53 protein-coding genes, 1 other RNA gene and 3 other annotated features (1 of these 57 running past the window's edge) are annotated in these 57671 nt (G+C 58.2%); of the genes, 50 read left to right on the top strand and 4 right to left on the bottom strand.

Annotation, left to right across the window (positions count from 1 at the left end):
* The 7 genes from hemC to CCE92_RS09310 form a co-directional block, all read left to right on the top strand.
* Window positions 1-351 carry the 3' portion of a hydroxymethylbilane synthase gene (gene hemC, locus CCE92_RS09340; RefSeq protein WP_088007260.1) on the top strand. Its footprint begins 585 nt before the window's first position, so only the last 351 of its 936 coding nucleotides appear in the window; the start codon falls outside the window, past its left edge; the stop codon is at window positions 349-351.
* Complete coding sequence (locus tag CCE92_RS09335; RefSeq protein WP_088007259.1) at window positions 335-1042, top strand: uroporphyrinogen-III synthase; 708 nt, start codon at window positions 335-337, stop codon at window positions 1040-1042. Before hemC ends, CCE92_RS09335 begins: the two co-directional genes overlap by 17 nt.
* A complete protein-coding gene (gene hemB / locus CCE92_RS09330; protein ID WP_088007258.1) occupies window positions 1035-2024 on the top strand; it encodes a porphobilinogen synthase in 990 nt (329 codons plus the stop codon). Before CCE92_RS09335 ends, hemB begins: the two co-directional genes overlap by 8 nt.
* Window positions 2021-3313: a glutamate-1-semialdehyde 2,1-aminomutase gene (gene hemL / locus CCE92_RS09325; protein ID WP_088007257.1), complete on the top strand. Its 1293-nt coding sequence runs from the start codon at window positions 2021-2023 to the stop codon at window positions 3311-3313. Before hemB ends, hemL begins: the two co-directional genes overlap by 4 nt.
* A 472-nt stretch (window positions 3314-3785) precedes the next feature.
* The gene (locus tag CCE92_RS09320) at window positions 3786-5216 is read left to right on the top strand and encodes an MATE family efflux transporter (protein ID WP_088007256.1); all 1431 of its coding nucleotides are present in this window, start codon (window positions 3786-3788) and stop codon (window positions 5214-5216) included.
* A gap of 270 nt (window positions 5217-5486) precedes the next feature.
* Window positions 5487-6539 carry an AbrB family protein gene (locus tag CCE92_RS09315; RefSeq protein WP_088007255.1) on the top strand — a complete coding sequence of 351 codons (1053 nt, stop codon included), beginning with the start codon at window positions 5487-5489 and terminating at the stop codon, window positions 6537-6539.
* 21 nt (window positions 6540-6560) lie between these two features.
* Window positions 6561-6790, top strand: a binding site (T-box leader).
* Between the two features lie 328 nt (window positions 6791-7118).
* Window positions 7119-9767: a valine--tRNA ligase gene (locus tag CCE92_RS09310; RefSeq protein WP_088007254.1), complete on the top strand. Its 2649-nt coding sequence runs from the start codon at window positions 7119-7121 to the stop codon at window positions 9765-9767.
* A 356-nt stretch (window positions 9768-10123) separates the two neighbouring features.
* Here CCE92_RS09310 and CCE92_RS09305 read toward each other — a convergent pair whose 3' ends face one another.
* Window positions 10124-10909: an ATP-grasp domain-containing protein gene (locus tag CCE92_RS09305; RefSeq protein ID WP_088007253.1), complete on the bottom strand. Its 786-nt coding sequence runs from the start codon at window positions 10907-10909 to the stop codon at window positions 10124-10126.
* Entirely contained in the window at window positions 10906-11769 is an 864-nt protein-coding gene (locus CCE92_RS09300) for an ATP-grasp domain-containing protein (protein WP_088007252.1), read from the bottom strand. Before CCE92_RS09300 ends, CCE92_RS09305 begins: the two co-directional genes overlap by 4 nt.
* 66 nt (window positions 11770-11835) lie before the next feature.
* Here CCE92_RS09300 and CCE92_RS09295 point away from each other — a divergent pair, with 66 nt between their 5' ends.
* The 26 genes from CCE92_RS09295 to pheA all read left to right on the top strand — a co-directional run bounded on the left by CCE92_RS09295 (window position 11836) and on the right by pheA (window position 35903).
* A complete protein-coding gene (locus CCE92_RS09295) occupies window positions 11836-13014 on the top strand; it encodes a bifunctional folylpolyglutamate synthase/dihydrofolate synthase (RefSeq protein ID WP_088007251.1) in 1179 nt (392 codons plus the stop codon).
* Between the two features lie 28 nt (window positions 13015-13042).
* A complete protein-coding gene (locus tag CCE92_RS09290; protein WP_088007250.1) occupies window positions 13043-14755 on the top strand; it encodes a sensor domain-containing diguanylate cyclase in 1713 nt (570 codons plus the stop codon).
* Between the two features lie 387 nt (window positions 14756-15142).
* On the top strand, window positions 15143-15775 hold the full coding sequence (locus CCE92_RS09285) for a PulJ/GspJ family protein (protein ID WP_162287853.1): 633 nt from the start codon (window positions 15143-15145) through the stop codon (window positions 15773-15775).
* Between the two features lie 2 nt (window positions 15776-15777).
* The gene (locus CCE92_RS09280) at window positions 15778-16260 is read left to right on the top strand and encodes a prepilin-type N-terminal cleavage/methylation domain-containing protein (RefSeq protein WP_162287852.1); all 483 of its coding nucleotides are present in this window, start codon (window positions 15778-15780) and stop codon (window positions 16258-16260) included.
* A gap of 14 nt (window positions 16261-16274) precedes the next feature.
* Entirely contained in the window at window positions 16275-17855 is a 1581-nt protein-coding gene (locus tag CCE92_RS09275) for a hypothetical protein (RefSeq protein ID WP_088007247.1), read from the top strand.
* Between the two features lie 47 nt (window positions 17856-17902).
* Window positions 17903-18301, top strand: a complete 399-nt coding sequence (locus tag CCE92_RS09270; protein ID WP_088007246.1) for a hypothetical protein — start codon at window positions 17903-17905, stop codon at window positions 18299-18301.
* A complete protein-coding gene (locus tag CCE92_RS09265) occupies window positions 18294-19649 on the top strand; it encodes a VanW family protein (protein ID WP_088007245.1) in 1356 nt (451 codons plus the stop codon). Before CCE92_RS09270 ends, CCE92_RS09265 begins: the two co-directional genes overlap by 8 nt.
* 16 nt (window positions 19650-19665) lie before the next feature.
* Window positions 19666-21324, top strand: a complete 1659-nt coding sequence (locus tag CCE92_RS09260) for a GspE/PulE family protein (protein ID WP_175578088.1) — start codon at window positions 19666-19668, stop codon at window positions 21322-21324.
* Complete coding sequence (locus CCE92_RS09255; RefSeq protein WP_420913233.1) at window positions 21308-22372, top strand: type IV pilus twitching motility protein PilT; 1065 nt, start codon at window positions 21308-21310, stop codon at window positions 22370-22372. The genes CCE92_RS09260 and CCE92_RS09255 overlap by 17 nt, the downstream gene beginning before the upstream one ends.
* Window position 22373: 1 nt before the next feature.
* Window positions 22374-23585 carry a type II secretion system F family protein gene (locus CCE92_RS09250; RefSeq protein WP_088007244.1) on the top strand — a complete coding sequence of 404 codons (1212 nt, stop codon included), beginning with the start codon at window positions 22374-22376 and terminating at the stop codon, window positions 23583-23585.
* 134 nt (window positions 23586-23719) lie between these two features.
* Window positions 23720-24166 (top strand): prepilin-type N-terminal cleavage/methylation domain-containing protein, encoded by a 447-nt coding sequence (locus CCE92_RS09245; protein ID WP_088007243.1) that lies wholly within the window; start codon window positions 23720-23722, stop codon window positions 24164-24166.
* Between the two features lie 31 nt (window positions 24167-24197).
* A complete protein-coding gene (pilM, locus tag CCE92_RS09240) occupies window positions 24198-25136 on the top strand; it encodes a type IV pilus biogenesis protein PilM (protein ID WP_088007242.1) in 939 nt (312 codons plus the stop codon).
* A 3-nt stretch (window positions 25137-25139) separates the two neighbouring features.
* Complete coding sequence (locus CCE92_RS09235) at window positions 25140-25868, top strand: PilN domain-containing protein (protein ID WP_088007241.1); 729 nt, start codon at window positions 25140-25142, stop codon at window positions 25866-25868.
* Window positions 25861-26541 (top strand): pilus assembly protein PilO, encoded by a 681-nt coding sequence (locus tag CCE92_RS09230; protein ID WP_088007240.1) that lies wholly within the window; start codon window positions 25861-25863, stop codon window positions 26539-26541. The genes CCE92_RS09235 and CCE92_RS09230 overlap by 8 nt, the downstream gene beginning before the upstream one ends.
* Before the next feature lie 41 nt (window positions 26542-26582).
* A complete protein-coding gene (locus CCE92_RS09225) occupies window positions 26583-27335 on the top strand; it encodes a prepilin peptidase (protein ID WP_088007239.1) in 753 nt (250 codons plus the stop codon).
* 357 nt (window positions 27336-27692) lie between these two features.
* Complete coding sequence (locus CCE92_RS09220) at window positions 27693-28301, top strand: Maf family protein (protein ID WP_088007238.1); 609 nt, start codon at window positions 27693-27695, stop codon at window positions 28299-28301.
* Window positions 28298-28984, top strand: coding sequence for a RadC family protein (gene radC, locus CCE92_RS09215; RefSeq protein WP_088007237.1), 687 nt, complete (start codon window positions 28298-28300; stop codon window positions 28982-28984). The genes CCE92_RS09220 and radC overlap by 4 nt, the downstream gene beginning before the upstream one ends.
* Before the next feature lie 76 nt (window positions 28985-29060).
* Window positions 29061-30080 (top strand): rod shape-determining protein, encoded by a 1020-nt coding sequence (locus CCE92_RS09210; protein WP_088007271.1) that lies wholly within the window; start codon window positions 29061-29063, stop codon window positions 30078-30080.
* Between the two features lie 12 nt (window positions 30081-30092).
* Window positions 30093-30980 carry a rod shape-determining protein MreC gene (gene mreC / locus CCE92_RS09205; protein WP_088007236.1) on the top strand — a complete coding sequence of 296 codons (888 nt, stop codon included), beginning with the start codon at window positions 30093-30095 and terminating at the stop codon, window positions 30978-30980.
* Window positions 30977-31504 carry a rod shape-determining protein MreD gene (gene mreD / locus CCE92_RS09200; RefSeq protein WP_088007235.1) on the top strand — a complete coding sequence of 176 codons (528 nt, stop codon included), beginning with the start codon at window positions 30977-30979 and terminating at the stop codon, window positions 31502-31504. The genes mreC and mreD overlap by 4 nt, the downstream gene beginning before the upstream one ends.
* Window positions 31505-31990: 486 nt before the next feature.
* Window positions 31991-32069, top strand: a sequence feature (ribosomal protein L21 leader region).
* 12 nt (window positions 32070-32081) lie between these two features.
* The gene (gene rplU / locus CCE92_RS09195) at window positions 32082-32390 is read left to right on the top strand and encodes a 50S ribosomal protein L21 (protein WP_088007234.1); all 309 of its coding nucleotides are present in this window, start codon (window positions 32082-32084) and stop codon (window positions 32388-32390) included.
* 1 nt (window position 32391) lies between these two features.
* Window positions 32392-32721 (top strand): ribosomal-processing cysteine protease Prp, encoded by a 330-nt coding sequence (locus CCE92_RS09190; protein WP_088007233.1) that lies wholly within the window; start codon window positions 32392-32394, stop codon window positions 32719-32721.
* Window positions 32722-32733: 12 nt separating this feature from the next.
* Window positions 32734-33024: a 50S ribosomal protein L27 gene (rpmA, locus tag CCE92_RS09185; RefSeq protein ID WP_088007232.1), complete on the top strand. Its 291-nt coding sequence runs from the start codon at window positions 32734-32736 to the stop codon at window positions 33022-33024.
* Between the two features lie 98 nt (window positions 33025-33122).
* A complete protein-coding gene (locus CCE92_RS09180; protein WP_088007231.1) occupies window positions 33123-33638 on the top strand; it encodes a Spo0B domain-containing protein in 516 nt (171 codons plus the stop codon).
* Window positions 33639-33642: 4 nt separating this feature from the next.
* On the top strand, window positions 33643-34932 hold the full coding sequence (gene obgE / locus CCE92_RS09175) for a GTPase ObgE (protein WP_088007230.1): 1290 nt from the start codon (window positions 33643-33645) through the stop codon (window positions 34930-34932).
* Between the two features lie 104 nt (window positions 34933-35036).
* Window positions 35037-35903: a prephenate dehydratase gene (gene pheA, locus CCE92_RS09170; RefSeq protein WP_088007229.1), complete on the top strand. Its 867-nt coding sequence runs from the start codon at window positions 35037-35039 to the stop codon at window positions 35901-35903.
* Between the two features lie 185 nt (window positions 35904-36088).
* Here the strand turns inward: pheA and CCE92_RS09165 are convergent, their stop codons facing one another.
* Window positions 36089-36634 carry a transcription repressor NadR gene (locus CCE92_RS09165; protein WP_175578086.1) on the bottom strand — a complete coding sequence of 182 codons (546 nt, stop codon included), beginning with the start codon at window positions 36632-36634 and terminating at the stop codon, window positions 36089-36091.
* Window positions 36635-36753: 119 nt separating this feature from the next.
* Here CCE92_RS09165 and ruvA point away from each other — a divergent pair, with 119 nt between their 5' ends.
* The 14 genes from ruvA to CCE92_RS15965 all read left to right on the top strand — a co-directional run bounded on the left by ruvA (window position 36754) and on the right by CCE92_RS15965 (window position 52365).
* A complete protein-coding gene (ruvA, locus tag CCE92_RS09160; RefSeq protein ID WP_088007227.1) occupies window positions 36754-37356 on the top strand; it encodes a Holliday junction branch migration protein RuvA in 603 nt (200 codons plus the stop codon).
* Window positions 37357-37384: 28 nt separating this feature from the next.
* Window positions 37385-38383 carry a Holliday junction branch migration DNA helicase RuvB gene (gene ruvB / locus CCE92_RS09155; protein ID WP_088007226.1) on the top strand — a complete coding sequence of 333 codons (999 nt, stop codon included), beginning with the start codon at window positions 37385-37387 and terminating at the stop codon, window positions 38381-38383.
* A gap of 429 nt (window positions 38384-38812) precedes the next feature.
* Window positions 38813-39862 (top strand): tRNA preQ1(34) S-adenosylmethionine ribosyltransferase-isomerase QueA, encoded by a 1050-nt coding sequence (gene queA / locus CCE92_RS09150; RefSeq protein WP_088007225.1) that lies wholly within the window; start codon window positions 38813-38815, stop codon window positions 39860-39862.
* Window positions 39859-40998, top strand: a complete 1140-nt coding sequence (gene tgt / locus CCE92_RS09145; protein WP_088007224.1) for a tRNA guanosine(34) transglycosylase Tgt — start codon at window positions 39859-39861, stop codon at window positions 40996-40998. The genes queA and tgt overlap by 4 nt, the downstream gene beginning before the upstream one ends.
* A gap of 59 nt (window positions 40999-41057) precedes the next feature.
* A complete protein-coding gene (gene yajC / locus CCE92_RS09140; RefSeq protein ID WP_088007223.1) occupies window positions 41058-41315 on the top strand; it encodes a preprotein translocase subunit YajC in 258 nt (85 codons plus the stop codon).
* A 98-nt stretch (window positions 41316-41413) separates the two neighbouring features.
* Window positions 41414-41740, top strand: coding sequence for a post-transcriptional regulator (locus tag CCE92_RS09135; RefSeq protein ID WP_162287851.1), 327 nt, complete (start codon window positions 41414-41416; stop codon window positions 41738-41740).
* Between the two features lie 55 nt (window positions 41741-41795).
* Window positions 41796-44072, top strand: coding sequence for a protein translocase subunit SecDF (secDF, locus tag CCE92_RS09130; protein ID WP_088007221.1), 2277 nt, complete (start codon window positions 41796-41798; stop codon window positions 44070-44072).
* A gap of 461 nt (window positions 44073-44533) precedes the next feature.
* Window positions 44534-44875 (top strand): LapA family protein, encoded by a 342-nt coding sequence (locus CCE92_RS09125; protein WP_088007270.1) that lies wholly within the window; start codon window positions 44534-44536, stop codon window positions 44873-44875.
* 81 nt (window positions 44876-44956) lie between these two features.
* Complete coding sequence (gene recJ, locus CCE92_RS09120; RefSeq protein ID WP_088007220.1) at window positions 44957-47299, top strand: single-stranded-DNA-specific exonuclease RecJ; 2343 nt, start codon at window positions 44957-44959, stop codon at window positions 47297-47299.
* Window positions 47290-47802, top strand: coding sequence for an adenine phosphoribosyltransferase (locus tag CCE92_RS09115; RefSeq protein WP_088007219.1), 513 nt, complete (start codon window positions 47290-47292; stop codon window positions 47800-47802). The genes recJ and CCE92_RS09115 overlap by 10 nt, the downstream gene beginning before the upstream one ends.
* A 79-nt stretch (window positions 47803-47881) precedes the next feature.
* Window positions 47882-49342: a glycosyl hydrolase family 28-related protein gene (locus CCE92_RS09110; protein ID WP_088007218.1), complete on the top strand. Its 1461-nt coding sequence runs from the start codon at window positions 47882-47884 to the stop codon at window positions 49340-49342.
* Window positions 49343-49425: 83 nt separating this feature from the next.
* Complete coding sequence (locus CCE92_RS09105; protein ID WP_088007217.1) at window positions 49426-51618, top strand: RelA/SpoT family protein; 2193 nt, start codon at window positions 49426-49428, stop codon at window positions 51616-51618.
* Window positions 51619-51641: 23 nt separating this feature from the next.
* Window positions 51642-52082 (top strand): D-aminoacyl-tRNA deacylase, encoded by a 441-nt coding sequence (gene dtd, locus CCE92_RS09100; protein WP_088007216.1) that lies wholly within the window; start codon window positions 51642-51644, stop codon window positions 52080-52082.
* A gap of 46 nt (window positions 52083-52128) precedes the next feature.
* A complete protein-coding gene (locus tag CCE92_RS15965; protein WP_162287850.1) occupies window positions 52129-52365 on the top strand; it encodes a hypothetical protein in 237 nt (78 codons plus the stop codon).
* On the opposite strand, the gene CCE92_RS09090 is transcribed toward CCE92_RS15965, so the two are convergent.
* Window positions 52362-53642 (bottom strand): N-acetylmuramoyl-L-alanine amidase family protein, encoded by a 1281-nt coding sequence (locus tag CCE92_RS09090; RefSeq protein ID WP_088007214.1) that lies wholly within the window; start codon window positions 53640-53642, stop codon window positions 52362-52364. The genes CCE92_RS15965 and CCE92_RS09090 overlap by 4 nt on opposite strands.
* Window positions 53643-53782: 140 nt before the next feature.
* Window positions 53783-54011 (top strand) — a binding site (T-box leader).
* A gap of 53 nt (window positions 54012-54064) precedes the next feature.
* On the opposite strand from CCE92_RS09090, the gene hisS reads away from it, so the two are divergent.
* The 3 genes from hisS (at window position 54065) to ssrS (ending at window position 57360) form a co-directional block, all read left to right on the top strand.
* Window positions 54065-55348 carry a histidine--tRNA ligase gene (hisS, locus tag CCE92_RS09080; protein WP_088007212.1) on the top strand — a complete coding sequence of 428 codons (1284 nt, stop codon included), beginning with the start codon at window positions 54065-54067 and terminating at the stop codon, window positions 55346-55348.
* Entirely contained in the window at window positions 55345-57132 is a 1788-nt protein-coding gene (aspS, locus tag CCE92_RS09075; protein WP_164474945.1) for an aspartate--tRNA ligase, read from the top strand. The genes hisS and aspS overlap by 4 nt, the downstream gene beginning before the upstream one ends.
* A gap of 44 nt (window positions 57133-57176) precedes the next feature.
* A non-coding RNA gene (gene ssrS / locus CCE92_RS09070) (6S RNA) lies at window positions 57177-57360 on the top strand.
* The last annotated feature ends 311 nt before the right edge of the window (window positions 57361-57671 follow it).

The following is a 57671-nucleotide window of genomic DNA, read 5'->3' as shown; positions in this document are numbered from 1 at the left end:
GGCCAGGGCGCGCTCGGCATTGAGTGCCGCATCGATGACAGCGAGCTCATCTCGGAACTCGCCAAACTGAACGATCCGGCGACGATGACGGCGGTATCGGCGGAGCGGAAATTCCTGTCCGATATGGACGGCGGCTGCCAAGTGCCGATTGCGGGGTATGCGGTGCTCAGCGAGGACGGCGTGACGTTCACGGGCCTCGTCGGCGCACCGGACGGCTCGGTCATGTACCGGGAGACGATCGAGTCGAAGGATCCGGTCGAAGCGGGCCGGATCGCGGCGGAACGCATCAGTTCGCAGGGCGGCTACGACCTCATCCAGAAAGTGAAAGCGGAAAATGACCTCCACTACTGACCGGCCGCTTGCGGGCGAAACGGTTGTCTTCACGGGTTCCTCATATCCGGAAGAAGCCGCGGCCCTCGCGGAGCGCTGCGGCGCAGAAACGCTGTACATCCCGCTCATCCGGACGGTCCCGACCGGCGCCGAAGCCCCGGACTTGTCGCGCTACGACTGGCTGATCTTCACGAGTTCATCCGCCGTCCGGACGTTCCTGACTTATGGAATAAAACCGGAAGCGCGGTTCGCGGCGGTCGGCAGCAAAACGGCGGAAGCGCTTGAAGCGGGCGGATTCCAAGTGGATTTCGTGCCTTCTGTGTATTCGGCGGATTATTTTGCGGAAGAATTCCCGAAAGCGGCAGGGGATCGCCGTTGTTTATTCATCCGGGGTGTCCGTGCGAAGGACACGATCGCGGACATGCCGATGCCGGTCGATGAATGGACTGTCTATGACACTGTCCCGGATCACGGGAACGCCGTCCGGCTCGCCAAAATGGAAGGAGTCACGGTCATTTTCGCCAGTCCGTCCGCTGTGGAGACATTCGCGGCAGCCGGCGGACGGTGGGAAGCGATCAAAGCGGCGGCGATCGGCTACGTGACGGAACAGGCGGTGCGGGAAGCGGGCGGGCGGGTGATCGCCGCCCCTGAACGCCACACGTACGAAGAAGTGATTGAAATTTTAGTGAAAGGCAGGACTCAACATGACTGAACTGAACTTCCGGCGCCACCGCCGGCTCCGTTCCTCCGCGAACATGCGGGCGATGGTGCGAGAAACGGAACTGGATAAAAAGGATTTTATTTACCCGATATTCGTCGTCGACGGCGAGAACGTGCGCAATGAAGTGAAATCGATGCCGGGCGTGTATCAGCTGTCGCTGGATTTATTGGGCGAGGAAGTCGATGAAGTGGCATCGCTCGGCATCCCGTCGGTCATCCTGTTCGGCGTGCCTGACGCCTCGGATAAAGACGCGGAAGGGACCGGCGCGTATCATGATCATGGCATCGTCCAGAAAGCGACGCGCTTCGTGAAAGAGCGCCAGCCGGACCTGCTCGTCATCGCCGATACGTGCCTGTGCGAGTACACGGACCACGGCCACTGCGGCGTCATCGAAGACGGCATCGTGCTGAATGACAAGACGCTCGAGCTGCTCGCGCGCACCGCGGTGAGCCAGGCGGAAGCGGGCGCGGACATCATCGCGCCGTCGAACATGATGGACGGCTTCGTTGCGGCAATCCGCGCCGGGCTCGATGAAGCGGGCTTCGAGAACATCCCGATCATGAGCTACGCGGTGAAGTACTCTTCGGCGTACTACGGCCCGTTCCGGGATGCGGCGAATTCTGCTCCGCAGTTCGGCGACCGCAAAACGTATCAGATGGATTACGCGAACCGCACGGAAGCGCTGCGCGAAGCGGCGTCCGACGTCGAAGAAGGCGCGGACTTCCTCATGGTGAAACCGGCGCTGTCGTACCTCGACATCGTCCGCGACGTGAAAAACAGCTTCAATCTGCCGGTCGTGGCGTATAACGTATCAGGTGAATACGCCATGGTGAAAGCGGCGGCGCAGAACGGCTGGATCGACGAAAGACAGATCGTGCTCGAAACGCTGACAAGCATGAAGCGCGCAGGCGCCGATCTCATTCTGACGTACCACGCGAAAGACGCGGTGCGCTGGCTGGAGGGGAAAGCATGAACTTCGAAAAATCAGTGAAAGCATTTGAAGAAGCGAAAGACTTGATGCCGGGCGGCGTGAACTCGCCGGTCCGGGCGTTCAAGTCGGTCAACCTGGAGCCGATCTTCATGGAGAGCGGCGCAGGTGCTGAAATCACCGACATCGACGGCAATACATACATCGACTATGTGCTGTCGTGGGGGCCGCTCATTCTGGGCCACGCGCACCCGGCGGTTGTGGATGCGGTGAAGCGGACGGCGGAAAGCGGCACGTCATTCGGCGCGCCGACCGTCATCGAAAACGAACTGGCGAAACTCGTCATCGACCGCGTGCCATCGATCGAAATGGTGCGCATGGTGTCATCCGGCACGGAAGCGACGATGAGCGCGCTGCGCCTTGCGCGCGGCTACACCGGACGGGATAAAATCCTGAAATTCGAAGGGAACTACCACGGCCACGGCGATAGTTTGTTAATAAAAGCGGGATCGGGCGTCGCGACACTCGGCCTGCCGGATTCACCCGGCGTTCCGGAATCGGTGGCGAAAAACACGATCACCGTGCCGTTCAACGACCTCGAAAGCGTCCGTTACGTGTTCAAGGAATACGGCGACGACCTCGCTGCCGTCATCGTCGAACCGGTCGCCGGCAACATGGGCGTCGTTCCGCCGGCGGATGGCTTTTTGGAAGGGTTGCGCGAACTGACCGAGCAGAATAAAACCGTCCTGATTTTTGACGAAGTCATGACCGGTTTCCGCGTCGGCTACAACTGCGCACAAGGCCACTTCGGTGTCACGCCGGACCTCACCTGTCTCGGCAAAGTCATCGGCGGCGGCCTGCCCGTCGGCGCTTACGGCGGCAAGCGGGAAATCATGGAACAGGTTGCACCGGCCGGCCCGATCTACCAGGCAGGCACCTTGTCCGGCAACCCGCTCGCCATGTCCGCGGGCCTTGCGACACTGTCGAACTTGAATGAAGAAAGCTACGATACGTTCAAGGAGCGTGCTGACCAGCTGGAGGCCGGCTTCCGCGAAGCGGCGGAGAAATACGGCATTCCGCATACCGTCAACCGTGCCGGCTCGATGATCGGCTTCTTCTTCACGAATGAAAACGTCGTCAACTTCGAAACCGCGAAAACGTCCGATACGGACCTGTTCGCGGAAGTGTACAAAGGGATGGCGGAAGAAGGTATCTACTTGCCGCCGTCGCAGTTCGAAGGACTGTTTTTGTCGACCGCCCATACGGAAGCGCACATTGCGAAGACGGTGGAAGCATTCCACACCGTGTTTGAAAAAGTGTCGAAACAAGCATAGCTGCCATGCAAAGCCGGCCAGGAAACTGGCCGGTTTTTCTGTACGCTGAATCAGGGATTATTGGGGCGCAGAGTCGAAATAAGGCGGTGCAGAGTCGAAATGTGACCGTGCAGAGTCGAAATAGGGCTGTGCAGAGTCGAAATAAGGCGGTGCAGAGTCGAAATATCCCTCGTAACGCGGGTGAAACGAGAATAAATGCAATCCAAACGAGAATAAACGCGGGTGAAACGAGAATAAATGCAATCCAAACGAGAATAATCATATGTGAAACGAGAATAAACACGAGTAAAAAGAGAATAAAACCATTAGCAAAGAGAATTTCGAAGACCTCCAGAAGTCCTGGTTCCGCTTACAAACCTTAGTATTCTGACAGTATTAAAATCTCTTGACCCGCTTCATCCAGAGGCGTATAGTACTCCTCATTGTTGAAAAAAACCGCCTCTCAGCAGGCCGGTAAGAGGAGTAAGAAATAATGAAAATTAAGTATAAACAGCCCGAATTGGCAGCCGCGGGTAATGCAAAAGGACTGCAGGCGGATGTCCGGGCAGACCAGCGCGAGCAGGCGGGCAATAAGGAAAAAATTACGATGGCAGCGCTCGCTGTCCCGATTTTCGTGGAATTGCTGCTTGCTATGCTGATGGGCAACGTCGATACGCTGATGCTCAGCCAGTATTCGGATCAGGCGGTCGCCGCAGTCGGCATCGCCAACCAGGTCATTTTTTTGCTGATTGTGATGTTCGGTTTTATTGTCACGGGCACGACGGTTTTGATGTCGCAGGCGCTTGGCGCGGGAAACCGGCAGCGGGCGCATGAGATCGCCGCTGTTTCGCTGGCAGCGAATTTGGTGATCGGCGCCGCTTTGAGCGGTCTTGTGTTTTTGTTCCGAGAAGAGATTTTGGCGCTGATGAATGTGACCGGCGAGGTGGCGGCCGATGCGGGCAGCTATTTGGTGTTCGTCGGGAGTTTCATGTTCATCCAGGCGGTGATGGTGACGATCAGCGCCATCCTGCGGAGCCACGGGTTTACGAAGGACGCGATGTACGTCAACATTGCGATGAACATGATCGGCATCGCGCTGAATTATCTGGTTTTATTCGCACCGTTCGGTCTGCCGGTGTATGGCGTGGCAGGGGTCGCGGTTGCAACGACGGTCTCGAGGGTGCTCGGTCTGGCGGCGCTGGTGGTGCTGCTGAAAAAGCGGATCCGCGAGCCGATCGGGTTCACGAAGGTGCTGGGCATGCCGAAGAGCCACTTGAAGGAGCTGCTGCGGATCGGTATGCCGGCGGCGGGTGAGCAGATTTCCTACAACATGAGTCAGTTCGTCGTCATTTTCTTCATCACGACGTATATGGGGACGCTGTTCGTGACGACGCGGATTTATGCGTTCAATTTGATGAGTTTCATCATGCTCGGCAGCATGGCGCTCGCGCAGGCGACGCAGATCCTCATTGCGCGCCATGTCGGTGCGAAGGAGTACGACGATGCGTACAAGCGGTGCATGGATAGCCTGAAGCTGGCCATTGTGACGGCGCTTGTGACGGCGGTCGGCTTTTCGTTCGTCGCGGATCCGCTCCTGTCGGTTTTCACCGATGATGAGACAATCATCCGCAATGCGAAAATCCTCATTTATCTGGCGATTATCCTGGAGCCGGGCCGCGCGTTCAACATCATGATCATCACTTCTTTGCGGGCGGTGGGGGATTTGAAATTCCCGCTCATCATGGGGATCATCTCGATGTGGGGCATCGGTGTGACGGTTTCGTATCTTCTCGGCGTGCATTTCGCCTGGGGACTCGTCGGCATCTGGATTGCCTATATTCTGGACGAATGGTTCCGTGGCATCGCCATGCTGATCAGGTGGCGCGGCCGTGCGTGGATGTACGCGCTGCAGGACCGGCCATAAACGAGGAAGCATCTGTTTTCGGACAGGTGTTTTTTTGTCCTTTTTTTGCGCCTCTGTGGCGGACACCATTGAATGCGGAATCCGCGGTCAAGTGACCGGGAAGGAGATCGGACCAGCAGAATAGCCATAAAATGAAAAAATTCATGAACGTTTCTGACACAGGGACCGGAAAAACAAATGTTTCTGACGGAGGGACCGAAAAAAGATCCCCAAAAGCGCAATCCGCCAAAATCCGCTATACTATTTAGGCAGACGAAAGAAGGGTTTTCCATGAACGATTTTCTTAAAACGCTGGCGATCTCGGTTGCGGCGGGCTGGCTGCTGGATGCGGCGGGCATGTTCCTGCCGTGGCTGCTCGGCCCGATGCTCGCGCTTCTTTTATTGCGCCAGTTCACGGCCATGACGTTCCACTGGCCGCGGATCCTCCGCACGATCGGCCTCATCCTGATCGGCGTGCAGATCGGCTCGTCGTTCAACCGGGAAGCGGTGTTCCTCATGTGGCTCGACTTGCCGATGATGCTCGTCATGACGGTGGCGGTCGTCGGCTTTGCGCTGCTGCTGGCGCTGCTGTTCCGGAAAATGACGGGGGAATCGCTCCAGACGAGCCTGCTCGGTTCGCTGCCGGGCGGCTTGTCGCAAATGGTGCTGCTGGCGGAGGATGTCCGGTCGGCGAGCACGACGGTCGTGACGATCATGCAGACGTTCCGGATTCTGCTGGTCGTCCTCGTCGTGCCGTTTTTCGCAATCTTCCTCGGCGGCAGGGAGAGCGGGACGGCCGTCCTCCAGGCGGATCCCGAGTTCAGCGCGCCCGCGTTCGCGATTGCGCTGGCGGGCGGGACATTGCTGTTCTTCGGAATGAAGCGCATCCGTTTTCCGCTGCCTGAGATGATGGCACCGATCGTTGCGCTGGCGGCGGTCCAGTCCGTCACCGGGACGCTGCTGTTCGAGATGCCGCCGCTCCTGATCGTGTGCGCCCAATTGTTCATCGGCGCGCGGCTCGGGCTGCAGATGGAGCAGATCGGCGAGAAAATGACGCTGCGCATCGGTGCGGCGATCTTGCTGAACAACGTGCTGCTCGTCATGTTCGCGGCCGGCGTGGCGTACGGACTGTCCTTATGGATTTCGAGCGGGCTGTTCATCGACTACTTCCTGAGCGCGGCGCCCGGCGGCATGGCGGAAATGGTGCTGACGGCGATCGAGGCCGGGGGCGATGTGGCGCTCATCACTGGGTTCCACCTGTTCCGCATTTTCTTCATCCTCCTCATCGCCGCGCCGCTCACCGCGTATTTTATTAAAAAACTTGACGGAAAAACAGAAGTGTAGGTACAATGTGTGTAACTTGATAACCATGCAGTGATGAGGAAAGTACGGCGTGCGGCCGTTTCAGAGAGAAGGCAGAGTGGTGCGATGCCTTCACGGACAAAACCGCCGGAAAGTCACCTCGGAGCAGTTCCCGTGAAACGTCGAGTAGCGGGGGCCGGATGCGACATCCGTTATCTCTGTAAGTGCCAGGCACTCATTTTTCCCGTGCCTGCGAATAAAGGTGGTACCGCGAAAGCTCCTTCGTCCTTTAAGACGAAGGGGCTTTTTTTATTTTACAGGCCATGCTGATTCTCATTATTGTATGGACAGCAAAATCACTCGCTTTCAGGCCCACAGGAGGCGGGTCATGCAGCTGGTGCGACAGGACGTCGCGCTACCAGCTGCCCGGGCAGGCAGCAAGCCTCCTCGCTCGCAAACTCGCTGCGGGGTCTTGCCTTGCCTGCTTTCCCGCAGGAGTCTCGTGATTTTGCTGTAACAGTTCCTAAATCAGCAGCCATCACCTGCAAAATAATGGTGCGGGCGAGAAGTTGTCAGTAAGAAAAAAGTTTAACAAAAGCAAATAACAAGGAGGCGTTCCCAATGACTGAGAAACTGCAAACCGAAATGTCAACGAAATACGATCCGAACGCGATCGAGCAGGGCCGCTATGAATGGTGGCTGAAGGGCAAGTTTTTTGAAGCGCAGCCGGAATCCGGCAAAGAGCCGTACACGATTGTGATCCCGCCGCCGAACGTCACGGGGAAACTGCACCTCGGCCACGCGTGGGATACGACGCTGCAGGATATCATGACGCGCATGAAGCGCATGCAGGGCTACGACACGCTGTGGCTGCCGGGCATGGACCACGCCGGCATCGCGACGCAGGCGAAAGTCGAAGGGAAGCTGCGCGAGGAAGGGAAGTCACGCTATGACCTCGGGCGCGAGAAGTTCCTCGAGGAAGCGTGGAAGTGGAAAGGCGAATACGCGGAGACGATCCGCCAGCAATGGTCGAAGCTCGGCCTCGGCCTCGACTATTCCCGCGAGCGCTTCACACTTGATGACGGGCTGTCGGATGCGGTCAAGGAAGTGTTCATCCGGCTGTACGAGAAAGGCCTGATCTACCGCGGCGAGTACATCATCAACTGGGACCCGGCGGCGAAAACTGCGCTGTCCGACATCGAAGTCATCCACCAGGACGTCCAGGGCGCGTTCTACCATATGCGCTATCCGCTGACGGATGGTTCCGGCGGCATCGAAATCGCGACGACTCGGCCGGAGACGATGCTCGGCGATACGGCGGTCGCCGTCCACCCGAAAGATGAGCGCTACCAGCACCTGATCGGCAAGACGGTCACGCTGCCGATCATCGGGCGCGAGATTCCGATCGTGGCGGACGATTACGTCGACATGGAATTCGGGAGCGGCGCGGTGAAGATCACGCCGGCGCATGACCCGAACGACTTCGAGATCGGCAACCGGCATGACTTGCCGCGCGTCCTCGTCATGAACGAAGACGGTTCGATGAATGAAAACGCCGGCAAATACAAAGGCATGGACCGGTTTGATTGCCGGAAAGCGATCGTCAAGGATCTGCAGGAGCAAGGTGTGTTATTCAATATTGAAGACCACCAGCACTCGGTGGGCCATTCCGAACGGAGTGGCGCGGTCGTCGAGCCGTATTTGTCGACACAATGGTTCGTCGACATGGAGCCGCTCGCGGCGGAAGCGGTCAAGCTGCAGAAAGGCGAGGACGAGGTGAACTTCGTACCGGAGCGCTTCGAGAAGACGTACTTGAACTGGATGGAGAACATCCGCGACTGGTGCATTTCCCGCCAGCTGTGGTGGGGCCACCGCATCCCGGCGTGGTACCACAACGAGACCGGTGAGCTGTATGTCGGCCGGACGGCACCGGAAGACGAAGAAAACTGGACGCAGGACGAAGACGTGCTCGATACGTGGTTCTCATCCGCCTTGTGGCCGTTCTCGACGCTCGGCTGGCCGGATACCGACAACGAAGAGTTCAAGCGCTACTATCCGACGGATGCGCTCGTAACGGGCTACGACATCATCTTCTTCTGGGTGTCGCGCATGATTTTCCAGGCGATCGAATTCACGGACCAGAAGCCGTTCGATGACGTATTGATCCACGGCTTGGTCCGCGCGGCGGACGGCCGCAAAATGTCGAAGTCGCTCGGCAACGGCGTCGATCCGATGGATGTCATCGACGAGTACGGCGCCGATTCGCTGCGCTACTTCCTCGCCACCGGCTCGGCGCCGGGGCAGGACTTGCGCTTCTCGATGGAGAAAGTGGAGAGCGTCTGGAATTTTGCGAATAAAATCTGGAATGCGTCGCGGTTCGCCCTCATGAACATGGAAGGCATGACGTACGACGACATCGACTTGTCGGGTGAGAAATCCGTCGCCGATGCGTGGATTCTGACGCGCCTGAACGAGACGATCGATTCCGTCACGAAACTCGCCGATAAATACGAGTTCGGAGAAGTCGGACGCGCGCTGTACAACTTCATCTGGGACGACTTCTGCGACTGGTACATCGAAATGGCGAAACTGCCATTGTACGGCGAAGACGAAGCGGCGAAGCGCATGACGCGCTCGGTTCTCGCGTATGTCCTCGATAACACGATGCGCCTGCTGCACCCGCTCATGCCGTTCATCACGGAAGAGATTTGGCAGAACTTGCCGCACGAAGGCGAATCCATTACGACAGCCGCCTGGCCAGTCGCCGACGCGTCGCTCACCGACATCGAGCAGGCCGACAGCATGAAACTGCTCGTCGACATCATCCGCGCCGTCCGCAACATCCGTGCGGAAGTATCGACGCCGCTGTCGAAGAAAGTGCCGCTCACCATCATCGCGCGCGATGAAAAGACGGCGTCGGTGCTGCAGTCGAACTCCGCCTACATCGAGCGCTTCTGCAACCCGGACGGCCTGACGATCACGCACGACGCCGCCGCACCGGAAAAATCGATGTCCGCCGTCGTGTCGGGTGCCGAACTGTTCATGCCGCTCGAAGGGCTGATCGATATCGCCGCCGAACTCACGCGGCTCGGCAAAGAACTCGACAAATGGAACGGCGAAGTGAAACGCGTCCAGGGCAAACTGTCCAACGAACGGTTCACGTCGAAGGCGCCGGAAGCCGTCGTCGAAGAAGAACGCGCCAAAGAGAAAGATTACTTGGAAAAACGCGCAGCCGTGGAGAAACGGATAGAGGAATTGAAGAATTTGTAATGATTGGTGAAACCCCCGCGCTCCTGGGAGGGAGGCGGGGGTTTTTATCGTTTCTACACGCCAATTTGGATTTTCTACGCGATAGCCCGAAAATGCTTGCGGTATTTTCAAATTACATCCGATAGAATCCACTTTCCCACGAAGGGGGCAGCCAGTTTTGAATCCGCTGCGGATATATCCGCGTTAATTTCATTTTATCCGCGTTATTTTCGATATATCCGCTATATTTTCGTTTTATCCGCGTTATTTTCGATATATCCGCTATATTTTCAATATATCCGCGCTATTTCAAACTTCCGTGCGATAAGCCGGAATTCTGCGCAGCTCTGCAGAATATTACTAAGTCAAACTCTCCCTCACAACCGATCATCCGTCCATCGCCACCCGCGCGCTTCCTTGTCCCGCAAATACCGCCCCAGCAACTCCGCAATATTCACCTCATGCGTCTTATAAAACGCCCGCGCGCCGACCGGATCCTCGATTTCATTGAATACGTGCCGGCCGTCCGGCAGCAGCAGGAAATCCACACCGATGTAATCGCTTTTCAGCGCCCGCGCCACCCGCAGCACATCCCGCTCCTGCGCCGCCGACAGCACGAACTTCTCCGCCTGCCCGCCGAGCGCAATATTCGCTTTAAAAGACTCCACCCCCGACCGCTTCACGGCGCCCGCGGCTTCATCACCGATCACATACGCCCGCACGTCCGCTGTATGCTCAACAAATGGCTGGAACACAAGCCCGGCCGTCTCGCCCTGCGGCGACTCCCAAATCTCCACGCCTTCACCGCCGTGCCCGCCGCGCGGCTTCGCGACACACGGAAACCCGGGCGGCTCGCGGAACGTCGGCACTGCCGGCAACCCGATCAGCTGCATCAGCTCGAACGACGTCCATTTGTCATTCGCCACCCGGTTCACTTCCGCCCGGTTCACCAGCCGCACACCCGCATCCTCAAGAATCCGCGCCGCAAACGGATGCCGAACCCGGAACAGCACCGTCTCCCCGTGCAGCTGCTCCGCCAGCTTCCCGACACCCGACTCCGACCAGTCGTCCCACGTCACCAGCTCCGCACCGCAATGCTTCCTTAATTCCTCAATAAACCCGGCATTGCGTTCCGCTTCAGAAGCCGTATACAGTGCGATCATGCCAACTCCTCCAATATATAGGAAATCATCGCATCCGCCACATTCACACCCGTCACATTCAGGATATTGCGGATGTGCGCCGCCGCGTTCACTTCGCACACGAGCGGTGCCCCGTCCGGCCCGAACAGCAGGTCCACACCGGCGAACACCGCGCCGACCGCTTCGGCCGCCTGCAGTGCGAGCGCCGCCTGCGCATCCGTCAGCTCCACCGGCGACGCTTTCCCGCCGTTCGTGATGTTCGCGCGGAAATCCGTCTCCGACTCCCGGTGCATCGCCGCGACGATTTCACCGCCGACGACGTTCACCCGGATATCCCGCCCGCGGCTCGTCGCCACGAACTCCTGGAACACAAAATCCACTCCGCGCAGCGACTCCACCTTGTCGTAGAACGCCTCGGCGGACTCGATCAAATACACCTTCATCCCGAACGACCCGTGCCCTTCCTTAATGATCATCGGCAGCCCGAGCGCCTCCAGCACCCCCTCGAAATAACCGGAATCCCGGATCGAAAACGCCGGATACACTTTCGGCGCCACAATCGTCCGCGGCATCGGCACCCCGGCCTGAGCCAGCGCGATGTACTGCTTCGCCTTGTTATCGCACAAATCGATCACCGCCGGATCGTTATACACCGGCACCCCGCGGCTCACAAGAAAATAACCGAGCAGGACATCCTTATCCAACAGAATCGCGAAGTCCGGGGGAATAAACCCGGCGTCGAGCTGCATCATCACCTCATAATTCTTCACGGTCCGCACCCTGACGCCGGCGCGCTCCGCAGCTTCCGCCGTCAGCTCCGCCTGATCGCGGAATTTATTGGAAGTCAAACTCCCGTTGTAGATCACCCAGCAAGTCTTCATGTCTGACCTCCGTCTTTTGGTATAATCGTAACAAAAGTCTATCACGAAAATGAAAGAAGGGTGCAAATGATTCCGGGACTCGACCGATATAAGAAAAAATGGAAGATCACGACGGATCCGGCGATCAAGCCGGGGCTCGGATCGATCACCGCAGCGCTTGCGGAATTGGGCCATCCCGAGCGCGAAGGGACGTATATCCATCTCGCCGGCTCGAACGGCAAAGGCTCGACCGCCGCATTCCTGGCGGCCATTTTCAAAGCGCACGGTTTGTCGACTGGAAGCTTCATGTCGCCGCACATCGACGATCTGCATGATCAGATCCAGCTCGACGGGCAGCCGGTCACGGAAAAAGCGCTCGACAAGGCGATGGCGGAACTCGCCGGAATCCGGACACCGCTCACGGATTTTGAATTGCTGACGGCGGCCGCGTTCCTCGTGTTCCGGAATGCCCGGCCGGACGTCATCATCCTGGAAGCCGGCATGGGCGGCCGGTTCGACAGCACGAACACCGTCACGCCTGCGGCCGCGGTCATCCCGTCCGTGTCGTTTGAACACACCGATTTCCTCGGGAACACGATCGAAGACATCGCCTGGCACAAGGCGGGCATCATCAAACAAGGGGCGCCTGTCATCATCGGCGGCATGCCCGCTGCCGCCGAACAGGTCATCCGGAAAGAAGCGGCGTCACTCGGCGCGGATGTGCTGAAACCGGAAGGGGAGCCCGGCGTCCCGCTCCGGCTGAAAGGAACGCACCAGAAGATGAATGCGATGGTCGCCCTGGAAGCCGCCCGGCTCGTCCTCGGCGGCCGGTTCGACCGGACCCGCGCGTTGGATGGGCTGAAGACCGCCTTCATTCCGAACCGGTTCGAAGAAGTGGCACCGGGTATCATCTTCGATGGCGCACACAATGCGGACAGCGCAAAAAAGCTGGCGGAAACGGTGAGAGCGGAATATCCCGACAAAAAGGTTCACACTTACTTAGGTATTTTGAAGGATAAGGACTATATTTCCGTCCTCCGGGAACTCGAGAAAGTCAGTGATACGTTGACGTTCGTCGACTTCCCCCATGAGCGGGCGCTCGATGCGAAAATATTATTTGCGGAATCCGAAGTAAAAGTAAAGACAATTCAAAACGTTTGTGATATATTACCTGTATCAGATGAAAACAAAGTGTCTTTAGTCACTGGTTCTCTCTATTTATTGGCAATTGCACGGCGACAAATCAAGAAAAAACAAAATCGGTAAGAAAAGTACAAGTTGAAGGGGTGAGGGAATGGAAGATTACAGAGTGCGTTCCGTCTATCTTTGGTCGCTGTGGATTATGGTCGTGCCGCTGAGTTTCGCCATCGTCTACCGCATCAGTCCGCCAACCGACCTGGATTTCGGCTACCTGGCGGCGTTCGCCGTCTTCGCGGTCCTGCTGACACTGTTCCCTCTCTCCATGAACGGCAACAACATCTTCATCATCCAGTGGGCCACGCTCGCCGTGTTCCTGAAATACGGCCTGTTCGTGGAAATGATCGTCATCCAGGCGGCCGTGCTGCTCGTCACGTTCCGGACGAAGAGCACACGGCCGTTCTACTTCCGGATCCCGTTCAACTCGCTCATGTTCCTGGCCACGTCCGTCATCGCCGGAGCGGTGTTCTTTTCGCTCGGCGGACAGATCGGGTCGGATTCGCTCCTGCACATCCTGATCTACGGCACGGCTTACCAGCTCGTCTACTTCCTGGTCAACCACCTCATCCTGTGCGCCGACAACAAAGTGAACGACGGGGAATGGCGTTTCGTTTCCGTCGAAGCGGTGTGGGATTTCGTCATCATGCTGCTCATCCTGCCGTTCACGCTCGTCCTGTACCTCGTCGAGCTCCACATCGGCGTCGCGGCGATTTACCTGCTCGGCCTGCCGTTCGTCGTCGCGTCGTTCTTCCTCCGCAAGTATTCGGATTCAGAACGCATCAACCGGGACTTGAAGAAAGCGACTGAAATCGGCCACCAGCTCGCCGGCCGGATGACCTCGGTGGAAGTGATCGAACTGTTCATGGTGAAAGTGGCGGAGCTGCTGTCGATCGACTTCGTGTACGTCGTTGATTACCGGAGGAGCACGGCCGAACTCGTCATTCTCCGCCAGCTCGAAGACAGCCGGTTCATCGAAAAGGACTTCACGCGGCTCGCCCGCCACGAAGGGATTGCCGGGCGGGTCATGCTGACGAATAAACCCGTCATCTACGGCAAGAAAGAGGAGTGGGCGGAAGTCGCGGCCGGCCAGATGGCCCCGAGCGCGCAAAGCGTCATGGCGCTGCCCATCGTACGCAACAGCATCACAGAGGGCGTGCTCATCGTCGGCGCCCGGAAAAAGAACCTTTTCGCCGATCACCAGCTGCAGATCCTGGAAATGCTCACGTCGTACTTCGCCGTGTCGCTCGAGAAAGCGGACCTCGTCCAGAAAGCCATCGCGAAAAGCGAACGGTGCGGCCTGACGAAGCTGTACAACTACCGCTACCTGGAAGACAGCCTCGAGAAGCTGATGAATAAAGTGAACAGCGGGGAGTTGGAGCAGCTGTCGCTCATGATGATGGACATCGATTTCTTCAAGTCGATCAACGACCGCTACGGCCACCAGAGCGGCAATGACATCCTCGTCCGCGTCGCCCGCCTCATCGAAGAGGAAGTGGGGGATGAAGGTGTCATCGCCCGTTACGGCGGTGAGGAATTCGTCGTCGTCCTGCCGGGGTACGGCAAAGCAATCACCATGCTGCTCGGCGAGACGCTTCGGGAGCGCATCGAGAACTTCGACTTCGAGATCCAGTCGGACCTCGACGAAGGGCGGACGCTTCAGAAAGTGAAAATCACGATGAGCATCGGTGTCTCTTCCGCGCCGGAAGATTCCGATGACGCCATGTCGCTCATCCGCAACGCCGACCGTGCGCTCTACATCGGTGCGAAACAGGCGGGGCGAAATAAAGTCGCGGGCTACTCGAAATCATGAAAGAGGCGGAAACGCCTCTTTTTTCTATGGAAAATAGGACTATATAAACTAGTTCTTACCATAGGGCTTTTTGATAATGTAGTAGGACTCTTCGGATAATCCCTTCTATTAAAATTAGGACGGCTGCCAGCCACTGTCCGGGAGCAGTCTTACCCTGCCCGCTACCTTGAAACAGGCGGAACGTCCTTGAAATTGCCCGCAAGTTCCACATTATCGGCAGGAAAAAGAAAAAGTTTAGGTAAATTTATCATTTTTTATTCAAAAAAGTGGTGCATTCTCCAAAAGAATGTGTGATTATATACTTAAGTGAATTTTTAGAAAAATAGCCGCTTCCTTCAGGAAATACCAGGAAACCGAATCGGGCGGCTTGGAAACGGGGTGATATGGGTGAAAAAAGACTCATCCGGCGGGAGTGGCGGCTTCACGCTGGTCGAAGTGCTCGCGGCGCTGGTCATACTGGGGATCATTTTTACGGGAATCGTGGCGGTTTTTCCGCAGATGACTTTATTCAACAAAGTGACGGAAGCCAAGCTCGACACGATGAACCTCGCCCGGCAGGAAATCGCGGAAGTGACCGCCCGCGACAACTGGATCAAACAGCTCCAGCCGATTCCGGTCAATCCGACACCTGCCGACAGCGCAGCCGGCGTTCCTGATCACTTATCAGAAGCGAAAATCACCGGTGTGATGACCGGCGAAGGGTACGCGCTCACCGGGACAACCACCGATTATTTCCGCTACCAGAAAGACGATGGCTACCGGTTCGAGGCGGATGTTTACGCCAAATGCGTGCTTTATTCGGATTCGGCGATCGACCTGACGGATGCGGAAACGTCATCGACCGGCGCCTGCGCGGAACGGGAGATGAAGAAGCTGTACAAAGTCCATTTGAAGGTCTATAAGGAAGCGGCTTCTAATCCGGGAACTTATCAGCTGAGCAGTGAAACGTTCTCCTATATCGCATATACCGCCCTGCCGCCGGCACCGGTCGCGGCGCCTGCACCGAGCGGAGGTGGATGACGGTGAAACTGGATGAAAGAGGGATCACGCTGGTCGAGCTGCTCGCGGCGCTGGCATTGGTTACGCTTGTCGCCGGCATCGCCTGGACGCTATTGATGACCGGCTTCCGGCACACGGAAGTGGAAGTGGACAAAACGGTTCTTCAGCAGGATGCGAACTTGATCATCACATCCTTGTCGAACGCACACCGGCGCAGTGCATCCTATACGCTGACATTCGAGGCGGACAAACTGAAGATCGAAACGTGCAAGGGTGTACCGCTGACTTGCGAGGTAAACACCATTGACAAGGAATACAACTTCACCGGGACGACCGTCAACGGAACCGTGATCGATACGGCGGATGCGGTGCCGGACGTCTTCCCGATTTTGAATCCGACAGAAAAACACACCCAACTCCTGCTGGTTCTGACAGATGTGCATAACCCGAAACGGACAATTTCGGTTGAAACGACGTTGACCCGGATACTTACAGGCATGAAATGAAGGGAGCGGAACGGATGGAACGGTTGAAGAACCAGCAAGGGTATGCACTTCTCGTCGTACTGCTGGTCGTTGTGCTGTTTTTAGCTTTGTCGGCGACATTCATGGCGGGTTCACTGAATAACGCCCGGCAGGAAAAGACGATCGATACGACGAACCAGGCGCTCGCATCAGCGGAGATGGGAGCCAGATTCTATAATTCCGATTTTGAACGTGAACTGGGGCTCATTAAAGATAATGTATCGGTCCAGACCCAGGAGACGATCAACAAACTGATTCTCTGCATCAAAGGGACGGCGACCGACGCATTTCCGGATCCGGACGCCTGCGATACCCAGGAAGAAGTGACGGTCCTCGAAGGCGTCATCGATCAGACGATGCGGACGACATATGTAAATATGGTGTTCGCGAAAATCTCGGCACTGAACAGTCTGGCTACTGTGGAGGTTGTTCCGTTCTCGGCCGATCAGATCAATTACTCGATCGTCTCGGCTGCAGGGACTGAGCTCAATGTCAATAAGATCAAACTGACCGACGTCCCTGTCACCGCGCTGCCCGAAGAGAAGGTTCTGAAATACATCCGGGTGGAGCTCGGTGTCGAAGGGACATCGGAAAATGTCACAAAGGATCTCAGCGCGTTTTTCATCGTAGAAGTGCCGGACACCTTCCTTAACAGCAATGAATCGATTGTTGTTGAAACAGTGCTCCAAGTGAACAAGGAGGGGCTGAAGTATGAAGACATCTTCGGCGTGCAGACTCCGACTCAGTCATGTTCAGCCATCATCGCCGAACTGACGGATGTGGATGAGCCGACAGACATCGATGGGGACGGCGACCTCGATCCGCCGCCGCCCGATCCGGAACCGCCTTACGACTGTGTCATGACCGGCGATATGGACCTGGAGGACCTGATCGCTCTTATCGGAGCAAACAATCTCGATCCGACGCAGTTCAAAGTGCATGTCGACGATTTTGTCGATGATGTGTGCAGCACGAACTGCAACTCGCTGGACTTCCAAGGCATCACGATTGTCGTGAGCCCGGATGACGATGGGGCGTTCAATAATATGAATAACCTCGTCAATGCCAGTCTGCTGGTGAACGGCACGCTGTCGACAGGAAACAACTTGAATAACTTAGGCAAAAACGGCAAAAAACAGATCGTCATCGTCAAGGAGCTGGAGGTCGGCACGAACATCCAGAATATGTACTACACCAATTTCCTCGTTCTCGGAAACGCAACCGGCAACGACGCGGACCTGGAATGGGGACTTAACCAGCATATTGAAATCGACAACTATTCGAACCTCTGTATCGACATTGACCGGATCGATCCGACCGATCTCATCCGGCTGGCGAAAGAAGTGAAACTGACGGATACCGGCAAACTCATTTACTACACCGCTTATGCGGATAAGGAATTCGTGCTGACCGGCAAAAATGCAGAAACGATGAGCGCTTACGTCATCAGAACGACGGATTACACGACGTTCCTCAATTCCTGCGGTGTCGGTCTGAAGGATACCGTCATCGATTCGACTGAAGTCGCTGTGCCGTATGTACTGGATCCGGATTATGAATTTTACGTCGAATACTGACCTGCCGCACAGAAAAACAAAAGCAAGCTAACGGGGAAGTGACTATCATGCTCAAATTGCTCGTGTTCACCATACTCGCCTTGATCGTCCTGCCGATCGCCTACTGGCAGCTGAGCGGCAGGGGGGGAATGAAACAGTTCCTGCTCATCGCCGGCGGCGCGCTCCTCGCGCTGACAGGCATCATCCTGCAGGCGTTCTATTCGGCCTATCTCGTCCTGCTGCTCATCGTCTGCCTGGCGTTCCTCTCATCTTATGTGGTGGTGAAGTATACAGGCGTTCCGCCGGAAGAACCGGCGCCTGTCACGGCCGGTCCGGAACCGGCCATGCCGCAAAAAATGAAACCGGATCTGGGTGTCATACCGGAACTCAAGAGCGCGAATCAGCAGCCGCCATCGGGCGGAATGGCATCGATCGAACCGATCGGAAGGGGGCAGGAAGATGAATAACAAAGCATTTATCCGGGTTTTCACCTTCATCGCGACATCCGCCCTCGCCTTTTACGTCCTGGCGAACCTAGGGACGTTCGCGGTCGACAAGCTCGTGTTCCCGGAACGGGAATTCGGGGACAACACCCGGATCGGCACGCTGGACGTTTCCAACGTCACCGAATCGGAAGCGAAAGTGGCGCTCGAACAGCACCTCGCCGGCTGGCAGTCCGGCACGAAACTGCAGGTCGTCTATCAGGACGCTGTGGCGGACTATCCGATGGATGCCGCGCAAGTCCTGCTGGATGAAAGCATCCACACCGCCGAGACGGGTGAGCGGAACAGTTTGGATGTGAGCGTATCGGAAGAAGCGACCGCGACGTTTCTGGCCCAGAATTTCCCGGTCTTGTCGTTCACCGACGAAGAAGTCACGGCGATCAACAGCGTCCTGGCCGAAGCGCTCGGAAGCGGCAAGCACCGGGTGAGCATCAGCACGGACGAAGCCGGCTTCCCGCGTGAGCTCGTAGCGGAAACCGCCTTCCCGTCCGTTTCAGGGGAAGCGGCTGAACTGGCGAAAGCGATCGACGGGATGGAGATCGCGCCGCTCGGGTCATTCTCACTCCTGGAAGTCGTGGAAAACGGCAATTTTGCCACAATCGGCGACGAAGCGTTCACGGAAGTCGCGTCGGCACTTTACAACCTCGTGCTGAAGACCAACTTCATCGTCGAGCAGCGCTCGATCGGCGCGGATGTGCCGGATAACATCCCGCTCGGGTTCGAAGCGGCGATCGACCGGGAACTCGGCATCGATTTCGTCTTCACGAACCCGAACGACAGCTCGTTCACGCTGAATGCGACGCAGTCCGGCGGTTCGCTTTACGTCACGCTGACCGGCTACCCGCTCGTCTACACGTACAAAGCGGCGGCCGGCAAGCCGGAAACGGTCGAACCGCGCATCATCAAGGAATATTCGGCGTTCGTCACGTACGGCAAACACGTGAAAAACACCGGTGAAGACGGGCTGCGGATCGATGTCACCCGCATTGTGATCGACAGCGAAGGCAACGAAATCGAGACTTCCGTCATCTCGACCGACTTCTATTTGCCGGAGCACATCGTCGAAGTGTATCCGCTGAAAGCGGCGGATTCGGGGACTGCGGTCACGAATCCGGACGGGACAGTGACGGACGGCACGACCGATACGACCGATACGACCGATACAGATAACGACGGAATACCGGACAGCCAAGAGACAGACCAGGATGACGATCCGGAACAGCCGGTCGGCAAAGACGGAGAGCCGATCGATGATGAAGATCAAGACCCGCAATACGACAAAGCGGGCAACCTGGTCCAACAGGGGAAATGAAGGGACGTGCAGGACGATGGCGATCATACGGAGACGGCTCGGGGACATCCTCCTCGAACAGGGACTGATCACGGATTCCCAGCTGAAAGACACGCTGGATGACAAAGGGAACGACCAGAAGTTGGGTGATGCGCTGCTGCAGCGGGGACTCATCACCGAACAGCAGCTGATCGAGACGCTCGAGGTGCAGCTCGGCATCCCGCATGTCTCGCTGTTCCGCTACCCATTCGATCCGAATTTATTCAACGTGGTGCCGAAGGAATTCGCCAAGCGGAACATGCTCGTTCCGCTGAAAACCGAAGGCGACAAGCTGTACGTCGCCATGACCGATCCGATGGACGTCATTTCAATCGACGACCTCCGGCTGATCACCGGGTTCCAGATCGAGCCGTCCATCGCGGCGAAAGACGACATCCAGAAGACGATCACGAAATTCTACGAAGAAGAATCGTACGACGACATGCTCGACGAGCTGCCGGAAATCTCCAAAGAGCAGACCGACGAACTGATGGACATGGACGCGCCAATCGTCCGGCTCGTCAACCAGCTCCTGTCAAATGCCGTCACGCAGAAAGCGAGCGATGTGCACCTCGACCCGCAGGAGAACCGGGTCGTCGTCCGCTACCGGATCGACGGCACGCTCCGCAACGAACGGACGCTGCCGAAAAGCATGCAGGGCATGATCATCGCCCGCATCAAGATCATGGCGGACCTCGACATCACGGAACACCGGGTGCCGCAGGACGGCCGCATCAAGACGCTCGTCGACTTCCGGCCGATCGACCTCCGGGTGTCGACGCTGCCGACCGTGTTCGGCGAGAAAATCGTCATGCGGATCCTCGACTTGAGCAACAACTTGACCGACATCTCGAAGCTCGGGTTCAATTCGCTGAACCTCAAGCGTTTTATGAATGAAATCGAGAAACCGAACGGCATCGTGCTCATCTCGGGCCCGACCGGTTCCGGGAAGTCGTCCACGCTGTACGCGGCGCTCGGCAAACTGAACGACGAAGAAGTGAACATCATCACCGTCGAAGACCCGGTCGAGTATCAGCTTGAAGGCATCAACCAGATTCAGGTGAATTCGAACGTCGGGCTGACGTTCGCCGCCGGGCTCCGGTCGATCCTCCGGCAGGATCCGGACATCGTCATGGTCGGGGAAATCCGGGACAAGGAGACGGTCGAAATCGCGATCCGCGCGTCGCTCACCGGCCACCTCGTGCTGTCGACGATCCACACGAACGACTCGATCGCCTCGGTCACGCGGCTCATGGACATGGGTGTCGAACCGTTCCTCGTGACGGCATCCCTCAACGCGGTCGTCGCGCAGCGCCTCATCCGGCGCGTATGCCGTGACTGCCGGGAAGTGCACGAACCGACCGTGCGCGAGCGGGAAATCTTCGCCAAGCGCGGGCTGGAGATCAACGAAATCGTCCGGGGCGCCGGCTGCCCGCAATGCAACATGTCCGGCTACAAAGGCCGGATGGCGATCCACGAAGTGCTCGTCGTGACGGATGAAATGAAATCGGTCATCAACGCCGGCGGATCGGCGGCGGACATCCGCAAAATCGCGATCCAGGACGGAACGATTTTCCTCATCGACGACGGGCTCATGAAAGTCCAGGAAGGCATTACGACTACGGAAGAGGTGCTGCGCGTTGCAATCGCCGATTGAGCAAGTTCAGAAGAAACTGGATATTGATGAATTGCTGGGCGCGGCGTCCGACCTCGGGACGTCCGACATCCACATCACGGTCGGCGTGCCGCCGATCTTCCGGGTGCACGGCCAGCTGAAGCGCTACGGGGAACAGCCCGTCACGCCTGAACTATCGGAAGAGATCGCCCGTCAGATTTTGCCTGAGAAGATGTGGGACGCTTTCACCGAGCGCGGCGAGATGGACTATTCGTACGCGGTCGCCGGCAAAGGACGCTTCCGGGTCAACACGTTCCATCAGCGCGGCTCCATGTCGCACGCGTTCCGGACGATCCCGAGCGAAATCCCGACCGTCGAACAGCTTCAGATGCCGCAAGTGCTGAAGACACTGGCGGAAACGCACCAGGGGCTCATCCTCGTCACGGGTCCGACCGGTTCCGGGAAATCGACGACGCTCGCCGCCATGATACGCCACATCAATGACGAACTGTCGAAGCACATCATCACGCTCGAAGACCCGATCGAGTATCTACACCGGCACGGCTCGTCGATCATCGACCAGCGGGAAGTCGGCTTCGATACGCAGTCGTTCGCGAACGGTCTGCGCGCGGCGCTCCGGCAGGATCCGGACGTCATCCTCGTCGGCGAAATGCGGGACTTGGAGACGATCTCGACCGCCATCACGGCGGCTGAGACCGGCCACTTGGTATTCGCGACGCTCCACACATCGAGCGCCGCATCGACGATCGAGCGGATCATCGACGTGTTCCCGAGCGCGCAGCAGTCGCAAGTGCGGACGCAGCTCGGCGGCACACTGAAAGCGGTCATCTCGCAGCGGCTGTTGCCAACCGTCGACGGGCGGGGAAGGCGCGCGGCGACCGAGATCATGATCAACAATCCGGCAATCGCCAACCTCATCCGCACAGAAAAAGTGCACCAGATTCCGAACGTCATCATGACGAACCGGGCGATGGGCATGCATATGATGTCGACGAGCGTACAGGAACTGTTGACGCGCGGCCTGATCACGCGGCAGACCGCCCAGCCGTATTTGGAAGGGGAGGAATAATATGGCGCGATTCCAGTATGAAGGGCGCGACCACAAACGCGTCCGGGCGGGCGTCATCGCCGCCGACAACCGGCGTGTGGCGGTCGAGCAGCTGCGCGGTCAAGGCATCCGGGTCACCGACATCCGGGAAGCGAAAGAGACGGCGCTCCATAAGGACATCCAAATCGGCGCGCCCGTCAAACGCGACCAGTTCATCATGTTCCTGCGCCAGTTCGCGACGCTCATGCGGGCCGGCGTGACGATCGTCAACGCCATCGAAATCTTGTCGCAGCAAGTCGAATCGAAGGGGCTGCAGAAAGCGCTCCATTCGGCAAGTGAAGACCTGAGGAAAGGGAATTCGCTATCCGATGCCTTTGCGAAGCATCCGAAAATCTTCGAACCGCTGACGCTGAATTTATTGAAAGCGGGCGAAATGTCCGGGAACATCGACGAAGCGCTCGACCGGCTCGCCATCCATTACGACAAAGCGTACCAGACGCGGCAGAAAGTCATTTCCGCAATGACGTACCCAGCAGTCGTCGGCGTCCTCGCCATCGGCGTCGTCATTTTCCTGCTGACGTCGATCGTGCCGATGTTCGTCGACATGTTCAACGACTTCGGCGGCGAACTGCCGGCCATCACCCGGTTCGTCATGGGCGCGAGCGAAGTCGTCCAGCAGTACTGGTACCTCGTCATGCTGACGGTCGTCGGCGTGGTCGTCGCTATCGCCATGCTGAAGCGGACGCCGCAAGGGAAAATGGCGATCGACACGTTCCTGCTGCGCATGCCCATATTCGGCAAAATCCTGAAAAAATCGGCGCTCGCCCGCATGATGCGCTCGCTCAGTTCACTGTTCACAAGTTCTGTGCCGATTCTCCAGGCGATGTCGATGGTCGAGAAAGTCGTCGGCAACGAAGTGATGGCGAAAGTCATCCGCGAATCGCGCGAGTCGCTCCATAAAGGGGGCTCCATGACCGAGCCGATGAAAAACCACTGGGCGTTCCCGCCGCTCATCCCGCACATGATCGCCATCGGGGAATCGACCGGCGCGCTCGATCACATGCTGTCAAAAGTCGCCGAATTCTACGAAAAGGAAGTCGAAGCGGAGACTGAGCGCCTGAAAGCGCTCATCGAACCGCTCATGATTGTCTTTTTGGCCACGTTGGTAGGAACTATAGTCCTAGCCATCATGATGCCGATGTTCGAGATGTTCGAGAACATAGACAAGATGTAATAAATAATTAACCTTTTTTTCTAAAAAAATAGAGAAAATTATTCAAAAAGGGCTTGCGCTTCGTGAATCATTTGATATAATCAAGTTGTACTGAAAAGTACTAAAAATTTAGAAAATTTGAGGAGGAAATGGGAATGAAAAAACTGCTTCAAAAGAGACTGAAAAACGAAAAAGGTCTCACACTGATCGAGCTTCTCGCCGTCATCGTCATTTTGGCCATCATTGCTGCGATTGCAATTCCAGCCATTGGGAACATTATTGAGAATAGCCGCCATAACGCAGCTCGTGCTGACGTACAGAATGTTCTTTCGGCTGCCAGCTTATACTACACAGAAACTGGTTCTCCTGACGGTGCAATTGCCGCAATTGGTAGTGCCACAGCTGCTCAGAATGTGTTAGGACCTTACCTTGATGATCCGGGTAATGTTACTGCAGCAACTGTTACAAAAGCAGCGGCAGGAAACACAATTACTGCTACAGTTACTACTCCGCAAGGAACTTATGCATTTCCAACCTTGACTAATAATCAACTAGGAAACTTAACAGCTGCTCAAATTGATGCTTACTTCACTGCAAATTAATTTCTCAAATGCCTAACATGGAGTTGATCCCATGAAACTCGCACCTTCATTCATGAACCGCCGAACGCGCGTCATGACGGTGACAATTGAAGAAGATGCAGTCCGCTGCGTCGAGCTGGAGTCGGTTGAACCGCTCCGGCTCGCCTTCTCGGATGAGCTGCCGCTGCCGCCCGGTGTAATGGACGGCGGCAGGGTGGTGGATCCTGAAGCGCTCGCGGCGGTACTGGATGAGGCGGCCGTTCATTGGAAGCTCTCCAAAAAATTCGTCCGGTTTCTTGCACCGGACGAATTTGTGGTTATCCGCAAAGTCCCGTACCCACGGGACGTGCAGACGGATGAGCTGAAAGGCCACTTCTTCATTGAAATCGGATCGACGCTTTTCTTGCCGTTCGATGACCCGGCGTTCGATGTGGTCCCTTATAAAACGAATGCGGAAGAACCGGAAGCGATTATCATCGCTTCGAAAGAATCGGTGTTGAAGCAGTACGAAGACGCCTTCGCGAAGTCGAAGATGAAGCCGCTCGTGGCCGACATTTCGCCGCTCGCGCTTTACCGGCTCGCTTATTTGCAGCACGGTTTCTCCGCTGATGAGCACATCATGCTCATCGATGTGTACAGCGATTCCATGACGGTGTCGATCTTCGGCGAGCATTTCCCGCTGTTCATGCGTCATGTCGATTTCAGTGCGGAAATGGTGGAAGATGAAACCGAAAAACTGGCCCTCGTGAACGTGGAATCGGAAAAAATCGCGAACTTTTACCGTTATAATATGCACAATGGAGATATCGGCGTCACGAAAGTGATCGTGAACGGCGATATCCGGGAGTGGGAAGGATTCAAGGAACTGATGGAGCGCCGTTTTTCGGTGCCGGTGTCGCCGCTCGTCGTCACGCCGATCCCATCCGATTCGGCTTCCGCCGTTCCCGCCCGTTTCAACCGCGCAATCGGACTGGCGCTGAAAGAGGTGTAGCACATGCTCGTCGACATTAATCTTCTGCCGCAGAAAGAGCGGGACCGGCCGGCCGTCGTCATCGCCGCCGCTTCCATCCTTCTGGCGGCGCTCCTCATCTGGATCACGCTGTTCTTCATGACGAACGGCGAAGAAAATCGGCAGCAGGCCCTCCAGGCGGAAAGCGCAGAGACTGCTGCGCTGCAGGCGGAACTGCGCGATCTGATTGCAGCGCGCTCCGGACTGAATGAAGAACAGCAGCTCGCCGCTACCGTCATGTGGGCGCAGGACTACCAGTACGATACGGTGCCGTTATTAGCGGAACTTGCGTCGTTGCTGCCGGAACGCGGATTCTTCGTCAGCTATTCGTTCGCCGGGCCGAACACGGCGACGCTGGAAGTACAGTTCGATAATACGCGGGAAGCGGCGTTTTATCTGACTCACTTGAAAAACTCGGAACTGCTCTCCGACGCGTCCCTTCTTTCCGTGCAGGGAGAAGAAGTCGGCGAAGAGGAAGAAGGAATGGATGAAGATGCGACGCTCGTCCTTCCGCGCTACGTCGCTTCGTATGAACTGACGTTCACCGATGACCGCATCCCAGCTGAAGGCGCCGCGGAAACACCGGTCGCTCAGCCGGTTGAGACACCGGCCGGAGAAACACCGCCGGCGGATGCGCCTGCAGAAGAAGCACCTGAAGAAGAACCGGCGGATGTAACGGAAACAGCGGAAGGGGCGGTGACAGCGAATGACTAGCCTGACAAAAAGCCAGAAAGAAAAAGGGCTCATCGTGCTGTCGCTGATCCTGCTCCTCGGCGTTGCCGCCTACTCCTACTTCATGATGTACAAGCCGGCGCGTGACGCACGTGTGACGGCGGAACAAACGCTCGAATCCGAGCGGGAAGTGGTCATCGCGCTTGAAGCGCAGCTCGCGGCGATTCCGAATACGGAACCGGTCAGTGCGCGCCTCCTCCAGCAGCAAGTGCCGGTCGAACCGCTCGCCGACCGCGTCCTCCTGCAGATCGAGCAGGCGGAAGTGATGTCGGAGACGGTTATCAACTCAGTCGAGTTTGCGCAAGGCCCGTTCGAGGTGCTGGCGCCTGCTGAGGGGGTCGAAAAGATCGAAGCACTGACGACAAGCGTTACGTTTACAGCGGATAATTACGCGGATATCGCGGAATTCATCACGGAAATCGAAAAGATGGAGCGCATCTTAATCGTCGACGGCATCGAGTTCTCTTCCTATGAAGAGCAGCTGGAGACGGCGTCCGAATTCGAACCGATGGATGTGACGCTCAGCTTCTCGGCGTTCTACCGCCCGGATCTCGTGGCACTCGAAGAAGCCGCCCCACAAGTGGACGCGCCATCACCGGCCGCGAAGCTGAACCCGCTGCCGATGAACGATGGCACAGACTTAAATAACGACTAAGACCGGCGCTCGCCGGTCTTTTTTAAAAGGTGTGTACTCTTATGGAAATCGCTATTGTATCGTTCGTATTCGTATTCGGACTTGTTTTCGGATCATTCTATAACGTGGCGGGTCTCCGCATTCCGGTCGGCGAGTCGATCGCGTTCCCGCCGTCGCACTGCACGACATGTGACCGGCGGCTGACGGCGGGGGATCTCGTGCCCGTGCTGTCGTTCCTCGCGCTCCGCGGCAAGTGCCGGTCGTGCGGCGAGAAGATCCGCTGGGTGTATCCGTTCATGGAATTCATGACGGCCGTGCTGTTCGCTTTGGCGTACGTCCAGTTCGGCTTTTCGCCTGAGTTTTTCGTCGCCGTGCTGTTTTTGTCGCTGCTCGTCATTATCACCGTTTCGGATATCGCCTATATGCTCATCCCGGATAAAGTGCTGCTGCCGCTCGGGGCGGTGCTGCTCGGACTCCGCCTGTTCATCCCACTCGATCCTTGGTGGGACGCGCTCGTCGGTGCAGCGGTCGGCTTCGGTCTTTTATTGCTCATCGCCATCGTGTCGAAAGGCGGCATGGGCGGCGGCGACATCAAACTGTTCTTCGTCATCGGGCTCGTCCTCGGCACGTACGGGACGCTGCTCACGCTGTTCCTCGCGTCGTTCATCGGCGCAGTCGCCGGCGTGATCCAGCTCGCGGCGACAAACCAGGGCCGCAAAACCCCGATCCCGTTCGGCCCGTGGATCGCCCTCGCCGCCGTCATCGTCTACTTCTGGGGCGAGCGGATGATTGCTGCCTACATCGGACTATGGTGAATTATTATTGACTGATGGAAGAAGAATAGACGTACATCAATGAAACGGAAGCGACAGGCGGCGACTCCTGCGGAAACGGCGGTCCAGGCGAGACCCTGCAGGTCGCAGAGCGACCGAAGCGGCTCGCGGACCGCCCCGCGGAAAGCGTCCGCCTGGAACGGACGTTTCACAAGCCCGGAGGGCACATTGCTAAAATTCTTTTTTCCTTCTTCCAGCTGCCCATCAGGCGGCTTTTTTTATGGGAAAAACCCGTTTTCCTCCATTTTCCGCCCGCAAAACCGCTGTTTTCGCATTTCCCGCACATTTTCCCTCCGCCCGCCTTTCCGTTAAAATCGACCGTAAAGGAGCTGAACCAGCATGAACTTCACAACTGACCACCACTTGATCCTCGCTTCGGCGTCACCGCGCCGCAGCGGACTGCTCGGCACCCTCGGTGTGCCATTCGACATCATCCCGAGTGCGGAGGAAGAACCCGAACCGTCGGGATTCCGCCGGCCGCTCGATTACGTCATCGCCGCTGCGGAACATAAAGCGCGCGACGTCTCGAAGCGCTTCCCGGGTGCCGTCGTCATCGGCGCAGACACGATCGTCGTCTACGAAGGCGAGATTTTGCGGAAACCGGAAGACGCGGAGCAGGCGCGCGCGAACCTCCAGCGGCTGTCCGGCGAGACGCATGAAGTGATCACCGGCGTCTGCATTCTCCACGGCAAAAAAGAGATCCCGTTCACCGTCCGGACGGAAGTGACATTCCGGGAACTGCCGCCGGAATGGATCGACAGCTACGTGCAGACGGAAGACCCATACGACAAGGCGGGCGGCTACGGCATCCAGTCGGATGCGAAGATCTTCATTGATTCCATCCACGGGGATTATTTCAACGTCGTCGGACTGCCGGTCGGGCGGCTCGCCTATCTCCTCGGCAGCTACGGGTTTATTCGGATGGAAGGAAAGGGTACGATAGGATGAACGGGGAACTGATGATCCGGGATGTCCACGTGGCAGACCGGCCGAGGGAACGGCTGATCCGGCAGGGGGCGATGAGCCTGTCGAACCAGGAACTGCTCGCCATCCTCCTGCGGACGGGGACGAAAGATGAATCGGTGCTGCAGCTCGCGAACCGCATCCTCCTTTATTTTGAACAGATCCACGAGCTGAAGGATGCGACGATCGAAGAGATGACGGCTGTGCGGGGCATCGGGGAAGCGAAGGCGGTGCAGATCCTGGCGGCGGTTGAGCTCGGCAGGCGGCTGTCACAGCAGCAAACCGGCACGAAGCATACGATCCGGTCGCCGAAGGACGCGGCGGATTACTTGATGGCGGATATGTCGTTTCTGAAACAGGAGCATTTCGTCGTGCTGTTTTTGAACATCAAGAATCAGATTATGCATAAACAGACGATTTTCGTCGGCTCACTCAACGCCTCGATCGTGCATCCGCGCGAAATCTTCCGCGAAGCTGTCCGGCGCTCGGCCGCATCGATCATTTGCGCGCACAATCATCCGTCCGGAAATCCGGCCCCGTCGCCGGAAGACATCGACGTGACGAAACGGCTGACGGAAGCCGGGTCGATCGTCGGGGTGGAACTGCTCGACCACGTCATCATCGGTGACCATCAGTTCATAAGCCTTAAGGAAAAGGGGTACATGTAGCACTTTTTCTTTCCCGTTCTTTCGACTATAATGGGTCGTAATTTGAAGTCGGCGTACAGAAGGGAAGATGGCCAAATTGTTCTGGATCGGTTCGAAAGACATTGGAATTGACTTAGGAACGGCGAACACGCTCGTTTACGTGAAGGAGAAAGGGATCGTCCTGCGCGAACCGTCAGTCGTGACGCGCAACATACATACCGGGGAAATCGTGGCGGTCGGCTCGGAAGCGCACCAGATGATCGGCCGGACGCCGAACACGCTCGAGACGGTCCGGCCGCTGCGTGACGGCGTCATCGCGGATTTCGATATGACCGCGGCGATGATCCGCCATTACATGAAGGAAGCGATCAAGCGGACGGGCGGTTCGCTCTGGAAGCCGAACGTCATGATCTGCGCGCCGTACGGCATCACGTCGGTCGAGCAGCGGGCGATCATCGACGCGGCGTACCAGGCGGGTGCGGGAAATGCGTTCACGATTGAAGAGCCGCTCGCGGCGGCGATCGGAGTCGGCCTGCCCGTCTGGGAACCTGCCGGCAGCATGATCGTCGATATAGGGGGCGGAACGACGGAAGTGGCGGTCGTGTCGCTCGGCGGCATCGTCGTGAGCGAATCGGTCCGTATCGCGGGGGACGCGATGGACCAGGCGATCATCACGTACATCCGGCGCAAGCACAACGTCATGATCGGCGAACCGACCGCGGAGCGCATCAAGATGGAGATCGGCAGCGCGCACGTCTACGGCCAGAACCGCGAGATGAAGATCCGCGGGCGCGATATCCTGACCGGCCATCCGCAGACCGTCACCATCACATCCGAAGAAGCGGCGGAAGCGATGAAAGATCCGGTGACGGCGATCGTCGAAGGCGTCAAGAAGACGCTCGAAATGACACCGCCGGAACTGTCGGTCGACATCCTCGAGCGCGGCATCGTCCTCGCGGGGGGCGGCGCGCTGCTGAAAGACCTCGACCGGTTCATTTCAGAGGAAATGGAGCTCAGCGTCACAGTGGCGGAATCCCCGCTCGACTGCGTGGCGATCGGCACCGGCCAGGCGCTCGACAATCTCCGTACCGTCAAGAAGCATTCCCGGCAAAGATAAGGAGGGCGCTCCATGCCTCGGTTTTTTTCGAATAAACGGCTGATCATTCTGCTCGTGGGAGTCATCATCCTCGTGGCGCTGATCGGCTTTTCGCTGCGCGACAGGGAGCGGGTGACCCTTCCTGAGCAGCTAATAAAAGATGCGGCGGGTGTCGGGCAGGAAGTGTTCTCGAAACCCGCCGGATTCGTCTCGGGCATGATCGGCCAAGCCGATCTGCTCCTCGACTCATATGCGGAGAACAAGCGGCTGAAAGCGCGTCTCGCCGATTACGCCGCCATCCGTTCGGAAGTGGCGGCGCTGCGGACGGAAAACGAAGAACTGCGCAAGGTGATCGGCAAGCAGGAAAGCCTCCGCGCATACAACCCCATCCAGGCGACCGTGATCGGCCGCAATCCCGACCAGTGGGAAGACCGCCTCATCCTCGATAAAGGCGCCAATGCCGGCATCGCGGAAAACATGGCCGTCATGACGGCGGACGGCCTGATCGGCAAAGTGACGCTCGTCACGCCGCTCACCGCCACCGTCGAACTGCTGACGAGCGCGGGGACCGATTACCGCGTCTCGGCGCTCGTCCAGAGCGGCAGCGGTGAAATCCACGGCCTCATCGAAGGATACGATGCGGAACGGGGCGAACTGCTCCTGAAGCGGATCCCGTCCGAATTCGACATCCAGCCCGGCCAGCAAGTCATCTCGAGCGGACTCGGCGGCATCTTCCCGAAAGGGCTCGTCATCGGGGAAATCACCGAAGTGACGACGGATGAATTCGCGCTGACGAAAATGGCGTACGTCAAGCCGGCGGCGGAATTCCCGATGCTCGACCACGTCATGATCGCGGACCGCATCGCGCCTGAAATCGAACCGGTCGAACTCCGGCCGGAAAGCGGGGAGGCGGCGGAATGAACCGGATCCTGATCCCGTTCATCTGCCTCGTGCTGTTTTTCATCGAACCGATCTTCAGCCTGTTCTCGCCGTTCGGGCCGGACGGCGGGCTGTTCATCATCCCGCGGTTCGTGCTCATTTTCCTCATGATGACCGCCATCTACACCGACCGGCTGCACGCGGTCATCTGGGCGTTCGTCTTCGGCGTCATGCACGACGTGTTTTTCCTGGACATCATCGGCCTGTACGCGCTGCTGTTCCCGGTGGCTGTGCTCGCGGCATCGTTCGCCGCGATGCGGGCGGACGAGCATCCGGTCGTCACGTCCGGCATCGGCTTCGCCGTGCTGCTGTTGTTCGAGGTCATCCTGTACTGGGTATTCTCGCTCATCGGCTTCACGGACATGGCGTTCGGCGCGTTTTTCACTGGCCGGCTCCTGCCTACCGCGGCAGTGAACGGCCTTCTCATGCTGGCGCTAGCGTTTGGCCTGTACAGCTACGAGTGGAAAGTCCGTAATTCGCGCTACGAAATCGGCTCGTTCCGGTGAATTCCGTATCGTAATCGGAATCTCCGCCCGCTTTCCGCGGACGAACGGATGAGCCTCCTCGCCGTCCGGCTGCGGGGTCTCATCCCGTTCGTTTTTCCGCTGGAAAGAGGATGGCCTCGTGTGAACAGGCCATCATCTTTGCGACGAGTAACCGGAGCGACGCAGGAGCAGATGTTTTCGGGCGGACTCCCTCTTGCTTTACGGGAGACCGATAAACTGAAGCCTTTTCTGTATTCTGCAGAACAGTGCCGAAAAGAGCGGCGACGCGGAACACGAGACGCCTGCGGGAAAAGCGGGACAGCCGAGACCCTGCAGGCCGCAAGGCGGCCGAAGCGGCTCGCGGACCGCCCGCGGCAAGCGAGTGTTTTGCGGCACAGCGATTGGTCACAGCGATTGATTCAGGAGAATCCTTCGTAAATATAGGTCTACGTGTTGACTATTGCCGCTAATTAGGATAGAATCTTACTGTTATGTTTGTAGCACCCCGTGCTACTGCAACCGCTCGAATCGGGTAGAAGCGTCCGCCATGCGCGGATCACCTGAGGAGGCGAGTCTGAGTCCAAGAGGAGGTGCAAGTATGTACGCAATTATCGAAACAGGCGGCAAACAAGTGAAGGTGGCGCCAGGCCAGGAGATCTACATCGAGAAGCTTCCGGCTGAAGCAGGCGACACGGTTACATTTGATAAAGTTCTGTTTGTAGGCGGAGACAGCACGCAAGTCGGTGCTCCTTACGTTGATGGAGCGACTGTTACGGCGAAAGTCGAAAAGCAGGGACGCGCGAAGAAAATCACGGTCTTCAAATACAAAGCGAAAAAGAACTACCGGCGCAAGCAGGGTCACCGTCAGCCATACACGAAAGTCGTCATCGACGGGATCAACCTGTAAGGTGATCCGGGTGGATGTCACGGAACGTGACGGCCGCATCGCGGTTTTCGAGATGTCGGGCCATGCGGAGTTCGATGTGCGGGGCAAAGACCTCGTCTGTGCGGGCGCGTCCGCCGTCTCTTTCGGAGCGGTGAATGCGATCGAAGCGCTGACAGGTGTGGAACCTGAGATCGAGCAGGCGGATGCCGGCTATTTGAAAGTCGCGTTCCCGGAAGGGCTTGAGCGGGACACGGATGACCGGGTCCAGCTCATTGTGCGGTCGATGATCGTTTCCTTGCAGACGATCGAAGAAAGCTACGGCGATTTTATTCAAGTGACCTTCAGGAAATAGGAGGTGAAACTCATGTTGAAATTGGATCTTCAGTTTTTCGCATCGAAAAAAGGGGTAGGTTCGACGAAGAACGGACGTGACTCCGAGTCGAAACGCCTTGGCGCCAAGCGCGCGGACGGCCAGTTCGTTTCCGGCGGATCGATCCTTTACCGCCAGCGCGGCACAAAGATCTATCCGGGTGAAAACGTTGGACGCGGCGGCGATGATACGCTTTTCGCGAAGACGGACGGCGTCGTGCGCTTCGAGCGTTACGGCCGTGACCGTAAAAAAGTGAGCGTGTACCCGGCGGTACAGGAAGCTTAATACGGAGGAAGGAGGGCTGCATTCTGGCAGTCCTTTTTCTTTTGGGGCCGGCTTTTGCTATAATTGAGGAAAAAGTACCGGAAAGCGGGAAATGAAGTATGGACGACAAACTGACGGTCGCGGAGGCGCTGAAACACGCGCGCCACGACTTTTTGAATAAACTGCAGCTGATCAAGATGCATGCCGATCTCGGCAAAACCGACCGGATCAGCGGGCTGATCCGCGATTTTGCGGATATGGCGCAAGTGCAGAACTGCCTCGCGCGCCTCGAAATGCCCGAGACGGAGGAATGGCTCCTGACGGCCGGATGGCGGTTTCAAGACATCGAATTTCGCCTGGAATGCGCCGGGAAAGAAGGGGCGCCGCCGCACGATGCGGTAATCCGTGACTCCTTGGAGAAGCTGTTCGTCTCGGTCTGTGAAGAAATGGACGGCGGGACGGAAGCGGTCTGCACGCTGCGCATGTGCGGGGATAAAGAGCCGTTCTGCCTCGAGATCACGTTAGACGGCATCACACCCGCCGTCCCGGATGCGCCGGACGGAAACCTGGAAATGAAATGGATGCAGTCCGCTGCGCCGGCAGTCCTGCGGATCACCCCGAAAACGGAGGGATAGAACAATGTTTGTAGATCACGTAAAAGTATATGTAAAAGGCGGCGACGGCGGCGACGGGATGGTGGCATTCCGCCGCGAGAAGTATGTTCCGAACGGCGGACCGGCCGGCGGCGACGGCGGCAAAGGCGCCGACGTCGTATTCGAAGTCGATGAAGGGCTCCGGACGCTCATGGATTTCCGCTACAAGCGGCACTTCAAGGCGGACCGCGGCGAACACGGCATGAGCAAGAATCAGCACGGCCGCAAGGCGAAGGATATGATCGTCCATGTGCCGCCGGGTACGGTCGTGACGGATGCCGAAACCGGCGCAGTCATCGCCGATCTCGTCGAGCATGGCCAGCGCCAGGTCGTCGCGCGCGGCGGACGCGGCGGACGGGGCAACACCCGTTTCGCCACACCGGCCAACCCCGCACCGGAACTGTCCGAAAAAGGCGAACCGGGTGTCGAACGCGACATCGTGCTGGAGCTGAAGGTGCTGGCGGATGTCGGCCTCGTCGGCTTCCCGAGCGTCGGGAAATCGACGCTCCTGTCGGTCGTATCGGCCGCGAAGCCGAAAATCGGCGCGTACCACTTCACGACGATCGTGCCGAACCTCGGCATGGTCGAAACACAGGACGGGCGGAGCTTCGCCATGGCCGACTTGCCCGGATTAATTGAAGGCGCGCACGAAGGGGTCGGCCTCGGCCATCAGTTCCTCCGCCATATCGAGCGGACGCGCGTCATCGTGCACGTCGTGGACATGTCCGGCATGGAAGGCCGCGACCCGTATGAGGATTATGTGACGATCAACAAGGAGCTCGAGCAGTACAACTTGCGGCTCGGCGAGCGTCCGCAGCTGATCGTCGCCAACAAAATGGATATGCCGGATGCGGAAGAAAATTTGAAGGAATTCAAATCGAAGCTGCCGGAAGACGCGAACGTGTTCCCGATTTCGGCGCTGTCCCGCGACGGCCTGTCGAACTTGCTGTTCGCGATCGCGGACCTGCTCGAAGTCACGCCGGAATTCCCGCTCATCACAGAAGAGGAGCTGGAGTCCGACAAGACGGTGCTGTACAAGCACGAGCAGAAAGGCGACGACTTCACGATCACGCGTGACGACGACGGCGCATTCGTCGTCGAAGGCTATGCGATCGAGCGCCTGTTCCGCATGACCGACTTTTCCCGGGAAGACAACCAGCGGCGCTTCGCCCGCCAGATGCGCGGCATGGGCATCGACGACGCGCTCCGCGAGCGCGGCGCGAAAGACGGGGACACCGTCCGTCTGCTGGATTACGATTTCGAATTCATCGATTGACGCCGGAGGGACCGGGCCTGCTCCGGTCCCCTTTCGGCAGGCAGGATTTTTCTGCCGTACATAACAGGTTTTATTCGAATAAAAAAGGTTTGGAGGGTGGCCGCATGCCAGGCAAGAACGCAGAAATCACTGTATCGTTTCTCGGACCGAAAGCGTCCTTCACACATCTCGCGGCTTCCCGGCTGTTCGCCGAGGGCCGCCTGGTGCCGTACACGTCGATACCGGAGTGCATCGAAGCGGTGTCGGAAGGGGCCGTCGACTACGCGGTCGTGCCGATCGAGAACGCGCTGGAAGGGTCCGTGCCGCTCACGGTCGATTATTTGTTCCACGACGCCGAACTGTTTGTGGCGGCGGAAGTGACGTCGCCGATCGAGCAGCACCTGCTCGTCCACCCGGAGAACGCGGACGCGGACGGCTTCGAGGCGATCTACTCGCACCCGCACGCGCTCGCGCAGTGCCATAAATTCCTGTACTACACGTACCGGTCCACGCCGCTCGAACAGATGACATCGACCGCCGCCGCCGCCAAAATGGTGAGCGAGCTGCCGGAGCGGGCCATCGCTGCGGTGGGCAATGAGTTCGCTGCGAAGACGTACGGGCTTACGGTGCTCGAACGGAACATCCACGATTTCCATTTCAACCATACGCGCTTTTTCGTGCTGTCGCGCGCGGCCGGCAAACTCGGCCAGCCCGGGCACCGGGAGAACGCGAAGACGACGCTCATGATCTCGCTTCCGGCTGACGACCGGTCCGGTGCGCTGCACCAGGTGCTGTCGGTGTTCGCGTGGCGCCAGCTGAACTTGAGCAAAATCGAATCGCGGCCGCTGAAGACGGGCCTCGGCGACTACTTTTTCATCGTGGATGTCGAAGAGGACCTGTCGGCGAAAATGATGCAGGGGGCGTTCGAGGAACTCGAAGCGCTCGGCTGCAGTGTGAAGTCATTGGGGTCGTATTATACGTATGAAGGGTGAAGCCGGTCCGCGGAAGCGGGCCGGTTTTTTTGGTTGGGGAGGTTTGTTAGAGTAAGGAATTACAGAAGGTAATTAAAAATAACAATCAAGGAGCAAGACCGAGATAAGCGGCCGCAAGCCCGAGTTAAACCTCGTCACCCCCTAACCCCATCCTTCATTCCACGAAAAAAGCCGACCCGGCGAGGTCAGCTTTCATGGTCTTCGATCAAATACCCGTGTTCGCGCATCGCTTCCACCGCCCGGTCGAGGATCGCTTCGTTCGGCGCCGTCAGGGTGTGGAGATGGAAGCCGTCGGTGAGCTCGAGCAGGTAGCCGGCATTCGATGAATGGATTTTGCGGATGAAGTCGTCCGCCTCCGATTCGGTCGACACGAAGACGTTCGCCGTCAGTTCCCCGTAGACGGGATGCTCGATGGTCACGTCTTTGACCGTGGCGCCCGCGGAGACGAGGAGCTTCAGTTCGTTCTCTGTGTCTTCCGCCGTATGTACGCAGGCGATCTGCCGGCTGACGTGGGCTTCCTTCCGTTCTTTGAGGTAGAGGTAGCCCTGGCTGGTCGAGATGATCGGCTCGTTGCGCGCCTTCATGAGCGTCATGTCGCTGACGATGACTTGCCGCGAGACGTTCGCCATGGCGGCGAGCGCGGTGCCGGTGATGGGGGCGCCTTCGTCGATGAGCTTGTTCAGCAGGAATTCCCGCCGCTGCTCTCCGAATAGTTTTTGCATGTTCTTCACCTTCCTTATCCAGATTTCAGTTTACCATGAAATGAAGGAAGTGCGCAGTGACGGCTTACGTTCCCGGAAACGGGCGGACTGTGCTATAATCGAACTATTGCACATAAGGAGAGAGGCAGATGTACGACTACATAAAAGGGGTCATCACGCGGGTGACGCCGGAATACGTGACCGTGGAGCAGGGCGGCATCGGCTGGCAGATTTTCACGCCGAATCCGTACGTATTTCATTCGACGGACAGTGAGCAGCAGGTGTTCCTGCATCAGCACATCCGGGAGGACGCTTCGCTTCTGTTCGGCTTCAAGAGCATCGAGCAGCGCGATTTGTTCCGGAAGCTCATTTCGGTGTCGGGCATCGGGCCGAAAGGGGCGCTCGCGATCCTGGCGTCCGGCCAGCCGTCGCACGTCATCGATGCGATTGAGCGGGAGGATGATGCGTTCCTCACGAAGTTCCCGGGGGTCGGCAAGAAGACCGCCCGCCAGATGATCTTGGATCTGAAAGGGAAGCTGAAGGATCTGTATGAAGGATTCGGGGAAGCGCCCGTCCAGCCGGAACCGCAGAGTGAAGTGCGCGCGGAGCTGGAGGAAGCGATGCTGGCACTCGGCGCGCTCGGTTATTCCGAACGGGAAATCAATAAAGTGAAACCGAAGCTGGAAGAGTTCGATTTGGATACGGAAGGCTATATGAAACAGGCGCTGCAGATTTTATTGAAACAGAAATAAGCGGAACGCGCAGAAGGAGGAGGCGGCTATGGCAGAACGGATTATTGCAGGCGAAGTGTCGGAATTCGACGAGAACTTCGAGCAGTCGCTCCGGCCGCAGATTTTAACGCAGTATATCGGACAGGATAAAGTGAAGCAGCATCTCGAGATTTTCATCGAAGCGGCGAAGATGCGCGAGGAGAGCCTCGACCATGTGCTGCTGTACGGACCGCCGGGCCTCGGGAAGACGACTTTGGCGGCGGTCATCGCGAACGAGATGGGCGTCGGGTTCCGCACGACGAGCGGCCCTGCCATCGAGCGCCCGGGGGATCTGGCGGCGATCGTGTCGTCGCTCGAACCGGGCGATGTGCTGTTCATCGACGAAATCCACCGGCTGAACCGGGCGATCGAAGAAGTGCTGTACCCGGCGATGGAGGATTTTTCGCTCGACATCGTCGTCGGTAAAGGGCCTGAAGCGCGGACGGTGCGGCTTGACCTGCCGCCGTTCACGCTGATCGGCGCGACGACGCGGGCCGGCTCGCTGTCAGCTCCGCTCCGTGACCGATTCGGTGTCATGAGCCGGCTGGAGTATTATGATGAGGCCGCATTGACCCAGATCGCCATCCGGAGCGCCCAGCTGTTCGGCGCCGGTATTTCCAAGGAAGCGGCAGCGGAAATCGCGCGCCGCTCGCGCGGGACGCCGCGGATCGTCAACCGCCTGCTGAAACGGGTGCGCGATTACGCGCAAGTCCGCGGTGACGGCGATATTACGATGGATATGGCGCAGCAGGCGCTCGAGCTGCTGCAGGTGGACCCGCTCGGGCTGGACAGTGTCGACCGGAAGCTCATCACCGCGATGATCGAGCGGTTCCGGGGCGGCCCGGTCGGCCTCGATACGATTGCGGCGAGCATCGGCGAGGAGTCCACGACCGTGGAGGACGTGTACGAGCCGTATCTCATGCAGATCGGGTTCATCCAGCGGACGCCGCGCGGCCGCATGGCGACGCACCTTGCGTACAGCCACTTCGGCCTGCCGCTGCCGGAATAGATTGCAGCGAAAATCGCTCGCTTTCTCTTCAGCTGGCTCGCTTCCGGCGGCCGCTTTCCGAGGGGCGATCCGCAAGCCGCTTCGGCCGCTTGCGCGACCTGCAGGGTCTTGCTTGGCGAAGAAAGACCCTTGTGCTCCTGCGCCGCTTCGCGTGCTCGTCGCAAATGAGTGGTCAAGATCTTCTTGCCCACTCATTCGCTGATCCCTCCGGAGTCGCCGCCTTCTTCTCTCCAGCTGGACGAGAAAGCGGAAAACATTTATATTGCATATCGCGCCGGTGATCCGGATGGGTCCGCGCGACTCCTGCGGAAAAACGGACGTGCCGAGACCCCGCAGGCAGCATGCCGAGGAGGCTCGACCGTTCGTCCGCGGAAAGCGCGCGGGCTCCAAAAGGGAGCCGGTGCAATTCAAGATAAAGGATTGTGAAGTATGGAAGTAACTGATTTCGATTTTAATTTGCCCGAGGAGCTGATCGCCCAGACGCCGCTTGCGGACCGGACGGCGAGCCGGCTCCTTGTGCTCGATAAAGATACAGGCGGGACGGCGCACCGGCATTTCCGGGACATCGGCGACTACCTGGACGCTGGCGACTGCCTCGTCCTCAACGACACCCGCGTGCTCCCGGCGCGCCTGCTCGGCGTCAAGGAAGAAACCGGCGCCGGTATCGAACTGCTTTTATTGAAACAGACGGAAGACGACGTCTGGGAAGCGCTCGTCAAGCCGGCGAAGCGGGTCAAGCCGGGGACGGTCGTGTCGTTCGGCGAAGGGCTGCTGAAAGCGGAGTGCATCGGGGAAGCGGACCACGGCGGTCGCTATTTCCGGATGATGTACGACGGGATTTTCTACGAGATCCTCGACCAGCTCGGCGATATGCCGCTGCCGCCGTACATCCGCGAGAAGCTCGACGACAAAGACCGCTACCAGACCGTATTCGCGCGCGAACGCGGCTCGGCTGCGGCGCCGACAGCAGGGCTCCATTTCACGGAAGCGCTGCTCGACGATCTGCGGGCGAAAGGCGTGAACGTCGTGTTCATCACCCTCCACGTCGGCCTCGGCACGTTCCGGCCGGTGAGCGTCGAGGACATCGAAAGCCACGACATGCACGCGGAGTTTTACCGGATTACGCAGGAAACGGCGGATGTGATCAATAAAACCAGACAGGCCGGCGGCAAAGTCGTCGCGGTCGGCACCACGTCCGCGCGCACATTGGAGACGGTCGGCACGAAATTCGGCGAAATGAAGGAAGACAACGGCTGGACCGATATCTTCATTTATCCCGGCTACGAATTCAAGGCGGTCGATGCGCTGATCACGAATTTCCACTTGCCGAAGTCGACACTCGTCATGCTCGTGAGCGCGCTGGCCGGACGGGAATCGATCCTGAGCGCCTACCGGGAAGCGGTGGAAGCGCGCTACCGGTTCTTCAGCTTCGGCGATGCGATGTTCATCGCACCGGATACGAAAGGGGAAAGAAAATGACAGCCATCCGATATGAGCACATCAAGACTTGCAGGCAGACCGGCGCGCGGCTCGGCATCGTCCACACGCCGCACGGCTCCTTTGAAACGCCGACGTTCATGCCGGTCGGCACGCAGGCGACGGTCAAGACGATGTCACCGGAAGAACTGAAGGACATGGACGCCGGCATCATCCTGAGCAACACGTACCACCTCTGGGTGCGCCCCGGGAACGACATCATCCGGCAGGCGGGCGGCCTGCACAAGTTCATGAACTGGGACCGGCCGATTCTGACCGATTCCGGCGGCTTCCAGGTGTTTTCGCTGAGCGATCTGCGCGACATCAAGGAAGAAGGCGTCCATTTCCGCAACCACTTGAATGGCGACAAGCTGTTTTTGAGCCCGGAAAAAGCGATGGAAATCCAGAACGATCTCGGTTCGGACATCATGATGGCGTTCGATGAGTGCCCGCCGTATCCTGCGGAGTACGACTACATGAAGTCGAGCGTCGAGCGCACGAGCCGCTGGGCGGAACGGTGCCTCGAAGCGCATAAACGGCCGGAAGACCAAGGGCTGTTCGGTATCATCCAGGGCGGCGAATACGAAGAGCTCCGCAAACAGAGCGCGCGGGACCTCGTATCGCTCGATTTCCCGGGCTATGCGATCGGCGGATTGTCCGTCGGGGAGCCGAAGGACGTCATGAACCGGATGCTCGAGTACACGACGCCGCTGATGCCGGCCAATAAACCCCGGTACCTCATGGGTGTCGGGTCCGCCGATTCCCTGATCGACGGGGCGATCCGCGGCATCGACATGTTCGACTGCGTGCTGCCGACCCGCATCGCGCGGAACGGCACACTCATGACGTCGGAAGGCCGAATGAACATCAAGAAAGCGCAGTACAAGACGGACTTCGGGCCGATCGACGAGAAATGCGACTGCTACACGTGCCGCAATTACTCGCGCGCGTACGTCAATCATTTGATCCGCGCGGATGAAACGTTCGGACTTCGTTTAACCAGTTACCATAACCTGCGTTTTCTGATACACTTAATGGAGCAAGTGCGCCAGGCGATCCGCGAAGACCGGCTCGGCGACTTCCGCGAGGCGTTTTTCGAGGCATACGGCTTCAATAAACCGAACGCGAAAAACTTCTGATCCTGGCCCCGATGCCAGGCGACTGAAAAAGAGAGAACGTTGAAAGGGGGAAATTGAACATGGAAACTATCGTAGCGTTAGCACCTTTACTGCTCATGTTCCTGCTGATGTGGCTCTTGATCATCCGTCCGGCGCAGAAGCGCCAGAAGACGACGGCGAAAATGCAGTCCGAGCTCCAGCGCGGCGACAAGATCGTCACAGTCGGAGGCCTTCACGGCACGGTCGATGCACTGGATGACACGACGGTATACGTCACAGTCGCAGATGGCACGCGCCTGCAGTTCGAGCGCCAGGCGATTGCACGGGTAGTGGACTAAAAGCACACGGTTCCGCTTTCCTCCGGGGAGCGGAACTTTTTGGTTGTCTGCTGTCAGATATTTCAGTCAGCCTTTCCGGCTGCAGAAAGGATATGCGTATGGAATGGCCAGATCAGTATGAACAGCTGCTCCCGGTGCTGAAGACGAAGTGCGCAGAAATGCGCACGTTTGACCAGGCGAAGCTTTTACCGGAAGATCTATGGGTTTATTGCATCCAAAAGGTATGGCGGAATGAGGAGGTCCCGGCGATTCCGCTGCACGGGAAGGTGCAGGATATTCTGGCGGTGCGGCTGTCGGATTATGTGGAATACCGCCAGGCGGAGGGGTTCCGGACGGAGGATTGGTTTTCCGGTGCGGATTCCGGGGACTGGGCGGAGCTCTTGAAACCGAAGGCGCCGGGGGAAAAGCGGTTTGACAGGCAGTAGGGCGTGTCCCATAATGGAAGTGCTGTGTTTTTAGAAAGAGGAGGAAATGAATACCATGAAAGTAAGAGGCCGAATTATCGCCTTTTTTCTGATTGTCATCGCGCTGTTCAGCATGGTCGCCACGACGGTGATGCCGATCGCGAAAAACATCAATCTGGGACTCGATCTCCAAGGCGGATTTGAAGTGCTGTACCAGGTCGAAGCGCTTGAGGAAGGGCAGGAAATCACGGACGAAGTGCTGGCCGATACGACGACGGCGCTGCTGAACCGGATCAACGTGCTCGGTGTCAGTGAGCCGAATGTCCAAGTAGAGAGCGGCGACAGGATCCGGGTCCAGCTCGCCGGCGTGGAAGACCAGTCGGAAGCGCGGGAGCTCCTGTCGACGCAGGCGAACTTGACGTTCCGCGATACGGAAGATAATTTGCTGATGGACGGAAGCGATCTCGTCCAGGGCGGGGCCAACGCGGAATTCGGCCAGAACGGGAATCCGATCGTCACGCTGGAACTGAAGAATCCGGATGAATTCGCGGAGATTACGGAAAGGCTGTCGCAGCTTCCGCCGGGCCAGAATCAAATCGTCATCTGGCTCGATTTTGAGGAAGGCGAAGACTCGTATATTGAAGAAGCGACTTCTGCAGACCCGGAATTCATTTCGGCGGCGCGGGTCTCTGAGCGGATCAATTCGTCCGAAGTCATGATCGAAGGCGGGTTCACGGTCGAAGAGACGAAGAACCTGGCCGGCATCCTGAACGCCGGCGCGCTGCCGGTTGATTTGGAAGAGATTTATTCGACATCGGTCGGCGCGCAGTTCGGTGAACAGGCGCTCGATCAGACGACGTTCGCAGCGATGATCGGCATCGCGCTTGTGCTTGTGTTCATGCTAATCTATTACCGTCTGCCGGGCTTTGTTGCGGTCGTGACGCTGACGGTATACGTCTACTTGATTTTGTTCATTTTCGAACTGATCAATGGTGTGCTGACGCTGCCGGGCATCGCGGCCATCATGCTCGGTGTCGGGATGGCGGTCGACGCGAACATCATCACGTATGAGCGGATCCGCGAGGAATTGCGCACGGGCCGCTCGGTGAAGGAATCGTTTAAGGCCGGCTCGAGTTCGTCCTTCTCGGCCATCCTCGATGCCAACGTTACGACGCTTCTCGCAGCCGCCGTGCTGTTCGTGTTCGGCACGAGCTCGGTCAAAGGCTTCGCGACGATGCTCATCATCTCGATTTTGGCGAGCTTCATCACGGCTGTCTGGGGAACGCGGCTGTTGCTCGGACTCCTCGTCAAGAGCGGCGTGCTCGACGGCAAGTTCGGTCTGTTCGGCCTGCGGAAATCACAAGTCCATGAAGAAAAGGAAAACTTGAGCATCCTCGATCTGTCGACGCGTTTCGACCGGTTCGATTTCGCGGGAGGCCGCAATAAGTTCTTTGCGATTTCACTCGCGCTCATCGCGGCCGGCATGCTCGTCCTCGGCATCTTCCAGCTGAACCTCGGCATCGATTTCGCCGCCGGTACACGCGTGGAAGTCACGGCGGACGAGCCGCTGACGAAAGCGGAAGTGGCCGCGACGATGGAAGAGATCGGCTATCCGTCGGAAGATATCATCATTTCGGGTGATGACGGCTCCATCGGCGTCATCCGTTATGCCGAGGAATTCGATCAGCCGCAGATTGCGGAACTGCGGGCGGAGCTGGCGGACATTTACGGCGCCGAACCGAATGTCAGCACCGTATCGCCGACTGTCGGCATCGAGCTGGCGAAGAATGCGATTTACGCGCTTTCCATCGCAGCTGTCGGCATCATCATTTATGTGGCGTTCCGCTTTGAATGGCGGATGGGTGTCGCGTCCATTGCGGCGCTTCTCCACGATGCATTCTTCATCGTCGCGGCGTTCAGTCTGCTGCGGCTTGAAGTGGACATCACATTCATTGCGGCCGTGCTCACGATCATCGGTTATTCGATCAACGACACGATCGTCACGTTCGACCGGATCCGCGAAAACATGCGGCGCATGAAGAAAGTCGAAACGGAGGACGAGCTGGCGCTCATCGTCAACAAGTCGCTCCGCCAGACGCTCGGCCGTTCGGTGAACACCGTGCTGACCGTCATCTTCGTCGTCGTGGCGCTCATCTTCTTCGGGGCGCCGTCGATCCTGAACTTCTCGATCGCGCTCCTGATCGGCCTCATCGCAGGAACATACTCGTCGATTTTCATCGCGGCCCAGCTGTGGCTCGTGCTGAAGAAGCGGGAACTTGCGAAAAAAGGTCCGATCGATATCGAAAAACGGGAAAAAGAACGCCAGTGGGGCACCGACGAACCGGTGGTCTAGCGTTTACCCCATAATCGGAACAGGGTATAGGACTATAACCCTGTTCCGGTTTTTTGTGTCTGAAGAAATCGCTTCAGGCAGACGCTTGATGAAAGCGGGTTTTGTGTTATCGGACATTTCGGTCCGTTTATCGGACATTTAGCGGCGGTTATCGGACATTTCGGTTCGTTTATCGGACATTCCAGCGTATTTATCGGACATTTATCAAATAATCAACGAGGGAAGCAATATTTTATTCGATTGACTGCCGCTCTGTCTTCTGAGGCGCAAAAGAACAGGTTTGAATAAGAAAGCAAAAACCGCGGGGCTCCTGCGGAATTACTGGCTGTCCGAGACCCTCTATGGCCCCTTCAGCGGCCGCGGAGGCCCGGGAGTCAGTCCGCGGAAAGCGAGTGGTGTTTGCTCTCAATCAACAAGGAATGCGGACAAAGCTGTTATCCCAACGAAAGGAGCGGATGCTCGTGAAGACGCAATGGTTTTTGATCATCGGTCTTTTATTTGCTGTCATCATCGCGGTCTTTGCCGTGAACAACGTCGACTCGGTGCCGGTCAATTATGTGTTCGGCGAATCCGAATGGCCGCTCATCCTGGTCATCCTCGCTTCCGCGCTCGCCGGCGCGCTGCTGTCCGGCAGCATCGCCATGTTCCGCAATTACAAGCTGAGCCGGGACGTGAAGAAGCTCCGGAAAGAGGTGGCGGAAAAAGAGAATATCATCGCGGCCCAGCAGAATGAGCTCGGCGGCGACGGTACGGCGGAAGGGCCGGATCCGGTCGTCGTGAAAAATGAAAAGAACGAAATGTGAGGGCGCCTCTCGGAAAATTTTTCCGAGAGGTTTTTGTCTGCCTGTATTTTTTGTATAATGAAGCCGTAAGGAAGTGACAGCATGATCCAATCAAAAAAACAGTGGCGTCTGATGGCGCCGGACGAATATAAGACGAAACAGCTCGAAGACGCCCTCGGCATTCCGGCGGTGCTGGCGAAAATTCTTGTGTCGCGCGGCATGGATTCACCGGAAAAAGCGAGGGCGTTCCTGACTTCGGACGAGACTGCTATGCACGATCCGTTTTTATTGAAAGACATGGATGTGGCGGTGGACAGGATCCGCCGCGCGATCGAGGCGGATGAACGGATCGTCGTCTACGGCGATTATGACGCCGACGGGGTGACGAGCACATCCGTCATGATGACGGTGCTCCGGGACCTCGGTGCGGATGCTTCGTTCGTCATCCCGAACCGCTTCCGGCACGGCTATGGGCCGAACACGGAGCTGTTCGAACAAATCGCGGCGGACGGCTGTCAGCTGCTGATCACCGTCGACAACGGTGTGTCGGGCATCGAGCAGGCGAAACGGGCGGCCGAGCTCGGCGTGGACGTCATCATCACCGACCATCACGACATCGGCACGGAACTGCCGGAAGCGCTCGCGGTCATCCACCCGCGGCATCCGGAATCTACATATCCGTTCGGCGAACTCGCCGGCGTAGGCGTGGCGTTCAAACTGGCGCACGCCCTCTACGGCGAAATGCCGGACCATTTACTTGAACTCGCCGCCATCGGCACGGTGGCGGACCTCGTGCCGCTCCATGATGAAAACCGGTACTTGGTCAAAGAAGGCCTGGAGCGGCTGAAGCGCACGTCCCGCGCGGCTGTCGCAGCGCTTTGCGAAGTGGCGGGCATCAGTGCGCATGAAATCACGGAAGAGACGATCGGCTTCGGCTTCGGACCCCGCATCAATGCGATCGGCCGGCTGCAGGATGCCGGACCGGCTGTCGATCTTTTATTGACTGAAGACGCGGAAGAAGCGCGCGGGCTCGCCCGCAAGCTCGATTCGCTGAATAAAGAACGCCAGGCGATCGTGGCGAAGATCACAGAAGAAGCGGTCGCGCAGGTGGAGGAACGCCATCCGGAGGGGACGCCGCATGTCATCGTCGTGGCGCAGGAAGGCTGGAATCCGGGCGTCGTCGGCATCGTCGCGTCCCGGCTCGTCGAAACTTTCTACCGGCCGGCGATCGTCCTGTCGCTCGACCCGGAGACCGGAAAAGCGAAAGGATCGGCCCGGAGCATCGAAGGGTTCCATCTCTATAATGAACTGGCGAAGAACCGGGACATCCTGCCGCATTTCGGGGGCCATCCGATGGCGGCCGGCATGACGCTCGGCGCGGCGGATGTGGATGAACTGAGGAAGCGGCTCATCGCGCAGGCGGAAAACATCCTGGAAGCGGACGACCTCATCCCCGAGACGGCGATCGACATCCCGGTGGAGCCGGCGGAGATCAGCGTCGAAACGCTGGAGGCGATCCGCACGCTAGCGCCGTTCGGCATGGGCTTCAGCAAGCCGAAGTTCTACCTGGCGGGCGTCAGTGCCGTGTCCATCCGGAAAATCGGCGCGGCGAAAAACCATTTGAAAATGGAGCTGGCGAAACAGGGCGTGGCGATCGATGCGGTCGGCTTTTCCCTCGGCCACCTGGCGGACGAACTGACGCCTGACGTAAAAGTGGAAGCGATCGGGGACTTGCAGATCAACGAATGGAACGGGCGCAAAAAACCGCAGCTCATGCTGGAGGACCTCCGGACGGACGAATGGCAGCTGTACGACATCCGGGGCATCCGGCAGGCGGCACGCTGGGTTCCGCTCATCCCTGAGACGGGCCAGCTGTTCGTCGCTTTCCGGCAGGAGACGGCGGAATCGTTCCAGGCGTTCATCAAGGCGCCGATCTGTCAGGCGGACGGGCTGAGCGACGCGGACTGCGAAGCGCAGCACCTCGTCCTCCTCGACCTGCCTGATGCCGAAGAGAAGCTGCAGCAAGTGCTCCGGCGGATGCGCCCGAAACGGGTGTACTGCCATTTCCATACCGAGGAATCCCATTATTTCGGCCGGCTGCCCGACCGGGAGGAGTTCAAGTGGCTGTTCGGTGTCATCAAGCAGCGCGGCCGCTTCGACTTCCGGAAAGACGGCGATATGGTCGCCAAACACAGGGGCTGGAGCCTCGATTCGCTCAAATTCATGCTGCAGGTGTTTTTTGAGCTGGGATTTGTTAAAATAAACAATGGACTGACTGAAATCGCGGACGCCCCGTCAAAACGGGATTTATCAGAAGCGCCTTCTTATCAGAAACGCCAGCGGCAAATGGAACTCGAACAGAAACTGCTGTACGCATCCTATCAGGAGCTGAAGAAGTGGTTCGATGTTCACCTGTCCGCCGAGGAGGAAAAAGTATGGATTTAAAGGAATATGTAACAATTGTGGAAGACTGGCCGAAACCCGGGATCCGCTTCAAGGACATCACGACGATCATGGATAACGGGACCGCCTTTAAATACGCGACGGACCAGATCGTCGAGTACGCCCGCGAAGTGGGCGCGGAAGTGATCGTCGGACCGGAAGCCCGCGGATTCATCATCGGCTGCCCGGTCGCGTACGCGCTCGAAATCGGATTCGCTCCTGTCCGCAAGGAAGGCAAACTGCCGCGGGAAGTGATCCGGGAAGAGTACGGGCTCGAATACGGAAAAGATGTGCTCACGATGCACAAGGACGCCATCCGTCCGGGTCAGAAAGTGCTGATCGTCGACGATCTGCTGGCGACCGGCGGTACGGTGGAAGCGTCCATCAAAATGGTGGAGCGGCTTGGCGGCGAAGTGGTCGGCTGTGCTTTCCTGATCGAGCTGACGTATTTGAACGGCCGGGACAAGCTGAAGAATTATCCGGTCAAAACGCTCGTGTCGTATTGACCGTCCGCCCTTCACCGGCATCCGGTGGAGGGTTTTTCCGTTCATACGGCGTTAAAACGAAACGGCAGGAGGCACAGCGATGAGATTATCCGAGCAACATGATCCGACACAGAATGAGGCGCTGATCGACGGGTTTTATTTCGACCTGCCCGACAAGCGCACCATCCTGGCGGAGACCGACGAGCTGTTCCGCAGCATCTATGAGGAGACCCTCCCGGAACCGGCGCGGATCCGGCCGAAGCTCTGGTCCGCCGATTTCTGGCTGCGGCCGTTTTTCCGCCTGTCTTCGGAACAGATGCCGGAAGCTTCGGACCTTTCGTCGGAAGCCGGCCCGTTCCCGGACTGGAAAGAGCGTCTCGATGCCGAGTACGCACAGCTTGCCGAAGAAACGCGCGAAGCGGACGTCACGGAATTCGGCGCTCTTGGAGACGGCAAGACCGACTGCACCGCCGCGTTCCGGCGGGCGATCGGCGATGGCGGCGTGACTGTACATATCCCGGCGGGCGTTTTTGTCGTGAAGGGGATCGAGCTGCCCGACCGGACCCGGCTGATCGGTGCGGGGAAGGGCGTGACGATCATCCGGCTCCATGACGGCGCCCCGAAAAAACAGCGGCTCATCACGAACCGCGATCCGAAGAAAGGCAATACGCGCCTGTCGGTCGAATCGATGACGCTCGACTGGAACAGCCGGCGCCTGCCTGCCGGAAGCCGGACGAGTACCGGCGGCACCGCCTCCAGCTGCCTCACGTATGCGAATGTGGAATTCGGCTGGGTCCGCTATGTGGAGGCGGTGAATGCAGGTCTCCACGGATTCGATATAACGTCTCCTTCCTATAATTACGCGGGGGACGGGCTGCGCGCGAAAAACGGCTGCCGCTACATTTGGCTCGACGGGCTGAACGCTTCCGGTTTCGGTGACGACGGCATCACGACGCATCACAGCGACCACGTGCTCATTTCCCGGTCGCATGCGTGCGACCCGAGCGGACGCGCCCACGCGAAAGGCCGGGCGAATGCGAACGGCATCGAAATCGATGACGGGTCCCATGATATCTGGCTTTTATTCAATTCGACGGCGCGCTGTTTCGGCGGCATCGAAATCAAGGCGCACCACAATTCCTCCGCCGCCAACAGCGTCCATGTGTTCGGCCACCTGTCCGTCGGGGATAACCGGTCCTACAATTTCCGCCATATCGGACATCATCGGGACGGCGATCCGGCATCGGGCACCGCCAGCAACATTAAAGCCCAGCTGCTTGTGTCGATGGGGCCGGTCCCGACCGAGCTGTATCCGTCATCATCCCCGCGGGCGCTCGTCGTCTCGGCTTACCGCAATGTCGCGGTGAACCGGTTCTGCTTCATCGGGGAGGAAGACCTGGATTATGACGGCATGCCCGCAGCGGCCGTCCAGTTCAAGGCGGAGCGGGTCATCCTGGCGAACGGATTCATCGAAGGCTTCCGCAACGGGACCGGCGTAGCCGTTCCTGAGGATGTGGGAACAAAAAGTGTCATTTTGACGAATATTGTCGAAACTCCGTAGTTCCGCGCTTTACATTTCCGTTGAAGTTTCCGATAATAAAGGAATATACTTTTTGGAAATAATTTAAAGCAAGGTGGGCAATCATGGCGAAAGATCAGATCAAAACAGCCGAAGATGTCTTTGCGGAAGCAGCCTCCTATATGAACGAACGCCACGTGGCGATGGTGAAGAAAGCCTATGAAGTGGCCGAGCGCGCGCATGAGGGACAGTTCCGCAAATCCGGCGAACCGTATATTGTCCATCCGGTGCAGGTCGCCGGAATCCTGACGGAACTCCAGATGGACCCGCAGACAGTCGCTGCCGGGTTCCTTCATGATGTCGTCGAAGATACGGATTATTCGCGCGAAGACATCGTCCGCGAGTTCAGCGAGGAAGTCGCCCTGCTCGTCGACGGCGTGACGAAACTCGGCCAGATCAAGTACATGTCGAAGGAAGAGCAGCAGGCGGAGAACCACCGGAAAATGTTCGTCGCCATGGCCCAGGACATCCGTGTCATCCTCATCAAACTGGCGGACCGCCTGCACAACCTCCGCACGCTGAAGTACCAGACCGCTGAAAAACAGCGGATGAAAGCGGCCGAGACGCTGGAGATCTTCGCGCCGATCGCGCACCGCCTCGGGATTTCGACGATCAAGTGGGAACTGGAGGACACGGCCCTCCGCTACTTGAATCCGCAGCAGTACTACCGGATCGTCAATCTCATGAAAAAGAAGCGGACGGAACGGGAAGATTACCTGAAGGGTGTCATCGAAGAGATCGAAGAACAGCTCAAGGACGTGGAGATCGAGGCGGATATTTACGGCCGTCCGAAACACATCTACTCCATTTATAAAAAAATGGCGGTCCAGAACAAGCAGTTCAATGAAATCTACGATCTTATCGCCGTCCGGATCACCGTGAAGAGCATCAAGGACTGTTATGCGGTGCTGGGCATCATTCATTCCACCTGGAAGCCGATGCCCGGCCGGTTCAAGGACTACATCGCCATGCCGAAGCAGAATCTGTACCAGTCGCTCCATACGACGGTCATCGGGCCGCAGGGCGACCCGCTCGAAGTGCAGATCCGCACCGAAGAGATGCACCGCATCGCCGAGTACGGGGTCGCGGCCCATTGGGCATACAAGGAAGGCAAAAGCGCCGAGACGACGAAGAACACCGTCGACCAGCGGCTGACCTGGTTCCGCGAGATCCTCGAATTCCAGAACGCGTCCTCGAACGCGGAGGAATTCATGGAATCGCTGAAGTTCGACCTGTTCTCCGACATGGTGTACGTCTTTTCTCCGAAAGGCGACGTGATGGAGCTGCCGGCCGGCTCGTGTCCGATCGACTTCGCTTACCGCGTGCACTCGGAGATCGGCCACAAGATGATCGGCGCCAAAGTGAACGGCAAAATGGTGCCGCTCGACACGAAGCTCGAGACGGGCGACATCGTCGAGATCCTGACATCGAAGCAGTCGTTCGGCCCGAGCCGCGACTGGCTGAAGATCGCCAAGAGTTCGCAGGCGAAGAATAAAATCAAGCAGTTCTTCAAGAAGCAGGTCCGGGAAGACAATGTCCATAAAGGCAAGGACATGGTCGAGCATGAAATCAAAGCGCAGGACTTCGCCGTGAAGGACATCCTGACGAACGAAAACATCAAGCGGGTCTGCGAGAAATACAACTTCGCCGGCGAAGAGGATCTGTATGCGGCTGTCGGCTTCAACGGCATCACCGCCCAGCAGGTCGTCAACCGCCTCGCGGAACGGGAACGCCGGAAGCGCGAGCAGGAAGAAGCGCTCGAGCGGGTGACGCTCGAAATGCGCTCGCCCCAGCCGAAAAAGCCGACCGATTCGGGCGTCGTCGTCCGCGGCATCGATAACTTGATGATCCGGCTGTCGCGCTGCTGCAATCCGGTACCGGGCGACCCGATCCTCGGGTTCATTACGAAAGGGCGCGGTGTTTCCGTGCACCGCGCGGACTGCCCGAACATTTCCGTGGAAGAGACCGAACGCCTCGTGCCGGTCGAATGGGACGGCACCGAAAAAGAACAGCTCAAGCAATACCCGGTGGACATCGAGGTGGAAGCTTACGACCGGCCGGGCCTCGTCAACGAAGTGATGCAGCTCGTGAACGATACGCGCACGAGCATCACTGCCGTCAACGCCCAGGCGAACAGCGACCGGATCGCGACAATCAACCTGACGCTCATGATCCCGGACGTCTCGGCGCTCGATAAGGTGGTTGGCCGGATCAAAGGGCTGCCCGATATTTATTCCGTCCAGCGGATGACCAACTGACTGACAATAAATGAGGTGTCGCTATGCGGATTGTAATCCAGCGCTCGAAAGAAGCGGCCGTCACAGTGGATGGGGAAGTGGCCGGCAGCATCCGCTCCGGCTACGTCCTGCTCGTCGGCATCACGCACGCCGACACACTGGACGATGTGAAATACACAGCGAAGAAAATCGCCGGACTCCGGCTGTTTGAAGACGAAGACGGCAAAATGAACCGCTCCATCGATGAAGCGGGCGGGGACGTGCTGTCGATTTCCCAATTCACCTTGTATGGGGACGTGCGGAAAGGGCGGCGGCCGAGCTTCGTCGACGCCGCGCGGCCCGAACAGGCGGAAGGGCTGTACGACGCGTTCAACGAAGAGCTGCGCTCGCACGGTTTGCGCGTGGCAACCGGCGTGTTCGGGGCGATGATGGATGTGTCGCTCGTCAACGACGGACCCGTGACGGTCATTGTGGAATCGAAATAAAAAAGGGAACACCTGCGCCGGCTAGCGAGCCGGTGGGGGTGTTTTTTTGTGGGTGGAGGGGGCTTATCCCGGTCTTGATAGAGCTTATCCCGGTCTTGATGGTGCTTATCTCGGTCTTGATGGTGCTTATCTCGGTCTTGGGAGTGCTTATCTCGGTCTTGGGAGTGCTTATCTCGGTCTTGAGAGCGCTTATCTCGGTCTCGAGGGAGCTTATCTCGGTCTTAGCCTCAAAAAAGGAAAAGCGGCTCCCGCGAAGGGAGCCGCTTTTCCTTTCCATCTTTAATTGAAATAATTGATGAGTCCGTTCGTGATGCCCTGCGCAGCTTGTCTTCTGTAGTAATCATTCGACACGGCCTGTTCTTCGTTCGGATTCGACAGGAAGCCGAGTTCGATGAGGACGGCCGGCTGCATGTTTTCACGGAGCACGAAATAGTTCCCTTGTCGGGTGCCCCGGTTTAAAAGGATCGTGCTGGCGTCGATGCCGCCGTTCAAGTGGCTGGCGAGCGACTGCTGGTAGCTGTGCTGGTAATACGTCGTGAAGCCGTTTACGGACCGGTCGTAGGACGCGTCGTAATGGAGGCTGATGAACGCATCGGCGCCGAGCTGATGCGCGACGGACACGCGGTTCCGCAAGTTGATGTACACATCGGACGTGCGCGTCATTGTGACGCTGGCGCCGGCTGCCCGCAGCTGGGCCGCTAAAATTTCCGCGGTCTGGAGGGTGAGCCCCTTTTCGACGGTGCCGTAGTAGCCGCTCGTGCCGCCGTCGATGCCGCCGTGACCCGGATCGATGACGATCGAGATGCCGGACAAGTTACCTGTGCCAACCGGCGCGGACGCAGCGGGCTGGCCGGATAAAGTGCCGTATGCTTTGTATACCCAGCCGGAAGTTCCGTCCGCGAGGCGGATGTTGACCCAGTCACCGCCGACGGACAGCACGCTGAACGACTGGCCTTTTGCGACCATGCCGATCTTGGCGGATGCGGTGGTGGCCTGTGCCCGGACGTTGAGTCCGTTGACGGCGACAGTGAAGTAGGAATCGGACGCTGCCGGCGCTGCGGCTGCGGCAGGCTGCTGAGCGCTGCCGGATACGCTTATGTACTGGGCGGAGACGAAGCCGCGCGTGCCGCGGAATTCGATTTCGTACCAGCCGTTCGTTTCACTGAGCAGTCTGGCGGTGTCGCCTTTGTTCATTTTCCCGAGCACGGCACCGGAGAGGCTGGCCTGTGAGCGCACGTTCAGCCGGTTGACGGTCGACACGGCGGTCTTCCCGCTGGCGGCCGCCGGTTCTTGTCCGCCCGATGAGACGGATGTGGTGAGCCAGGCTGCGATCCAGCCGTTTTCGGAAATCCGGTACCAGTCGCCTTGTTCGTCGGTGATGGTCACTTGGTCGCCCTGTCCGAGGCTGCCTGTGATGCTGTAGGAAAGTCCGGGACCGGAACGGACGTTCAGTGACGGCACATCGACTTGGGCGGTGCCGTGGGCGGACGCCGGAGCTGCCAGGATGGCGGCGATTAACAGGAAAATCAGACTATAGATGGCAATCCATTTTTTCTTCAATAAAACACCTCCTTCTTACCTATCCATATTATACAGTCGGGACGGGAAAAATACAGGGGTTCCCGGGAAAAATCTGAAAATTATACGGCTTGACAACGGCGCCGGGGATGATTAAGATTAAGCATATTCAATCGAATGAAACACCGCCGATCATGGAGAAAGTAGCGGCAGCGGCCGGCTGGCAAGAGAGGGAAGATCATGGGCTGAGAATCTTCCTGCAGGCGCCTGGCGTGAACGACACTCCGGAGGCTCTTTTCCGAACGGCATTCCAGTAGGGGAAGACGGCGCCGGCCGTTATCCGGTATGAGGTGGGCGCGCCATGCGCCAATTAGGGTGGAACCGCGGAAGCTATGAGCTCTCGTCCCTTGCGTAATGCAAGAGGACGGGAGCTTTTTCATTTATCTGAAAAAGGGGAGATTGCGATGGCGATTCAAGTACCGCGCGGCACATATGATGTGCTGCCAGAGCAGGCGGCGAAGTGGCAGGCGGCGGAAGAGACGATCCGGGAGCTGTGCCGGCTGTATCAGTATAAGGAGATCCGCACGCCGGTGTTCGAGCAGACGGAGCTGTTCCAGCGGAGCGTCGGGGATACGACGGATATCGTGCAGAAGGAAATGTATACGTTCACGGACCGCGGCGATCGTTCGCTGACACTGCGGCCGGAAGGGACGGCGTCGGTCGTCCGGTCGTATGTGGAGAATAAATTATTCGGCCAGCCGGACCAGCCGGTGAAGCTCTATTACATGGGGCCGATGTTCCGCTACGAGCGTCCGCAGGCGGGGCGCACGCGGCAGTTCGTCCAGTTCGGCGTGGAGGCGATCGGCTCGAAGCACCCGGCGGTCGACGCGGAAGTGATCGCGCTCGCGATGGACGTCTATACGTCACTCGGTCTGGAGAAACTGAAGCTCGTCATCAATTCGCTCGGGGATACGGAAAGCCGCAATGCGCACCGGGATGCGCTCGTTACGCACTTTTCGCCGCGCATCGATGAGTTCTGTCAGGACTGCCAGAACCGGCTGGAGAAAAATCCGCTGCGCATCCTCGACTGCAAAGTGGACCGCGACCACCCGCTCATGGGGACGGCGCCGGCACTGACGGCGTATTTGAACGAGGAATCGGCGCAGTATTTCAGCGACGTGAAGCAGTACTTGGAAGAGCTCGGCATTCCGTACACGGTCGACCCGAACCTCGTGCGCGGGCTCGATTACTACAACCACACCGCGTTCGAGATCATGAGCGACGCGGAAGGGTTCGGCGCGATCACGACGCTTGCGGGCGGCGGGCGCTACAACGGACTCGTCGAAGACCTCGGCGGCCCGTCGTCGCCTGGCATCGGATTCGCGATGAGCATCGAGCGGCTGCTTTTGGCGCTTGAGATGGAGAACGTCGATATCGAAACGGCCGACCAGCTCGACGTATTCGTCGCCGTGCTGGATGAGGACTCGCGGCGCGACGCGTTCCGGCTGATCCGGGACTTCCGCGACAGCGGCATCACGGCGGATATGGATTACGCCGGGCGCAAGCTGAAAGCGCAGATGAAGGCGGCCGACCGGAAAGGCGCCCGCTTCACGATCGTGCTCGGTGAAACCGAAATCGCGGAACAGCGCGCGTCGGTCAAGGACATGGCGACCGGTGAATCGGAACAGGCCGCGTTCAGCGAAATGGCCGGTGTTTTATTGAATAAAATCAGCGGGGAGGAATCATGATGGCGAGATCACATTATTGCGGGGAAGTGACGGAACAGCATGCGGGCGAACGGGTTTCGCTGAAAGGATGGGTGCAGAAGCGCCGGGACCTCGGCGGGCTCATCTTCATCGACGTGCGCGACCGTTCGGGCATCGTGCAGGTCGTCTTCAATCCGGAAATCGCGGAAGAGGCGGCGGCGGTCGCGGAACGGCTGCGGAGCGAATATGTCGTCCATATCGACGGCCTCGTCGTGAAGCGGGCCGACAGCCAAGTGAATGAAAACTTGAAGACCGGCCGGATCGAAGTTCAGGCGGATCACGCGGAAATCATCAACGCGGCCAAAACACCGCCGCTGACGATTTCGGATGAAAGCAGCGTCGGGGAGGACCTCCGGCTGAAGTACCGCTACCTCGACCTGCGGCGCAAGCCGATGTTCGACACGCTCAAGCTGCGGTCGGATGTGACGATCGCCATCCGCAATTTTTTGAATAAAGAAGGCTTCCTGGAAGTGGAGACGCCGATTTTGACGAAGTCCACTCCGGAAGGCGCGCGGGACTACCTCGTGCCGAGCCGCGTGCACGAAGGCGAATTCTACGCGCTGCCGCAGTCGCCGCAGCTGTTCAAGCAGCTCTTGATGGTGTCGGGCGTCGACAAGTACTTCCAGATCGCGCGCTGTTTCCGTGATGAGGACTTGCGGGCGGACCGCCAGCCGGAATTCACGCAAGTCGACATGGAGATGAGTTTCCGGTCGCTGGAGGAGATCATCGAGCTGAACGAGCGCCTGATGGTCCAGCTGATGGAGGAAGTGAAAGACATCCGGGTCGAAGCGCCGTTCCAGCGCATGACGTATCAGGATGCGATGGACCGCTACGGATCAGACAAGCCGGATGTGCGGTTCGGGCTGGAGCTCGTGAACGTGTCGGATATTGTGAAGGACTCTTCCTTCAAAGTGTTCACCGGCGCGGTGGAGCGCGGCGGGGAAGTGAAGCTGATCAATGTGAAAGGGCAGGCGGCGAATTACTCGCGCAAGGACTTGGACGCGTTCGGTGAGTTCGCGGCGGTGTACGGCGCGAAAGGCCTCGCCTGGCTGAAAGTGGAAGAAGGCGGGCTGAAAGGGCCGATCGCGAAGTTCTTCGAAGGCGACATGGCGGATGCGCTCATCGAACGCGCGGAAGCGGAAGCAGGCGACGTGCTGCTGTTCGCAGCCGACAACCCGACGGTCGTTGCCGACACGCTCGGTGCGCTCCGGCTGAAATTCGGCCGGGAACTCGGGCTGATCGACGAAAGTGTCTTCAAGTTCCTGTGGATCACGGACTGGCCGCTGTTCGAGCATGACGAGGAAGAAGGCCGGTTCTATGCCGCGCACCATCCGTTCACTGCGCCGTTCGAAGAAGACATCGAAAAACTGGAAAGCGACCCGCATTCAGTCCGCGCCCAGGCGTACGATCTCGTGCTGAACGGCTACGAGCTCGGCGGCGGTTCTTTGCGGATCTATCAGCGGGACGTGCAGGAGAAAATGTTCCGCGCGCTCGGTTTCTCGGATGAGGAAGCGCGCGAGCAGTTCGGGTTCCTGCTGGAAGCATTCGAATACGGCACCCCTCCTCACGGCGGCATCGCGTTCGGTCTCGACCGGCTTATCATGCTGCTGGCGGGGCGTACGAACTTACGCGACACGATCGCGTTTCCGAAGACCGCAAGCGCGAGCGACCCGCTGACCGACGCCCCGAGTCCGGTCGCGAATTCCCAGTTACAGGAACTGGGACTATCGGTGAACAGTCAGAATCGTTCGAAAGATACAGAGTAAAATCGTTGTATCGATTTGGGGGATGTGCTAACATGAAGTCAGCAAGAATCCTGATGTGTTCGTTTTAAGCCAATCAGTTTTGACCGAACATTTCATCGTCGGGAGACCCACTTCCGTCATGGATGACAGGCCCTCAGGGGACGTCAAAAGTGATGGAGAGGTCACCCACCTGCTAGAGTGCGGGTTCAAAACGATGTGCATCAGAAAGACGGCACGATCGGGATTCTTTCTCCTTAACGACATACCAAACCCCACCGGTAAAGTGCTTGCCGGTGGGGTTTTTTTTGTGGTTGATTTTGGTGGTGCGGCGGATTTGCGGATTTGCGGTTATGGCGAATAAAATCGGAATAACGAACATAAATGGCGATCCATGGTTTGAAGGTGAATTCAGCAGGACGGCTTTTTGATTTCTGAAGTGGAAATCGGGATTATCGCACGCATTTCCGGAATAACGCACGCAACCGCGGAATAACGCACGCATTTCCGGAATAGCGCACGCAACCGCGGAATAACGCACGCATTTCCGGAATAACGCACGC

Origin of the sequence: Indiicoccus explosivorum (genome assembly GCF_002167005.1) — a bacterium.
GTDB lineage: Bacteria > Bacillota > Bacilli > Bacillales_A > Planococcaceae > Indiicoccus > Indiicoccus explosivorum.
The sequence above is the reverse complement of the archived record's forward strand: the minus strand, read 5'-3'. Positions and strand labels throughout refer to the sequence as shown.

Excerpts from the sequence above, each read along its gene's own strand:
- CCE92_RS09335 (WP_088007259.1), top strand. The coding sequence starts at position 335 with ATGACCTCCACTACTGACCGGCCGCTTGCGGGCGAAACGGTTGTCTTC.
- hemB (WP_088007258.1), top strand. The coding sequence starts at position 1,035 with ATGACTGAACTGAACTTCCGGCGCCACCGCCGGCTCCGTTCCTCCGCG.
- hemL (WP_088007257.1), top strand. The coding sequence starts at position 2,021 with ATGAACTTCGAAAAATCAGTGAAAGCATTTGAAGAAGCGAAAGACTTG.
- CCE92_RS09320 (WP_088007256.1), top strand. The coding sequence starts at position 3,786 with ATGAAAATTAAGTATAAACAGCCCGAATTGGCAGCCGCGGGTAATGCA.
- CCE92_RS09315 (WP_088007255.1), top strand. The coding sequence starts at position 5,487 with ATGAACGATTTTCTTAAAACGCTGGCGATCTCGGTTGCGGCGGGCTGG.
- CCE92_RS09310 (WP_088007254.1), top strand. The coding sequence starts at position 7,119 with ATGACTGAGAAACTGCAAACCGAAATGTCAACGAAATACGATCCGAAC.
- CCE92_RS09305 (WP_088007253.1), bottom strand. The coding sequence starts at position 10,909 with ATGATCGCACTGTATACGGCTTCTGAAGCGGAACGCAATGCCGGGTTT.
- CCE92_RS09300 (WP_088007252.1), bottom strand. The coding sequence starts at position 11,769 with ATGAAGACTTGCTGGGTGATCTACAACGGGAGTTTGACTTCCAATAAA.
- CCE92_RS09295 (WP_088007251.1), top strand. The coding sequence starts at position 11,836 with ATGATTCCGGGACTCGACCGATATAAGAAAAAATGGAAGATCACGACG.
- CCE92_RS09290 (WP_088007250.1), top strand. The coding sequence starts at position 13,043 with ATGGAAGATTACAGAGTGCGTTCCGTCTATCTTTGGTCGCTGTGGATT.
- CCE92_RS09275 (WP_088007247.1), top strand. The coding sequence starts at position 16,275 with ATGGAACGGTTGAAGAACCAGCAAGGGTATGCACTTCTCGTCGTACTG.
- CCE92_RS09270 (WP_088007246.1), top strand. The coding sequence starts at position 17,903 with ATGCTCAAATTGCTCGTGTTCACCATACTCGCCTTGATCGTCCTGCCG.
- CCE92_RS09265 (WP_088007245.1), top strand. The coding sequence starts at position 18,294 with ATGAATAACAAAGCATTTATCCGGGTTTTCACCTTCATCGCGACATCC.
- CCE92_RS09260 (WP_175578088.1), top strand. The coding sequence starts at position 19,666 with ATGGCGATCATACGGAGACGGCTCGGGGACATCCTCCTCGAACAGGGA.
- CCE92_RS09250 (WP_088007244.1), top strand. The coding sequence starts at position 22,374 with ATGGCGCGATTCCAGTATGAAGGGCGCGACCACAAACGCGTCCGGGCG.
- CCE92_RS09245 (WP_088007243.1), top strand. The coding sequence starts at position 23,720 with ATGAAAAAACTGCTTCAAAAGAGACTGAAAAACGAAAAAGGTCTCACA.
- pilM (WP_088007242.1), top strand. The coding sequence starts at position 24,198 with ATGAAACTCGCACCTTCATTCATGAACCGCCGAACGCGCGTCATGACG.
- CCE92_RS09235 (WP_088007241.1), top strand. The coding sequence starts at position 25,140 with ATGCTCGTCGACATTAATCTTCTGCCGCAGAAAGAGCGGGACCGGCCG.
- CCE92_RS09230 (WP_088007240.1), top strand. The coding sequence starts at position 25,861 with ATGACTAGCCTGACAAAAAGCCAGAAAGAAAAAGGGCTCATCGTGCTG.
- CCE92_RS09225 (WP_088007239.1), top strand. The coding sequence starts at position 26,583 with ATGGAAATCGCTATTGTATCGTTCGTATTCGTATTCGGACTTGTTTTC.
- CCE92_RS09220 (WP_088007238.1), top strand. The coding sequence starts at position 27,693 with ATGAACTTCACAACTGACCACCACTTGATCCTCGCTTCGGCGTCACCG.
- radC (WP_088007237.1), top strand. The coding sequence starts at position 28,298 with ATGAACGGGGAACTGATGATCCGGGATGTCCACGTGGCAGACCGGCCG.
- mreC (WP_088007236.1), top strand. The coding sequence starts at position 30,093 with ATGCCTCGGTTTTTTTCGAATAAACGGCTGATCATTCTGCTCGTGGGA.
- mreD (WP_088007235.1), top strand. The coding sequence starts at position 30,977 with ATGAACCGGATCCTGATCCCGTTCATCTGCCTCGTGCTGTTTTTCATC.
- rplU (WP_088007234.1), top strand. The coding sequence starts at position 32,082 with ATGTACGCAATTATCGAAACAGGCGGCAAACAAGTGAAGGTGGCGCCA.
- rpmA (WP_088007232.1), top strand. The coding sequence starts at position 32,734 with ATGTTGAAATTGGATCTTCAGTTTTTCGCATCGAAAAAAGGGGTAGGT.
- CCE92_RS09180 (WP_088007231.1), top strand. The coding sequence starts at position 33,123 with ATGGACGACAAACTGACGGTCGCGGAGGCGCTGAAACACGCGCGCCAC.
- obgE (WP_088007230.1), top strand. The coding sequence starts at position 33,643 with ATGTTTGTAGATCACGTAAAAGTATATGTAAAAGGCGGCGACGGCGGC.
- pheA (WP_088007229.1), top strand. The coding sequence starts at position 35,037 with ATGCCAGGCAAGAACGCAGAAATCACTGTATCGTTTCTCGGACCGAAA.
- ruvA (WP_088007227.1), top strand. The coding sequence starts at position 36,754 with ATGTACGACTACATAAAAGGGGTCATCACGCGGGTGACGCCGGAATAC.
- ruvB (WP_088007226.1), top strand. The coding sequence starts at position 37,385 with ATGGCAGAACGGATTATTGCAGGCGAAGTGTCGGAATTCGACGAGAAC.
- queA (WP_088007225.1), top strand. The coding sequence starts at position 38,813 with ATGGAAGTAACTGATTTCGATTTTAATTTGCCCGAGGAGCTGATCGCC.
- tgt (WP_088007224.1), top strand. The coding sequence starts at position 39,859 with ATGACAGCCATCCGATATGAGCACATCAAGACTTGCAGGCAGACCGGC.
- yajC (WP_088007223.1), top strand. The coding sequence starts at position 41,058 with ATGGAAACTATCGTAGCGTTAGCACCTTTACTGCTCATGTTCCTGCTG.
- CCE92_RS09135 (WP_162287851.1), top strand. The coding sequence starts at position 41,414 with ATGGAATGGCCAGATCAGTATGAACAGCTGCTCCCGGTGCTGAAGACG.
- secDF (WP_088007221.1), top strand. The coding sequence starts at position 41,796 with ATGAAAGTAAGAGGCCGAATTATCGCCTTTTTTCTGATTGTCATCGCG.
- recJ (WP_088007220.1), top strand. The coding sequence starts at position 44,957 with ATGATCCAATCAAAAAAACAGTGGCGTCTGATGGCGCCGGACGAATAT.
- CCE92_RS09115 (WP_088007219.1), top strand. The coding sequence starts at position 47,290 with ATGGATTTAAAGGAATATGTAACAATTGTGGAAGACTGGCCGAAACCC.
- CCE92_RS09110 (WP_088007218.1), top strand. The coding sequence starts at position 47,882 with ATGAGATTATCCGAGCAACATGATCCGACACAGAATGAGGCGCTGATC.
- CCE92_RS09105 (WP_088007217.1), top strand. The coding sequence starts at position 49,426 with ATGGCGAAAGATCAGATCAAAACAGCCGAAGATGTCTTTGCGGAAGCA.
- dtd (WP_088007216.1), top strand. The coding sequence starts at position 51,642 with ATGCGGATTGTAATCCAGCGCTCGAAAGAAGCGGCCGTCACAGTGGAT.
- hisS (WP_088007212.1), top strand. The coding sequence starts at position 54,065 with ATGGCGATTCAAGTACCGCGCGGCACATATGATGTGCTGCCAGAGCAG.
- aspS (WP_164474945.1), top strand. The coding sequence starts at position 55,345 with ATGATGGCGAGATCACATTATTGCGGGGAAGTGACGGAACAGCATGCG.